This window comes from Rhodococcus sp. IEGM 1302, assembly GCF_030056935.1.
GTDB lineage: Bacteria > Actinomycetota > Actinomycetes > Mycobacteriales > Mycobacteriaceae > Rhodococcus_F > Rhodococcus_F qingshengii.
Window position 1 is genome coordinate 314,301 of sequence record NZ_JASHKY010000003.1, and the last position, 55,991, is coordinate 370,291.

General features: G+C 63.1%; 59 protein-coding genes and 1 riboswitch (2 of these 60 cut by a window edge). Of the genes, 28 read left to right on the forward strand and 31 right to left on the reverse strand.

The window, feature by feature from the left end:
* On the forward strand, window positions 1–278 hold the 3' end of the coding sequence (locus QM609_RS08565) for a bifunctional [glutamine synthetase] adenylyltransferase/[glutamine synthetase]-adenylyl-L-tyrosine phosphorylase (protein ID WP_050656433.1). 2,737 nt of this gene lie to the left of the window's left edge; the window shows 278 of its 3,015 coding nt (coding positions 2,738–3,015); its start codon lies off the left edge, out of view; its stop codon occupies window positions 276–278.
* 9 nt (window positions 279–287) lie between these two features.
* Here the strand turns inward: QM609_RS08565 and QM609_RS08570 are convergent, their stop codons facing one another.
* Complete coding sequence (locus QM609_RS08570; RefSeq protein WP_007735449.1) at window positions 288–1,148, reverse strand: spermidine synthase; 861 nt, start codon at window positions 1,146–1,148, stop codon at window positions 288–290.
* Between the two features lie 166 nt (window positions 1,149–1,314).
* Between QM609_RS08570 and QM609_RS08575 the strand changes: the two genes are divergently transcribed.
* The 4 genes from QM609_RS08575 to QM609_RS08590 all read left to right on the forward strand — a co-directional run bounded on the left by QM609_RS08575 (window position 1,315) and on the right by QM609_RS08590 (window position 5,084).
* Window positions 1,315–2,442, forward strand: a complete 1,128-nt coding sequence (locus tag QM609_RS08575; RefSeq protein ID WP_003941634.1) for an NDMA-dependent alcohol dehydrogenase — start codon at window positions 1,315–1,317, stop codon at window positions 2,440–2,442.
* 188 nt (window positions 2,443–2,630) lie between these two features.
* The gene (locus tag QM609_RS08580) at window positions 2,631–3,452 is read left to right on the forward strand and encodes an alpha/beta fold hydrolase (protein WP_003941629.1); all 822 of its coding nucleotides are present in this window, start codon (window positions 2,631–2,633) and stop codon (window positions 3,450–3,452) included.
* A 60-nt stretch (window positions 3,453–3,512) separates the two neighbouring features.
* The gene (locus tag QM609_RS08585) at window positions 3,513–4,544 is read left to right on the forward strand and encodes a cupin domain-containing protein (RefSeq protein ID WP_007735448.1); all 1,032 of its coding nucleotides are present in this window, start codon (window positions 3,513–3,515) and stop codon (window positions 4,542–4,544) included.
* A gap of 18 nt (window positions 4,545–4,562) precedes the next feature.
* Entirely contained in the window at window positions 4,563–5,084 is a 522-nt protein-coding gene (locus QM609_RS08590; RefSeq protein ID WP_042445775.1) for a hypothetical protein, read from the forward strand.
* Window positions 5,085–5,132: 48 nt separating this feature from the next.
* Here QM609_RS08590 and QM609_RS08595 read toward each other — a convergent pair whose 3' ends face one another.
* Complete coding sequence (locus QM609_RS08595) at window positions 5,133–5,819, reverse strand: GntR family transcriptional regulator (RefSeq protein WP_003941581.1); 687 nt, start codon at window positions 5,817–5,819, stop codon at window positions 5,133–5,135.
* A gap of 128 nt (window positions 5,820–5,947) precedes the next feature.
* Here QM609_RS08595 and QM609_RS08600 point away from each other — a divergent pair, with 128 nt between their 5' ends.
* The 3 genes from QM609_RS08600 to QM609_RS08610 are packed head-to-tail and all read left to right on the forward strand — an operon-like array spanning window position 5,948 to window position 8,866.
* A complete protein-coding gene (locus QM609_RS08600; protein ID WP_073512201.1) occupies window positions 5,948–6,868 on the forward strand; it encodes a sulfurtransferase in 921 nt (306 codons plus the stop codon).
* Window positions 6,869–6,911: 43 nt separating this feature from the next.
* Window positions 6,912–7,757, forward strand: a complete 846-nt coding sequence (gene thiM / locus QM609_RS08605; RefSeq protein WP_050656432.1) for a hydroxyethylthiazole kinase — start codon at window positions 6,912–6,914, stop codon at window positions 7,755–7,757.
* Complete coding sequence (locus tag QM609_RS08610; protein WP_076948665.1) at window positions 7,757–8,866, forward strand: LLM class flavin-dependent oxidoreductase; 1,110 nt, start codon at window positions 7,757–7,759, stop codon at window positions 8,864–8,866. The genes thiM and QM609_RS08610 overlap by 1 nt, the downstream gene beginning before the upstream one ends.
* On the opposite strand, the gene QM609_RS08615 is transcribed toward QM609_RS08610, so the two are convergent.
* Together QM609_RS08615 and QM609_RS08620 are read right to left on the reverse strand one after the other, a co-directional pair.
* A complete protein-coding gene (locus QM609_RS08615) occupies window positions 8,859–9,209 on the reverse strand; it encodes an inorganic pyrophosphatase (RefSeq protein ID WP_047270827.1) in 351 nt (116 codons plus the stop codon). The genes QM609_RS08610 and QM609_RS08615 overlap by 8 nt on opposite strands.
* 2 nt (window positions 9,210–9,211) lie before the next feature.
* Window positions 9,212–9,991: a helix-turn-helix domain-containing protein gene (locus QM609_RS08620; RefSeq protein WP_228232662.1), complete on the reverse strand. Its 780-nt coding sequence runs from the start codon at window positions 9,989–9,991 to the stop codon at window positions 9,212–9,214.
* A gap of 56 nt (window positions 9,992–10,047) precedes the next feature.
* Here QM609_RS08620 and QM609_RS08625 point away from each other — a divergent pair, with 56 nt between their 5' ends.
* A complete protein-coding gene (locus QM609_RS08625) occupies window positions 10,048–10,440 on the forward strand; it encodes a VOC family protein (RefSeq protein WP_030537550.1) in 393 nt (130 codons plus the stop codon).
* Between the two features lie 70 nt (window positions 10,441–10,510).
* Here the strand turns inward: QM609_RS08625 and QM609_RS08630 are convergent, their stop codons facing one another.
* The 5 genes from QM609_RS08630 to QM609_RS08650 all read right to left on the reverse strand — a co-directional run bounded on the left by QM609_RS08630 (window position 10,511) and on the right by QM609_RS08650 (window position 13,900).
* The gene (locus QM609_RS08630; RefSeq protein WP_178377298.1) at window positions 10,511–11,554 is read right to left on the reverse strand and encodes an alpha/beta hydrolase; all 1,044 of its coding nucleotides are present in this window, start codon (window positions 11,552–11,554) and stop codon (window positions 10,511–10,513) included.
* A gap of 151 nt (window positions 11,555–11,705) precedes the next feature.
* Window positions 11,706–12,044, reverse strand: a complete 339-nt coding sequence (locus tag QM609_RS08635) for a DUF3349 domain-containing protein (RefSeq protein ID WP_007735437.1) — start codon at window positions 12,042–12,044, stop codon at window positions 11,706–11,708.
* A gap of 11 nt (window positions 12,045–12,055) precedes the next feature.
* Window positions 12,056–12,382: a DUF3349 domain-containing protein gene (locus QM609_RS08640; RefSeq protein ID WP_003941653.1), complete on the reverse strand. Its 327-nt coding sequence runs from the start codon at window positions 12,380–12,382 to the stop codon at window positions 12,056–12,058.
* Between the two features lie 34 nt (window positions 12,383–12,416).
* Window positions 12,417–12,698: a hypothetical protein gene (locus QM609_RS08645; protein ID WP_003941641.1), complete on the reverse strand. Its 282-nt coding sequence runs from the start codon at window positions 12,696–12,698 to the stop codon at window positions 12,417–12,419.
* Between the two features lie 14 nt (window positions 12,699–12,712).
* Complete coding sequence (locus tag QM609_RS08650) at window positions 12,713–13,900, reverse strand: inorganic phosphate transporter (protein ID WP_007735433.1); 1,188 nt, start codon at window positions 13,898–13,900, stop codon at window positions 12,713–12,715.
* A gap of 187 nt (window positions 13,901–14,087) precedes the next feature.
* Between QM609_RS08650 and QM609_RS08655 the strand changes: the two genes are divergently transcribed.
* Both QM609_RS08655 and QM609_RS08660 read left to right on the forward strand, forming a co-directional pair.
* A complete protein-coding gene (locus QM609_RS08655) occupies window positions 14,088–14,483 on the forward strand; it encodes a PPOX class F420-dependent oxidoreductase (RefSeq protein WP_042445944.1) in 396 nt (131 codons plus the stop codon).
* 96 nt (window positions 14,484–14,579) lie between these two features.
* Window positions 14,580–15,038: a DUF5994 family protein gene (locus QM609_RS08660; protein ID WP_003941615.1), complete on the forward strand. Its 459-nt coding sequence runs from the start codon at window positions 14,580–14,582 to the stop codon at window positions 15,036–15,038.
* A 680-nt stretch (window positions 15,039–15,718) separates the two neighbouring features.
* Here the strand turns inward: QM609_RS08660 and QM609_RS08665 are convergent.
* The gene (locus tag QM609_RS08665; RefSeq protein ID WP_042445952.1) at window positions 15,719–16,660 is read right to left on the reverse strand and encodes an alpha/beta fold hydrolase; all 942 of its coding nucleotides are present in this window, start codon (window positions 16,658–16,660) and stop codon (window positions 15,719–15,721) included.
* Window positions 16,661–16,770: 110 nt separating this feature from the next.
* Here QM609_RS08665 and QM609_RS08670 point away from each other — a divergent pair, with 110 nt between their 5' ends.
* Window positions 16,771–17,736: a helix-turn-helix transcriptional regulator gene (locus QM609_RS08670; RefSeq protein ID WP_007735427.1), complete on the forward strand. Its 966-nt coding sequence runs from the start codon at window positions 16,771–16,773 to the stop codon at window positions 17,734–17,736.
* A 121-nt stretch (window positions 17,737–17,857) separates the two neighbouring features.
* Complete coding sequence (locus QM609_RS08675) at window positions 17,858–18,478, forward strand: YdeI/OmpD-associated family protein (protein ID WP_042445829.1); 621 nt, start codon at window positions 17,858–17,860, stop codon at window positions 18,476–18,478.
* A gap of 143 nt (window positions 18,479–18,621) precedes the next feature.
* On the opposite strand, the gene glnA is transcribed toward QM609_RS08675, so the two are convergent.
* A complete protein-coding gene (gene glnA, locus QM609_RS08680) occupies window positions 18,622–20,058 on the reverse strand; it encodes a type I glutamate--ammonia ligase (protein ID WP_003941609.1) in 1,437 nt (478 codons plus the stop codon).
* Between the two features lie 213 nt (window positions 20,059–20,271).
* Here glnA and QM609_RS08685 point away from each other — a divergent pair, with 213 nt between their 5' ends.
* Window positions 20,272–20,745: an RDD family protein gene (locus QM609_RS08685; RefSeq protein ID WP_003941579.1), complete on the forward strand. Its 474-nt coding sequence runs from the start codon at window positions 20,272–20,274 to the stop codon at window positions 20,743–20,745.
* Between the two features lie 71 nt (window positions 20,746–20,816).
* On the opposite strand, the gene QM609_RS08690 is transcribed toward QM609_RS08685, so the two are convergent.
* The 5 genes from QM609_RS08690 to sucB all read right to left on the reverse strand — a co-directional run bounded on the left by QM609_RS08690 (window position 20,817) and on the right by sucB (window position 26,258).
* On the reverse strand, window positions 20,817–21,572 hold the full coding sequence (locus QM609_RS08690) for a DUF4191 domain-containing protein (RefSeq protein ID WP_050656429.1): 756 nt from the start codon (window positions 21,570–21,572) through the stop codon (window positions 20,817–20,819).
* Between the two features lie 76 nt (window positions 21,573–21,648).
* Complete coding sequence (lipA, locus tag QM609_RS08695; RefSeq protein ID WP_003941610.1) at window positions 21,649–22,659, reverse strand: lipoyl synthase; 1,011 nt, start codon at window positions 22,657–22,659, stop codon at window positions 21,649–21,651.
* Window positions 22,660–22,710: 51 nt separating this feature from the next.
* On the reverse strand, window positions 22,711–23,472 hold the full coding sequence (gene lipB, locus QM609_RS08700) for a lipoyl(octanoyl) transferase LipB (RefSeq protein ID WP_003941602.1): 762 nt from the start codon (window positions 23,470–23,472) through the stop codon (window positions 22,711–22,713).
* Between the two features lie 29 nt (window positions 23,473–23,501).
* Window positions 23,502–24,389: a TIGR01777 family oxidoreductase gene (locus QM609_RS08705; RefSeq protein WP_003941584.1), complete on the reverse strand. Its 888-nt coding sequence runs from the start codon at window positions 24,387–24,389 to the stop codon at window positions 23,502–23,504.
* 120 nt (window positions 24,390–24,509) lie between these two features.
* Window positions 24,510–26,258, reverse strand: a complete 1,749-nt coding sequence (sucB, locus tag QM609_RS08710) for a 2-oxoglutarate dehydrogenase, E2 component, dihydrolipoamide succinyltransferase (protein ID WP_283337268.1) — start codon at window positions 26,256–26,258, stop codon at window positions 24,510–24,512.
* 364 nt (window positions 26,259–26,622) lie between these two features.
* Here sucB and QM609_RS08715 point away from each other — a divergent pair, with 364 nt between their 5' ends.
* Window positions 26,623–26,973 carry a hypothetical protein gene (locus QM609_RS08715; protein ID WP_003941713.1) on the forward strand — a complete coding sequence of 117 codons (351 nt, stop codon included), beginning with the start codon at window positions 26,623–26,625 and terminating at the stop codon, window positions 26,971–26,973.
* Between the two features lie 55 nt (window positions 26,974–27,028).
* Here QM609_RS08715 and QM609_RS08720 read toward each other — a convergent pair whose 3' ends face one another.
* Window positions 27,029–28,546 carry a leucyl aminopeptidase gene (locus tag QM609_RS08720; RefSeq protein ID WP_019748919.1) on the reverse strand — a complete coding sequence of 506 codons (1,518 nt, stop codon included), beginning with the start codon at window positions 28,544–28,546 and terminating at the stop codon, window positions 27,029–27,031.
* 158 nt (window positions 28,547–28,704) lie between these two features.
* On the opposite strand from QM609_RS08720, the gene gcvT reads away from it, so the two are divergent.
* Together gcvT and QM609_RS08730 are read left to right on the forward strand one after the other, a co-directional pair.
* Window positions 28,705–29,805 carry a glycine cleavage system aminomethyltransferase GcvT gene (gene gcvT / locus QM609_RS08725; RefSeq protein WP_050655819.1) on the forward strand — a complete coding sequence of 367 codons (1,101 nt, stop codon included), beginning with the start codon at window positions 28,705–28,707 and terminating at the stop codon, window positions 29,803–29,805.
* Between the two features lie 32 nt (window positions 29,806–29,837).
* Window positions 29,838–30,941 carry a branched-chain amino acid aminotransferase gene (locus QM609_RS08730; protein ID WP_003941766.1) on the forward strand — a complete coding sequence of 368 codons (1,104 nt, stop codon included), beginning with the start codon at window positions 29,838–29,840 and terminating at the stop codon, window positions 30,939–30,941.
* On the opposite strand, the gene QM609_RS08735 is transcribed toward QM609_RS08730, so the two are convergent.
* From QM609_RS08735 to QM609_RS08760, 6 genes are all read right to left on the reverse strand, one after another.
* Entirely contained in the window at window positions 30,935–31,756 is an 822-nt protein-coding gene (locus QM609_RS08735; protein ID WP_082239038.1) for a dienelactone hydrolase family protein, read from the reverse strand. The two genes, QM609_RS08730 and QM609_RS08735, sit on opposite strands and share 7 nt — an antisense overlap.
* Before the next feature lie 124 nt (window positions 31,757–31,880).
* Window positions 31,881–32,855: a GlxA family transcriptional regulator gene (locus QM609_RS08740; RefSeq protein WP_050655817.1), complete on the reverse strand. Its 975-nt coding sequence runs from the start codon at window positions 32,853–32,855 to the stop codon at window positions 31,881–31,883.
* Window positions 32,856–32,864: 9 nt separating this feature from the next.
* Window positions 32,865–33,632, reverse strand: a complete 768-nt coding sequence (locus QM609_RS08745) for an adenosylcobinamide-GDP ribazoletransferase (protein WP_082239037.1) — start codon at window positions 33,630–33,632, stop codon at window positions 32,865–32,867.
* Window positions 33,633–33,634: 2 nt separating this feature from the next.
* Complete coding sequence (gene cobT / locus QM609_RS08750) at window positions 33,635–34,780, reverse strand: nicotinate-nucleotide--dimethylbenzimidazole phosphoribosyltransferase (protein ID WP_050655822.1); 1,146 nt, start codon at window positions 34,778–34,780, stop codon at window positions 33,635–33,637.
* Between the two features lie 23 nt (window positions 34,781–34,803).
* Window positions 34,804–35,391: a bifunctional adenosylcobinamide kinase/adenosylcobinamide-phosphate guanylyltransferase gene (gene cobU / locus QM609_RS08755; RefSeq protein ID WP_019748913.1), complete on the reverse strand. Its 588-nt coding sequence runs from the start codon at window positions 35,389–35,391 to the stop codon at window positions 34,804–34,806.
* Window positions 35,392–35,393: 2 nt separating this feature from the next.
* Window positions 35,394–36,050, reverse strand: coding sequence for a DUF3043 domain-containing protein (locus QM609_RS08760; protein WP_007730051.1), 657 nt, complete (start codon window positions 36,048–36,050; stop codon window positions 35,394–35,396).
* 134 nt (window positions 36,051–36,184) lie between these two features.
* Here QM609_RS08760 and QM609_RS08765 point away from each other — a divergent pair, with 134 nt between their 5' ends.
* The 3 genes from QM609_RS08765 to QM609_RS08775 all read left to right on the forward strand — a co-directional run bounded on the left by QM609_RS08765 (window position 36,185) and on the right by QM609_RS08775 (window position 38,927).
* Window positions 36,185–37,252, forward strand: coding sequence for a glycerate kinase family protein (locus tag QM609_RS08765; RefSeq protein WP_050655816.1), 1,068 nt, complete (start codon window positions 36,185–36,187; stop codon window positions 37,250–37,252).
* Between the two features lie 150 nt (window positions 37,253–37,402).
* Entirely contained in the window at window positions 37,403–37,753 is a 351-nt protein-coding gene (locus QM609_RS08770; RefSeq protein WP_007730053.1) for a HesB/IscA family protein, read from the forward strand.
* A 196-nt stretch (window positions 37,754–37,949) separates the two neighbouring features.
* Window positions 37,950–38,927, forward strand: a complete 978-nt coding sequence (locus QM609_RS08775) for a carbohydrate kinase family protein (protein ID WP_003941700.1) — start codon at window positions 37,950–37,952, stop codon at window positions 38,925–38,927.
* Window positions 38,928–38,990: 63 nt separating this feature from the next.
* Here QM609_RS08775 and asnB read toward each other — a convergent pair whose 3' ends face one another.
* Window positions 38,991–40,916, reverse strand: a complete 1,926-nt coding sequence (gene asnB, locus QM609_RS08780) for an asparagine synthase (glutamine-hydrolyzing) (RefSeq protein WP_283337269.1) — start codon at window positions 40,914–40,916, stop codon at window positions 38,991–38,993.
* 319 nt (window positions 40,917–41,235) lie between these two features.
* Here asnB and ctaC point away from each other — a divergent pair, with 319 nt between their 5' ends.
* Window positions 41,236–42,300 (forward strand): aa3-type cytochrome oxidase subunit II, encoded by a 1,065-nt coding sequence (gene ctaC / locus QM609_RS08785; protein ID WP_030537048.1) that lies wholly within the window; start codon window positions 41,236–41,238, stop codon window positions 42,298–42,300.
* A 39-nt stretch (window positions 42,301–42,339) separates the two neighbouring features.
* A complete protein-coding gene (locus QM609_RS08790; RefSeq protein ID WP_003941723.1) occupies window positions 42,340–42,756 on the forward strand; it encodes a cytochrome c oxidase subunit 4 in 417 nt (138 codons plus the stop codon).
* 109 nt (window positions 42,757–42,865) lie between these two features.
* Here QM609_RS08790 and QM609_RS08795 read toward each other — a convergent pair whose 3' ends face one another.
* Window positions 42,866–43,255 (reverse strand): DUF3224 domain-containing protein, encoded by a 390-nt coding sequence (locus tag QM609_RS08795; RefSeq protein WP_030537047.1) that lies wholly within the window; start codon window positions 43,253–43,255, stop codon window positions 42,866–42,868.
* 66 nt (window positions 43,256–43,321) lie between these two features.
* Between QM609_RS08795 and QM609_RS08800 the strand changes: the two genes are divergently transcribed.
* Entirely contained in the window at window positions 43,322–43,618 is a 297-nt protein-coding gene (locus QM609_RS08800) for an antibiotic biosynthesis monooxygenase family protein (RefSeq protein WP_019748908.1), read from the forward strand.
* A 149-nt stretch (window positions 43,619–43,767) separates the two neighbouring features.
* Here the strand turns inward: QM609_RS08800 and qcrB are convergent, their stop codons facing one another.
* The 4 genes from qcrB to ctaE all read right to left on the reverse strand — a co-directional run bounded on the left by qcrB (window position 43,768) and on the right by ctaE (window position 48,098).
* On the reverse strand, window positions 43,768–45,372 hold the full coding sequence (gene qcrB, locus QM609_RS08805; RefSeq protein WP_007730057.1) for a cytochrome bc1 complex cytochrome b subunit: 1,605 nt from the start codon (window positions 45,370–45,372) through the stop codon (window positions 43,768–43,770).
* Between the two features lie 59 nt (window positions 45,373–45,431).
* The gene (gene qcrA / locus QM609_RS08810; protein ID WP_007730058.1) at window positions 45,432–46,574 is read right to left on the reverse strand and encodes a cytochrome bc1 complex Rieske iron-sulfur subunit; all 1,143 of its coding nucleotides are present in this window, start codon (window positions 46,572–46,574) and stop codon (window positions 45,432–45,434) included.
* A complete protein-coding gene (gene qcrC, locus QM609_RS08815) occupies window positions 46,571–47,422 on the reverse strand; it encodes a cytochrome bc1 complex diheme cytochrome c subunit (RefSeq protein ID WP_003941682.1) in 852 nt (283 codons plus the stop codon). Before qcrC ends, qcrA begins: the two co-directional genes overlap by 4 nt.
* Window positions 47,423–47,486: 64 nt before the next feature.
* Window positions 47,487–48,098 carry an aa3-type cytochrome oxidase subunit III gene (gene ctaE / locus QM609_RS08820; RefSeq protein ID WP_007730060.1) on the reverse strand — a complete coding sequence of 204 codons (612 nt, stop codon included), beginning with the start codon at window positions 48,096–48,098 and terminating at the stop codon, window positions 47,487–47,489.
* A 127-nt stretch (window positions 48,099–48,225) separates the two neighbouring features.
* On the opposite strand from ctaE, the gene QM609_RS08825 reads away from it, so the two are divergent.
* Together QM609_RS08825 and trpD are read left to right on the forward strand one after the other, a co-directional pair.
* Window positions 48,226–48,714: a hypothetical protein gene (locus tag QM609_RS08825; protein WP_042453564.1), complete on the forward strand. Its 489-nt coding sequence runs from the start codon at window positions 48,226–48,228 to the stop codon at window positions 48,712–48,714.
* A gap of 139 nt (window positions 48,715–48,853) precedes the next feature.
* Complete coding sequence (trpD, locus tag QM609_RS08830) at window positions 48,854–49,945, forward strand: anthranilate phosphoribosyltransferase (protein ID WP_003941751.1); 1,092 nt, start codon at window positions 48,854–48,856, stop codon at window positions 49,943–49,945.
* An 8-nt stretch (window positions 49,946–49,953) separates the two neighbouring features.
* Here trpD and QM609_RS08835 read toward each other — a convergent pair whose 3' ends face one another.
* Window positions 49,954–50,229, reverse strand: a complete 276-nt coding sequence (locus tag QM609_RS08835) for an Lrp/AsnC family transcriptional regulator (RefSeq protein WP_003941677.1) — start codon at window positions 50,227–50,229, stop codon at window positions 49,954–49,956.
* Between the two features lie 78 nt (window positions 50,230–50,307).
* Window positions 50,308–52,068, reverse strand: coding sequence for a DEDD exonuclease domain-containing protein (locus tag QM609_RS08840; RefSeq protein WP_167349886.1), 1,761 nt, complete (start codon window positions 52,066–52,068; stop codon window positions 50,308–50,310).
* Window positions 52,069–52,590: 522 nt separating this feature from the next.
* Window positions 52,591–52,769, forward strand: a riboswitch (cyclic di-AMP (ydaO/yuaA leader).
* Between the two features lie 14 nt (window positions 52,770–52,783).
* Between QM609_RS08840 and QM609_RS08845 the strand changes: the two genes are divergently transcribed.
* From QM609_RS08845 to QM609_RS08855, 3 genes are all read left to right on the forward strand, one after another.
* Entirely contained in the window at window positions 52,784–53,341 is a 558-nt protein-coding gene (locus QM609_RS08845) for a C40 family peptidase (protein WP_050655815.1), read from the forward strand.
* Between the two features lie 324 nt (window positions 53,342–53,665).
* Window positions 53,666–54,718 (forward strand): C40 family peptidase, encoded by a 1,053-nt coding sequence (locus QM609_RS08850; RefSeq protein WP_003941704.1) that lies wholly within the window; start codon window positions 53,666–53,668, stop codon window positions 54,716–54,718.
* Between the two features lie 74 nt (window positions 54,719–54,792).
* Window positions 54,793–55,991, forward strand: partial view of a peptidase MA family metallohydrolase gene (locus QM609_RS08855; RefSeq protein WP_223304499.1) — the 5' portion only. The gene runs 160 nt beyond the window's last position; the window shows 1,199 of its 1,359 coding nt (coding positions 1–1,199); its start codon is at window positions 54,793–54,795; the stop codon falls past the right edge of the window.

Below are 55,991 nucleotides of genomic sequence, written 5' to 3' on the forward strand. Positions count from 1 at the left end.
CCCTCGAGACTCTCGACGCCATCGGCGCCGCGGAACTGCTCAGCGAAGGTGACGTCGAACTGCTGCGTGACGCCTGGATCACCGCGACGAAGGCACGCAACTGCCTCGTTCTGGTGCGGGGGAAGCCGACCGATCAGCTTCCCGGCCCGGGCCGTGTTCTCGCGGCGGTGGCGCAGGTCGCTGGATACGGCGACGACGCAGGGGAATTCCTCGACAATTACCTGCGCATCACGCGTCGGGCAAAAGCAGTGGTGGAGAGGGTCTTCGGCGGGGAGTAGCGTTTTTGCTCAGTCTTGGCGAACCGGCGCATTCGCGGCGAACTTGCGGACTTCGGCGTCCTGCCACACGTGGGCGGGAACTCCGCCGCCGAGTAGCTCGCGCGCGAGCGCGGGTTGCCCGCCGATCGGTACGTCGCTGCCCGCGATGATCATGTTGCCGTAGCGGCGGCCCTTGAGCATCGCGGGATCGGCGATGATCGCCATGTGTTCGAACTGTGCGCCGATGGTTGCGGCCTCGCTGCGCGCGCCCTGGAGATCCGGGGTGTCGCCGCAGTTGACGATGTAGATGCCGCCCGGTGCGAGCACGCGTCGTACGTGGGTGGTGAATTGCGCCGTCGTCAGTGGTGTCGGAGTTGTGCTGCCGGCGAAGACATCTCGAATCACGATGTCCCGGGTGGACTCGGTGAGAGTTTCGGTGACGGCGCGGGCTTCTCCGACGCGGATGCGCAGAAGAGGCGCGCGCGGGAGGTCGAACCAATCGCGTACGAGTTCCGCCAGAGCACCGTCGATTTCGACCACCACCTGACGCGCGTCAGGGTACGTGGCGGCGAAGTATCTGGCCATGGAGCAGGCGCCACCGCCGAGATGAAGCACCCGCAGGCGCTCGGCCTTGTCACGTTCGGAATCGACCAGATGAGCGATCCACCGCATGTACTCGAAATCGAGCACCGTGGGATCCGCGACGTTCACGTGGGAACTGGGCACTCCGTTGATCTGGATGATCCAGCTGTCGTCGGAGTACTGATCGCGGACTAGTTCGCACGTCCCGGTATCGATCGGAAAAGTGCCGGCGACGGGACCGGACTCGCCTCGCTCGGGAGTACTGCTGCGAGTTCTGGTCTTGCGAGTTCCCTTGGCCACTGTGTCCATGTTAGCCGTGCGCCTTTCTGGTAGAGGCGGCTACCAAAAAGGCACACGGACCGACGGTATTCTCGGGCTACTTCAGGCACACTCGTACATGGAGTGTGATCGGCGACACAAATGCCGGCGCGTTCTTTCGTCGTCCGTGCATCACGAAGAATTTCGAGGAGTGCAGGTGAAGGTCAAGGCAGCGGTAGTCAAGGCGCCAGGTCAGGCGTGGGAGATCGAAGAGGTCGAGCTGGGGGACCCGGTCTCGGGTGAGGTGCAGGTCCGACTCGCCGCATCGGGGCTGTGCCATTCGGACGAACATTTGCGTACGGGCGCCAGCCCGCTGCCCTTCTACCCGGCCCTGGGCGGGCACGAAGGCGCCGGAGTGGTGACGAAGGTCGGCCCGGGTGTCGCGAGCGTCGAAGAAGGCGACCACGTGGTTCTCGCCTTCATCCCGGCGTGCGGACGTTGTCCGTCCTGTGCGAAGGGTCTGCAGAACATCTGCGACGAGGGAGCCGGCCTGTTGACCGGGCAGGCGATCTCCGACAAGACGTACCGCGTCACCCTCGACGACGAGCCGGTCATCCAGATGTGCCTGCTCGGAACATTTTCGCCGTACGTGACCGTCAACGAGGCGTCGGTGATCAAGATCGAGAAGGACATCCCGCTCGACAAGGCGGCCTTGCTCGGCTGCGGTGTTGCCACCGGTTGGGGATCGGCCACCGCAATCGGTGGAGCCAAGGTCGGCGACACGGTGGTGGTCGTCGGCGTCGGCGGCGTCGGAATCAACTCGGTGCAGGGTGCGGCGTCCGCCGGAGCACGATTTGTGATCGCGATCGATCCCGTCGAGTTCAAGCGCGACAAGGCAAAGGAATTCGGCGCCACACACACTTTTGCCTCCCTCGAGGAAGCGCTACCGGTGATCGGCGAGATCACCTGGGGCAAGATGGCCGACGTCACCGTGATCACCGTGGGCGAGATTCACGGCGACATCATTCAGCCCGCGCTCAGCGCGACGGGCAAGGGTGGCCAGGTCGTGGTCGTCGGAATGGGGCATTACGCAGATTCGCAGGTGACGCTCAGCCTCTTCGAGCTGACCCTTCTGCAGAAGCGTTTGCAGGGAGCCATCTTCGGCGGGGTAGGGCCACGGTCCCAGATTCCCAAGTTGCTCGATCACTACCGAAGCGGCGCACTCAAACTCGACGAGTTGGTGACCAAGACTTACAAGCTCGAGGAGATCAACGAGGGGTACGCCGACATGCTCGAAGGAAAGAATCTGCGCGGGATGATCGTCTACACGGAGGACGATTACTGATCGTTTCCCTTTGACTGAAGGCTCCGGCCCGGCACCACGCTTCGTGGTGTCGGGCCGGAGTCTTCTGCCCCCACGCACATTTCTGTCGATCGATGAGTCGACTGCCCCCGTAGTGGGCACTCGCAGAGTGAGGAAACCGGGCACCGTGTCCGGATCTCAGTCCACGACTCGACAGAGAAGAGCAGAGCATGCCCTACATCACCACCTCCGACGGAACCGAGATCTACTACACCGAGCACGGCGTCGGCCGGCCGATCGTCCTCAGCCACGGGTGGCCGCTGAGTTCTGACGCGTGGCAGGTCGAGATGAAGTTGTTCGCCGACGCCGGATACCGGACCATCGCGCACGATCGTCGAGGACACGGTCGCTCGTCGAAGACGTACACCGGCAACGACATGGATACATATGCCAAGGACCTGGCTGAGCTGATCGACACACTCGACCTGAAAGACCTGGTCCTGGTTGGCCATTCGACCGGCGGCGGGGAAGTGGTCCGGTACGCGGCGCAGCACGGCAAAGGGCGCGTGGCGAAGGTGATCACCGCCGGCGCCGTACCGCCGATCATGGTCAAGTCGGACGGCAACCCCGAAGGCACACCGATCGAGGTCTTCGACGGCATCCGTGAGGGAGTTCTGCGAGACCGATCGCAGTTCTACAAGGATCTCAGCGAGAGCTTTTACGGCGCGAACCGCGAAGGTGCCGACGTCTCGCAAGGGGCGAAGGACGACTTCTGGCGGCAAGGTATGTTGGTCAACCTCGCCGCGGCCTACGACTGCGTCAAGGCATTCTCGGAGACGGACCAGACCTCCGATCTCGAAGCCATCGACGTTCCGTTCCTCATCGCTCAGGGCGACGACGATCAGATCGTGCCGATCGGCGCAGCGGCCGAGAAGGCGATCAAGCTGGTGAAGAAGGGCACGCTGAAGGTGTATCCGGGCGCACCTCACGGCATCTACGGCTCATATCAGAAGACACTGGACCAGGACATTCTCGCGTTCATCGAGGACTGACGTCAGCGAGGCGGAAGGGAGCGGAGTCGAAAGGACCAGAGTGGGAAGGATAAAATTGCCATGTCTACACACGTTGCCTCACTACGCAATGGCCCCAGTGTCTTCGAGAACGAACTCGGGTCGATCTCGCAGCTCGACACGAGTTCGTTGCCGATCCTGTCCGGTCTGTCGATCAAACGAATTGTTCTCGGTCCCGGCGCGATCCGTGAACCACAATGGAACGTCAACGCGAACCAGATCGCCTACGTCACCAGCGGAACCGTGCTCGTCTCGATGTTGGGCAATGCTGACGAGTTCGCCAGTTTCGTGGTGCGAGCGGGGCAGATGTATCACGTCGAATCCGGCGCGATTTATCACATCGAGAATGTCGGAGAGGAGGAGGCGGAGATCATCGCCGCCCTGCGTACTTCTCTGCCGCAGCACTTTTCGTTGCAGAGTAGCGTCAGCGCAATGTCGAACGCGGTGCTCGGCAATACGTACGATCTCGCCGCATCGGCCTTCGACGTCTTCGGTAGAGCCGATGCGTCCCAGATAGTTCGGCGGGACGGCGCCGCCGTCGTTCCCGATACCGCCGGCCTTCCCAACGCGCATCTCTTCGATCTCGAAGGCCAGATCGCGCCTCTCGCATATCCGTACGGACAGGCGAAAGTGGCGCGAAAGCAGTATTGGGCGGCGCTGGAGGATCTTTCGATGTACTCGTTGACTATTCGCGAGAGTGGAATGCGTGAGCCACACTGGCATCCCGTCACTGCCGAAATGGGATACGTGCATCGTGGTCACGGGCGGATGACGGTCCTCGATCCGGACGGTTCGCTCGACACCTACCTACTGGAGCCCGGTCAGGTGTATTTCGTTCCGCGTGCCTATCCCCATCATATCGAGGTTCTAGGTGACGAGGACATCAATTTCCTCATCTTCTTCGACCAGCCGACACCGGGCGACATAGGCTACCGTGCAACGGCTTCCGCGTTCTCGCGCAGCGTTCTCTCGGCCTCGTTCGGCGTTCCGGAGCGGGAGCTGCCGCACTTCCCTTTCACTCCGATCGATCCGCTCATCGTCTCGCGGATCAATCCGATCGACCGCCAGCACTGACCGGCAAGGACGCCCATCATGGCCACCACGCTCACCGTGACCGATCACGGGACGATGCTCGACTTCACGTACGAGGACGCCCTCCGCTATCACGGTCCGCAGGCCCCGGGCGGCGTGGCGCATGCCTACAAGGTTCTCGAGCGCGCTCTCGGTGTGCTCGGCGGGGAAGGCTCCGTCGAGCGTCGCGAGCTGGTCGTCACCACCGCACACGGCGGACCAGGAGTGCGCGATGCGTTCGAGTTGGTCACGCGCGCGGTGACCGAAGGGCGGTACACCGTTGACAGTTCCTTGGCCAGGCGTGAACGTGGAAATACGCTCGCGCTGTATGTATTTCGGATCACCTATCGCGGCGCGAGCGTCACGCTGACTGTTCGGGAGGGGTTCGTCGTCGACGAGTTCATCACTCTGTCCCGTAAGTCCGACCGGACGGCCGAAGACGAGTCACGGCTGACAGAGCTCAAGCAGGAGATGGCGGATCGAGTGATGTCGAGCCCGGCCGAGAGCGTGTACGACGTCGACACCGGCACGCTCCCCGTCTGAGCGACGGCGGCGCAGGCGTCAGTGTGCAGAAATCTGGGCTGTCTGAAGTCAGCGGCTGGCGAACATCCTTATTCGTTGGTCGCGGCTGCGCTCGAGATGGTTGCGCATGTGACCACGTGCGGACGATTCGTCCCGGGCGCGGATGGCGTTCAGGATCTCTTGATGCTCCGAATTGAGCAGGTCAGGTTCGCCGTAGTTCGACGGCGGGCCGCTGTCGTAGATTCGCAATTGGGTGGTGAGGCGGATCAGCAATGAGGTGATCGTGGAATTGTGGGCGGCCTGCCAGAGGGCCTCGTGAAACTTGAAGTTTCCGGCACGAACCTCGGTGCCTTCTGTTGCAGTGCAGCAGAACTCGTGCAATCCGTCCAGGCGGGCAAGGTCGAGATCGCTGTGGCGGAGTGCGGCGGCGCCGGCGGCTTCCGATTCGAGGGCAACCCGCGCTGCGTAGATTTCGATGACGTCCTCGGGTGTGCCGGAACGGACACGAAAACCGCGGGCGGCTCGTTCGAGTAGACCGTCGTGCGCGAGCCAGTTGAGTGCCTCGCGGATCGGGGTACGCGATGCGCCGTACGATTCGCACAATTGAGTCTCGTGCAGCGGAGAGCCCTGGGGGAACTTGCCGGCCAGGATGTCGGCTCGCAGGCGCAGGTACTGCCGCGAGGTCTGATCGGACCGGCCCAGCGCAGCCTCCGGCACCAGCAGATCGGTGGTGCTCGTATCGGCGTCGAGATCCATGTGTCCTCATTCCTGTGCATGCAAGTAGAGCGCGTTCGATTATGCCATCGGCGACGAGTGAGTACTTGCGTATACGCTAGTACTCATTTAGGTTCGTGCTTGTTCGTTTCCGAGGGAGAGGGTCTGAAGTGGCTGGAGAGACCGCGTCGCCGCTGGTGAGTGCTGCTGAACTCGACGCGATGCTGCGCGAGGGAGGCGTCGCTGTGCTCGACGCGACGGTTCATTTTCCTCCCGCTCGATTCGACGGCGACTATCGCCCGGAGTCCGGGTACGACGGCTGGGTTTCCTCGCACATCCCGGGTTCCCGACACGTCGACCTCATGGACGTCTTTTCCGAAAGGGAAGCGGCGCTGCATTTCACACGCCCGTCAACGGAGCAGTTGATGTCCGATCTCCAATCCAGTGGTATCGAACCGGGTGCGACAATCGTGATCTACGACCAGGGTTCGACCACTTGGGCATCACGGCTCTGGTGGGTGTTTCGCAACGCCGGCATCGAAGCAAGGGTCCTCGACGGTGGCCTCGCCGAATGGACTCGATGCGGCTTCGCCCTCGCGAGCGGCGACGACGTCACCCACACGTCGGCGTCGAAGCGTTGGAGTGTGACGGACCTTGGCCTGTGGGTCGATCTACCTCGCGTTGCCTCACTGTCCGCAGGAGAAGAAGCCGGAACGCTGGTGTGCGCGCTGGCGCCTGAGCAGTACGAGGGAACGGAGAAGACGCGATATTCGCGACGCGGACATATTCCGTCAAGTGTGAATCTGTCTGCGAAGGGTCTTCTCGACGCCGATGCCCGGATGCTTCCGGCGGACGATGTTCGGTCGAAATCTGCTGACGTTCTACCACCCGTCGCTGAACCTGTCGTGATCTATTGCGGCGGTGGAGTTTCGGCGTGCCTGACAGCACTCGCACTGATCCGCGGCGGCTATGAGGACGTCAAGGTCTACGACGGTTCGTTGGAGGAATGGACTGCAGATCCGACTTTGCCGATGGTTGTCGGCGGTGAGCCCGGCGGCGCGCTTGCGGATGTTCGATGTCCGCGGTCCTGAATCGCCGCAGTCCTCAATTACCTCCCGTTCTGAAGGAATTCTCATGTCTGACACTGTCTCTGTCGAAACCGTCGCGTCGGCGATCGACGCACTCCGCGATCAGGTACCGCTCGTCCAGTCGCTGACCAACATCGTTTCTGCGAACTTCTTGACCAATGTTCTGCTCGCCGCCGGCGCAAGCAACGCTCACATCGACAACGTCCACGAAGCGGGTGGGTTCGCTGCCATCGCCGGGGGAGTGCTCGTCAACCTCGGAACGCCGGACGACGGGACAGCCGAAGCTTTCCTGATAGCAGCAGAAGCGGCCCGAACTGCCGGTACGCCATGGGTTTTGGATCCCGTCGGTGTCGGCGGACTACCCTGGCGGAGCGGTATCGCTGTGGATCTGCTGCGCTTTCACCCCAGCGCCATCCGCGGGAACGCATCGGAGATCATCGCTCTGGCCGGACTCGGCGGTGACACCCGCGGCGTCGACAGTGCCTCCGATTCCGCCGACGCAGTGCCCGCCGCTCTGTCACTCCTGAAGCGTGCGGATGCCGTGTCGGCATCCGGACCGGTCGACTACATCGTCGGCCGCGATGGTGGCGGCGACGTTCGGGGCATCCGAGTCTCCGGTGGCAGCGCTCTGTTGCCGCGCGTGACCAGTACCGGTTGCTCTCTGGGAGGCCTGGTCGCTGCCTACCTCGCCGTCACGTCGACCGCGCTGGACGGATTGGTTGCCGCGCATACGCATGTTGCCGTGGCATCGGAGATCGCCGAGGAAAATGCCTCAGGTCCTGGTTCTTTCGCGGTCGCATACCTCGACGCGCTCTACAGCGTGAATGCGGACACCATCCGTTCGCGTGCCCGAATCGAATCGTTCGACCTGCCGGCTGGAGTGCAGAACTGATGGGCATCAAGACATTCTGGTATCTCACCCAGGCAGACGGGGACTACCCGTGGAGCCCCGGTGGGCTGTTCCCCGTGGACGGGGCCAGGCAGATCGAGCTCGCGAAGACCATCGACGACGGCGGATTCGAAGGTGCGCTTGTTGCCACCTGGCCGAACGATCCGTTCATCTCGGCGACGTGGGCGGCAGCGCACACCACGCGCATGAAGTTCCTCGTCGCCGTCTACGCGAACATGACGCCGGTGCGACTGCTGGCGGAGAAGGCATTGACTTTCGACGCCTTCAGCGGCGGCCGACTGTTGATCAACTCGGTCAACGGACGCGAGAACATCCTGACCAAGTACGACATGAACGTGCCCCACGACGAGCGTTACGAGTTGGGGGAACAGTACTGGGCGGACTTCCGCCGCATCTACGCCGAAGGCACGGAGTCGAACTTTCCCAACACACCACTGCGTATCGATGCGCCCGCTGGGCATCAGGTTCCGCTGTGGGGTACCGGTGATTCGCCTGCAGGCCTGGCGAATTCAGGCAAGGTGCTCGACACCTACTTGGCGATGCTGCGCGAGACTTCGTTCATCGAAGACAAATTCTCTGCCGCACGGGCGGCGGCGGAGGCAGCCGGGCGCGAGTTCACCGACTTCGGTGCGCTCACCGGTGTGATCGTTCGCCCCACCAAGGCGCAGGCGCACGACCGGTTCCGTTCGTTGTTCGAGAAGACGGGCGTCGAGCAGATCGCTCATGTCTTGGACAACGCAGTGCGTCGTCGTACTCAGGGGAAGCAAGACCTCAAGACCTTCACCGCCCGCGACGCTCAGCGACAGGGTTGGGCGGACAAGATTGCCTCCGGCCAACTTCCGGAACCGGAGGAGTTGTACGTCGGTGACGGGCTGTACGCGGGTATCACGGCGTGGTCACCCCTCGACATCTTCGGCACCGGGTCATCGGCCGTGTACTACGTCGGCGATCCGGATTCGATCACGGACTCGGTACGCACGCTTCGCAGCCGAACCGGTTTGACTGCACTGATCCTGGCAGGTTGGCCTCTGATCGAGGAAGCGAAGTGGGTTGCGGAGCATCTTGTTCCGCGATTCGACGAACTCAGCTGACGGCGCGCCGCAAGACAGTGGCACCGAGACCTAGAACGTCGCGGAGAAATGCTGTGGCAGTGTCGATTTCAGACGCAGTACATTCGAGAAGGATCTTGACTTCCACGTCCTTCTTGACGATGTCGGCAACAACGGCCACGGCGACAACACCGTTGCCGACGGCCGAGCCTCGGAACAGATCGATCCCGTCGCCGTCCGCGCTGACCGTGCCGTCGAGATAGCCGTAGTCGAGCGGATAGATCGCATCGGGGTACCGCGGGTGTGCCGACCCTCGGGGGCGATCGATCACGACAGCTGACGTGGCAGCCAGGTGATCGAGGGCGGCGAACAGTTCTTCACTCATCGTTACCGGTGCTCGCGCAGTAGCTGAGTCGGTGTCAGGCCTGCCAGTGCACGCGTATCGCGTGCGAGGTGGGCTTGGTCGGCGTAGCCGGCGCGACCGGCCAGCGACGACAGCGTGAGATTTGCGCCGCGGCTGAGAGTCAACACGTCCTGCATTCGTTGCACCTTCTGAATCAGTTTGGGGGACAGCCCGACCGCCGATGTGATCGATCGTCTGAAATGACGTTCGGAAACACCGAGGTCTGCAGCAATCTCTCGTATCGGCGTGGAAGGGGAGGAGATGAGCGCGGAGTAACCACGCTCGATTCCGTGGTCGGGTTCCAGTCCGCGCCACAACTGGCCCAGTAGGTGAGCGTCGACTGCCTCGTGGCTCAGGGCGTCGGCAAGTACCCGCGCTTGTCTGGAAGTGAGGATGTCGTCGAAGGCGATCTTCGAATCCTGCACTGCGTCGGCAGCTGTGCCGAGCAGGCTCCGCAGAGCCGGTGGATTGATCCGGATGCCCCACATGGTTGTACCGGCGGCGACCGAAACCAGATCGGCACCGGTGGCAGGTCCGACGAGCCACGACTTTCCGGTGCTGTCGACGATGAAGTCGGCGCAGAGATCGGGAAGAATCCGCTTTGCTTCCGTGGGCGTATGGGCTTCGCTGGTGCTTTTCCACGTGCAACTGAAGACGCCGGCCGAATCGGTGATCTGAGTCTCGATATAGGTGTGGCCGTTTTGTTCAAGACTCGACGCTACCGTCCGACTACCGTCGAGAGCGAGGGTGTCAGCGCCGGTCATCAGATCATCGTCACACACTCGCCGATCACTTCTCGACCTGAAACAGGAGAAATACCGTGTCCGTCTCTCCGAGACTCGATCTCGTCGGAATCGTCACCAACGATCTCGCTCGTTCCCTCGCGTTCTACCGAACCCTCGGGCTCGGCATTCCGGAAACACCCGCTGACGCTCCGCATGTGGAGTTCACTTTCGACGGTGGGCTTCGGCTGGCCTGGGACGCGCTGTCCACCATCGCGAGCTTCGATCCTGACTTCGCCGTCGGGGAAGGTCGACACCCCGTCGCCTTGGCCTTCGATTTCGGGACTCCCGCCGCAGTCGACGAGGCGTATCAGCGCATAACAGCAGAGTTCCCCGGGCACAAGGCGCCCTTCGACGCCGTGTGGGGCCAGCGTTACGCCGTTCTTCTCGATCCGGACGGCAACACCGTGGATCTCTTTGCCACGCTCTGATTTTCGAACGGCGCAGGCCCCGAACGAATATCGGTCGGGGCCTGCGATTGTCGTTGATCCAGTTGTCAGTTCACCAAGCGTCGAGGGTGTCGAGGATCTGGCCTCGGGCCTTCCACAATTCCGCACCCCAGTACGGCCACGAATGCGTGCCGTTGGCCGGGAAGCTGTACGTTGCCGGAATTCCCAGCGAGTTCATGCGCAACTGGAATGCGCGTGAGTTCATCAAGGCCAGTGCTTCGAGGCCGATTGCACTACCGGTGTTTACGAAGTCGACGGGACGACGCGGTTGATCGAACTGCCCGGGTAGGCCGCTCGCAGCGGATATGTACAGCGAGAGCCCAGCCAGTTCGGGTGCAAACACGAAGGGATCGTTGCGGAGCCAAGCGGGGTTCCACGGCGGTCCCCACATTGCATCGACATTGAAGGACCCGGCGCTGACCATGGCCACCCGGATCGCCTCACGCATGCCTGGAGCTGAGATGTTGAGGTATCCCGAGAGCGAACCGGCGAACTTGAACTGATCGCGGTGGTAGGCGGCTAGCGTCAGTGCCGCGCTGCCACCCATGGACAGTCCGAGCACGCCGTTGTTGGTTCGGGAGACGCCGCGCGATTCCAGATAGGCGGGAAGTTCCTGGGTGAGGAAGGTTTCCCATTTGTACGTGACCGGCTGGCGATTCAAATTGCTGTTCGCATACCAGTCGGAGTAAAAGCTGGACTGCCCGCCGACCGGCATGACCAGCGTGACGTTGTCGCCGCGATACTGCTCGAGAGCGTTGGTCTCGAAACTCCATGCGTTTCGGTCGTCGCGTGCTCGTAGGCCATCGAGAAGATAGAGCGCCGCGTTGCCGCCGCGCGAAGCCCACTGGATCTGAACCTTGATCGGTCCCATCGACGAGTCTACGAACACTTCCTCGTAGCCACCGGCCGGGGCGGTACGCGCGGGCGCTGCGGTCGCTACCGATCCGCTGATCAGGCCTGCGGTCAGGGGGAGTGCGAGTGCTGTCGCTGCGAGGCCCAGGATCCGACGCTTGATTCGTTTCGAAATACGGTTTCTCGAAAGATCCGGGTTCGAAATATCTGGGTTCTTCGCCAAATCTGTGTGAGCCTCGTGCATGTATCACTCCCGCCCCAAAGGTGCTTGCACACCGAAATCCGACCGAGCCCCCCGAGGCGCGGAATTCCTTATGACACTAAGTGGTCTGTATTGACCTCGACGGCACCGTTACCGGTTCGTTATCAAACTGGTCCGATTTACCGTAATGCCGTCAGGCGTCGTCGACCGGAGGTTGTGCCACGATTTGCCAACCTCCACGAATCAGGTGTTCACGTACCCGAGCGACGTCCGATTCGTGCGGAATATCGTCGGTGACCTTGGTGATGAGGACGCCGATGTCGATCGGATCGACCGAACCGGGAAAGTCGATCGGATCGACCGGAAGCGGAAAGCCGGCGACGAGATCGTCAGCAAGAACGGCGATCTCGTCGTCGGACAGTTGTCGCCGGAGCAGGGCCATCAAAGGGACGTAGTCCTGCTCCGGCACACCGTTCGGATACCCGGCACGCAGCCAGCCGAGTATCGAAGCCAGAAGTGGTGGAAGACTCAACGAATCGAGCTTCAGTGGTTGTCGAGATCAGCGAGGGGCCACCCGGCGGCAGCAAGGACGGAGGCAACGCGCGCGATGTCCTCGTCCGAGGGAGTCTGGCTCGTCAGATCGGCGATCTGAGCGCTGATCTCGTCGCTCGAGATCACCTGGTCGCTGTTGACGTCGCTCAGTTCTGCGAGTGCAGCGCCGATGGCAATGTCTCGAATTTGCGCGTCCGAGAGTTTGCGTCGTAGCAATGCGACCAGCGGAATGCGGTCCTTGGGCGGTATGCCTTCGGGGTAGCCGGCGCGAAGCCAGTCAAGAATGGATTGAGGAAGGGATGGAGTCGGTGCAGTCACGGTGATGTCTTTCCGCTCGTGAGGGCGCACGGGATCAGAAGATCTCGATGCCGAATGTGTGGCTGAGGAAGCCCTGCATGATGAAGAGGATTCCGGTGACGATCGCGATGAGCACGACCGCGAAGCACACCACTGCGCCTGCCACGGCCAACGGACTGCGAGCCGCGACGGCAGTGCTCCCGCCGCCACTGCCACGTTGTCCGGCGTCGAGCGACTTCAGGCCGATTGCGAAGATCGCCGGTAGTCCGGCGCCCAGCAGGAGGCCGACCAGTACGACCTGCCAGAGCGAGTCGACGGTGTTTTTCAAGATATCCATGTCGATTCCCTCTTTCAGGCTTTGGCGTCGGTGGTGACGCGGGCGTCCGGACCGGGGACCTCTGCAGGCACCAGGCCGCCGTCCCACTCGGCGTTGACGTTGCTCGGATCGATGGGCTCCTTGCGGGAGCGCAGGTACATCCAGCCGGCCAACGCGATGAGCACGGCGAAGACGACCAGGACACCGGGCAGGCCGCCGACGATGTCGGCCAGTCCCCAGCACAGAGCGCCGACGATTGCAGCGGACGGAAGAGTGATCAACCAGGCGACCGCCATACGTCCGGCTACGCCCCAACGAACTTCGGCGCCCTTGCGTCCCAGACCGGTTCCCATGATGGAACCCGTCGCCACATGGGTGGTGGAGAGCGGAAGGCCGAGGTGGCTGGAGGTGAGAATGATTGCAGCAGAGGATGCTTCGGCTGCCATGCCTTGTGGTGCGGCAATCTCGACAAGTCCCTTGCCGAGAGTGCGGATGACTCGCCAACCGCCGAGGTAGGTTCCGGCAGCGATCGCGAGCGCACAGGTGAGCTTGACCCAGAACGGCATGTCCGCGTCGGCGGAAATGGTTCCGTGGGCGACCAGGGCGAGGAAGATGACGCCCATGGTCTTCTGAGCGTCGTTGGTGCCGTGTGCGAGGGAAACGAGTGAAGCCGAACCGATCTGGCCGAGTCGGAAACCTTTGTCCTTGGTTTCTTCTCCGACGTTGGAGGTGATGCGGTAGATGAGCCAGGTGCCGGCCGCGGCAACCAAGCCGGCCACGACGGGCGCGAGAACTGCGGGGATGACAACCTTGCTGAGGACGCCGCTCCAGGCGACACCGCTCATTCCGAGGGACGCGATTGCGGCGCCGATCAGTCCGCCGAACAGCGCGTGTGAGGAACTCGAGGGGATGCCGAGCAACCACGTTGCCAGGTTCCAGATGATGCCGCCGACAAGGCCGGCGAAGACGATGGTGAGCAGCGCTTGGCCACCCACATTTCCGAGGTTCACCACACCCTTGGCCACAGTGGCAGCAACCTCTACCGAGAGGAAAGCTCCGACCAGGTTCAAGGAAGCAGACAGAGCGACTGCCACCTTGGGCTTGAGGGCGCCGGTTGCAATCGACGTGGCCATAGCGTTGCCAGTGTCATGAAAACCGTTGGTGAAGTCGAACCCCAGAGCGGTTACGACGACGACGAGGAGAACGATGAGTTCCGCATTCACGAGAAGTCATGTTCCAACACCTCCGGGCCTCAAATCGACCTCAGACGTGGTCGTTCCGCGACATTTCCACCACTCGGCACCTGTTGTTCACCTTCGTCCGGATAATTGTCCGTTTTGAAACGCCTGAGGCAGAGAAAATTCATTCGTGTGCATGGTCGTGGAGTTCGTGGAGGCATACGCTCGTTTCATGTCCCTGGGCGAAGAGAAGACGATCTCGGTCACCACATTCCGTAAGAGCGGTGACGGCGTAGCCACGCCGACGTGGGTCGTGCCTCTGCCTGACGGACGTATCGGCTTCTGGACTTCCTCGAAGTCGGGTAAGGCCAAGCGTCTGCGAAACAACCCACGCGTCACCGTAGTGCCGTGCAACAACCGCGGAAAGGTTGCCGACGGTGCGTCGCCGGTCACCGGGACCGCTCAGTTGGTGAGCGGTGGAGCTGAATTCGACGAGATCCGCAGCAAAGTCAAAGCGAAATACGGTGTGATGGTGCCTATTTCGAAATTCTTCAACACCCTCGGTCACATCGGTAATGGTCCGTTCCCGTACGGCGACACCGGCGTGATCATTTCCGTCGATGCGTAGTCGGGATTGCGTAGCGGAGTAGTCTGAAGGTATGGAACCCACGACCGGGCACCTCTGCCTGACGGTTCCACGAATCCTCCGTCAAGGAGCCTCGTCATGGCGCACATCAGCACTCTCGACTATGCAATGGAAGCGCCGCAGCGCCATGTCGGGCAACCTTTCCCGTCGCCGACGCGGACTCCGCGATTCCTGCTTCGTGGGCAAGGTGCCGTCAAGGCATCGGTTGACGGCGCGTGGTTCCCGTGGACCACGAACGTCACGGCGGAGCTTCACGATCTGATATCCGCACTTTCGCTGAGGTTGGGGCCGATCGCGCGGGTTGCGTTCGACTGGAACACGATCAGCAGCGCGCAGCGTCGTATCGACGAGGTCGACGGACTGGAAGTGCGGGGTCCGTACCCTGGCCAGCCCCACGATTTGATGTATCTCGACGACATCTATGGTCGTCAACTCGTTCTGATGATGATTCCGCCGTACACGGATCCGGACCGCGCGTACGAGATCATGCGGCGGTTGGTTGATCCTGGCCGCAGCGAAACCTATCGGGTGCAGTGAGATCTTTCTGACGTGCGGGGGTCGAATCTCGCGATTCCTGAACATGCGTCCAGTTTGTCTGGTTTGATGGTTCTCGTAACCACGATCTCAGGCGCATTCCTTCAGGTCAGCGCTTGGGCGCGGCAGCTTGACTCCCTGCCGTGTCGTCGGTCCGGCATGTCCACCACCCTCCCACTGTGCGTGAGCGCCGGACCAGAGGAAGCCCCGCCCTCCCCACGGGGGTGGGGCTTCTACTCTGTTCGGGCTGAGCGGCGTTCGCATCGCCGAATCCGCCCGCTTGTTCGGCAGTTCGGGACGCCCTGGCCCGTAGCATCGCCACCGTGAACATTTCCCTACTCGGTGCGGCTGGGCTTCAGGACTGCGCCGACAGTGGAATGGACTGCATGGACGGATTCGAAGCATTCTTTCTTCTGTACGGCGGCGGATTCATTCTCGCCTTGATTTGGCTTTCCCTGTGTCTTGTCGGAACGGCCGATGTGGTTTCTGTGTCCGGGCGAGTCGGTGTGTGGCGCGCTGTCGCCTTCTCTGTCGGGATTTGGCTTGTGCCCATCGTCGGGTTGAGTGCATGGTTTGTTTACCGCCGCTCTCGCCAAATCTCGAAGACGGTCGGTCCGGATCAAGCCCCCTACTGGACTTGAATGAGACTGACATTTTCACTGAGACCGCACCTAGCCTTGAAACTATGTGGCATCCTGCCGTTCCAGCCAGTTCAAGATCGCTTGGTTGGTCTCTTCGGGTCTTTCTTGTTGGATCCAGTGACCGCAATCGAGATTGACTACTTCCACATTGGGCACGAACTCTGTCAGGTTCTCAGCTCTCGCGATCGCGTCACGGTCGCCGTAGATCATGAGTGTGGGCTGTTGGATGATCGGGTCCACCTCCGCCAGCAGATGCCAGTTGCGGTCAAGGTTCCTGTACCAGTTCACACTGCCCGTGAATCCTGTCGATTCGAAGGCGGAGACGAAAACGGCCAATTCTCTATCGCTCATCAGGGGCTCACCGAGTGGTGTCTCTGCTTTGGCGAGATCGATCAGCGCCATACCCGGCTGAGGTTCCCTGAGGGGTTCGTTCTTCCGGTACAGGTTGCGGAGGAACCGGAAGGTGTTGTCTTCGAACACCGCGTCCGCGACGCCCGGCTGTCGATTGAAATGGACGAAGTAGAAATCACCGCCAAGCACGGCTTCCATGAACTCAATCCACGGCTGCTCTCCGCGATCCTGGTAGGGCAGGCTCAGGTTGATCACTTTGTTTACCCGGTCCGGGTGCAACAGGGTAAGGCCCCACACGACAAAGGCACCCCAATCGTGACCGACAAAGGTGGCATCGTCGTAGCCGTAGTGATCGAGAAGTGCGATGAGATCACCCGCCAAATGTTCGATGTCATAGTCCGTCACTTCGGTCGGACGTGACGAATTGCCGTAGCCGCGTTGGTTCGGGACGATGACGTGGTAGCCCGCCTCGACAAGGGCGGGCACCTGGTATCGCCAGGAATAGGCGTGCTCTGGCCATCCGTGACACAACACGATGGGTTTCCCGGCATTGTGTCGCCCTGCTTCGAAGACTTCGAGTTCCACGCCGTTCACTGGGATGAGGACGGGCCTGGGGAAGTCGGATGGATTCACGGATGCTCCTTTGAGTCGAGTACCGATCTCGTGTCTGGATCGACCGGTTGCTCCGACGATAGGGAGCATCGTGGACACATAAAGTCCTAGATCGCTGGCAATCTGAAGAAATGCGGAACGATCCCACAGGCCGAGCACTGCAACTGCTCTCGCTCCTTCAGACTCATCGCTTCTGGCACTGTGCCGAACTTGCCGCACGACTCGATGTCACGCAGCGGACGGTGCGCCGCGACATCGATCGCCTACGCGACCTCGGCTATCCGGTCGATTCCACGTCCGGAAAATACGGGGGCTACCGACTTGCAACGGGGGCGCACGTGCCGCCCCTGATCCTCGACGATGACGAGTCCGTGGCGGTAGCCGTCGGACTGCGCTACGCCGCCGAGGCCGCCATCGGAGGCATCGAAGAAACGGCGCTGCGCGCGCTGACGAAGATCGAAACACTCCTGCCCCATCGACTACGCCGACGTGTGTCGGCACTGCATTCGAGCGTCAGTTCCATGCGGCGGGCAAATGACGACATCGTCGATCCCGAAGCACTCAGTGTGCTCGCTGCGGCATGTCGCGACCACGAGCACGTTCGTTTCGACTATCGGCGAGGTGATGGCGAGAGCAGCAGACGACTCGTCGAGTCGCACCGCCTTGTCACGGCGGGGCGTCGTTGGTATCTCGTAGCATGGGACCACCATCGTTCGGATTGGCGAACATTTCGACTGGACCGGCTCTCGGAGCCCTGGCTGGCAGGCAGTCATTTCACGCCACGCGAGATCCCGGGCGGTGACGCGGCAGGCTTCGTCGCGAGATCAGTTGGCTCGCCACCCCGTCACCACGATGCAAAACTCGCCATCGAAGCTACGTTCGCCGACCTCGAGGGCGTACTCAGATGGATTGACCACACACCGATCGAGGTGGCAGCGGACCGCTGCCTTGTCGAGATCCGCAGCGAAGATCTCGGCAGGCTCGCCATGACGGTTGCGCGCATTGCGCTCACCGCCCCAGTGGTCGTCATCGAACCAACCGAGCTTGCCGACACCGTCAGTCGGCTCGCCCTTCACCTCAGGGTCTCGCCACCATGACAGTCAGAAGAGGATTGCGCGACAAGACCATTCACGTCCAAGTTGCCGCGGGGACGTGTTCCCTGCGCAGGCCCCTCGTCTATCGAGACACGTATCCGATTCCCTCTAGGCTGGAGAGTAAGTGACCGATTCGAAATCATCGCCGCCGGCTTCCGTCCACCCTCAGACGTGGAAGTTCGACTACCCGATCATCCACGCCGAGACTCGCGAACAGTGGCGAACTTGGTTGACGGACAATCACACGTCAGGCCGCGGAGTGTGGTTGTGCTCCTGGCGCACCACCACCAGCCGACCACGCTGCCCCTACCCTCAGGCCGTTGAGGAAGCGATCTGCTTTGGGTGGATCGATTCCACCAACACCGTCTTCGACGAAGAGCGCAATTTGCAACTGTTCACACCGCGGAGACGCAAGAGTTCCTGGACCCGACTCAACCGCGAACGCGCAGCTGATATGGAGGCGCGTGGCCTCATGACCGCTGCTGGTCGTGGTGCCATTGCTGCCGCGAAATCCACTGGTTGGTGGACGATTCTCGACCAAGTCGAAGACCTCGAGGAACCATCTGACTTGCAGGCGGCGCTGGACCTGGACACGCAAGCGCGAAGCAACTGGGACAGTTTTCCGCCCAGCGCCCGCAAACAGATGCTGTGGTGGATCGTCAGTGCCGCTCGAGACGCAACACGGGCAGGTCGAATCGCCCATATCGTCAACAATGCGGCCATCGGTCAACGTGCCCGCGGCTGATCCGCGATTCGACCGCGTCCGGTATGAAGGCCGGTCATCATCTGTCCGAGGGGTTTCCCTCGGACGAAACAAGTCCACCCGCCCCGCAGAAGCGGGACGGGCGGACTCGGTACTCGCAGGTCTGACTTACGTCAGGATGCGGATCACACGTCGTAGTAGAGCTCGAACTCGTACGGGTGCGGACGCAGGTTGACCGGAGCGATTTCCTGCTCGCGCTTGAGCGAGATCCAGGTCTCGATCAGGTCGGTGGTGAAGACGCCACCCTCGGTCAGGTACTCGTGATCGGCTTCGAGGCGGTTGATGACCGTCTCGAGGCTGGTCGGAGCCTGCGGGATGTTGCGAGCCTCCTCCGGGGGAAGCTCGTAGAGGTCCTTGTCGACCGGAGCCATCGGCTCGATCTTGTTCTTGATGCCGTCCAGGCCGGCCATCATCTGTGCAGCGAAGTTGAGGTACGGGTTACCCGAGGAGTCGGGTGCGCGGAACTCGAGACGCTTTGCCTTCGGGTTGTTGCCCGTGATCGGGATACGGACAGCTGCCGAGCGGTTGCGCTGGCTGTACACGAGGTTGATGGGGGCTTCGTAGCCCGGCACCAGACGGTGGTACGAGTTGATCGTCGGGTTGGTGAAGGCCAACAGCGACGGAGCGTGGTGCAGGATGCCGCCGATGTAGTGGCGAGCCATGTCCGAGAGGCCCGCGTAGCCGGACTCGTCGTGGAAGAGGGGCTTGCCGTCCTTCCACAGGGACTGGTGGACGTGCATGCCCGAACCGTTGTCACCGAAGAGCGGCTTCGGCATGAAGGTGGCGGACTTGCCGTGCTGCCAGCAGGTGTTCTTGACGATGTACTTGAATAGCTGCAGGTCGTCGGCCGCTGCGAGCAGCGTGTTGAACTTGTAGTTGATCTCCTGCTGTCCGCCGGTGCCGACCTCGTGGTGGCCGCGCTCGAGCTCGAAGCCTGCGTTGGTCAGGTTGGTGGAGATTTCGTCGCGCAGGTCCACGTAGTGGTCGTACGGAGCGACGGGGAAGTAGCCACCCTTGGCGCGAACCTTGTAGCCGAGGTTCGGGGAGCCGTCGGCGTTGGTCTCTGCGCCGGTGTTCCAGGAACCGGAGATGGAATCCAATTCGTAGAAAGCGGAGTTCATGCCGGAGTCGTAGCGAACCGAGTCGAAGATGTAGAACTCGGCCTCGGCGCCGAAGAATGCGGTGTCCGCGATGCCGGTGCTGACCAAGTACTCCTCGGCCTTGCGGGCAACGTTGCGCGGGTCGCGGCTGTAGGACTCACGGGTGAACGGGTCGTGCACGAAGAAGTTGATGTTGAGGGTCTTCGCCTTGCGGAAGGGGTCGATCTGCGCCGTGGTGACGTCGGGAAGCAACATCATGTCGGACTCGTGGATCGACTGGAATCCGCGGACCGAAGATCCGTCGAATGCGAGGCCGTCCTCGAACACGTCCTGGTTGAAAGCAGACGCCGGGATCGAGAAGTGCTGCTGGACGCCGGGCAGGTCGCTGAACCGAATGTCGACGTACTCGATGTTCTCGTCCGCGATGTACTTGATGACCTCTTCGGCCGTGGTGAACGCCACGCTTGTGCTCCTTAAGTCGCTTCAGCCAAGTGATGTCGGTTGAATCCGTCGAGGCAGACGGTAGGGAGCTGGTGTTGCCCGCTCGTCAACCCTTTGTTTCGGCAGTGTTACGCGTCGCAGCATCCTGGGGATTTCCGAAGTCCATGTGACCGGCCACACAGTTAAAACCCGGCAAATCTGGACTACGGTGCTGCGACGCCTATCCTGGACAGCATGGCACGTATCACCGGAACTTGGCTCTCTGGGCCGCAAGCAGCTTTGCCGAAGAGCGCGGACGGCCGTGAGCAGTCGTACCGTGGCGAGCTCCTCGGTTTCCCTCAGGAGGGTCCGGGTTCGCTGGTCGGTTCGGGCCGTCGTATCGCGGCACTGTTGGTGGATTGGGTGATGGCTGTGGGAGTGGCCTCGCTCATCACCGGCGACTTCTTCGACGGTATGACCTCGACTGTCACGCTGATGGTGTGGTTCGCCGTCGGTGTCGTCACCGTGGCTCTGTTCAACTTCACCCCGGGGCAGTTCGTCCTCGGACTTCAGGTTGCGCGTATCGAAGGCCCGATCCGAGTGGGCTTCGTGCGCGCGCTCGGACGTCAGGCACTGCTTGTGTTCGTGATTCCCGCGACCATCACCGACATCGACGGTCGCGGTATGCAGGACCGCGCGACCGGCACTTTGCTCGTGAAATCGCGCTGACACAAATTTCTCGAAGTAAAGAAAGACCCGGGTCCGTGGGCCCGGGTCTTTCGTTTTGCTGTGGGGGAGTGTCAGCGACGACGAATGGTTCGCTGCATTCCCTTCATCTTCGCGCCTCCGGGCATCGGGCCCTTGGGAAGCGCTGCTCCGCCGCCGCGTGCGCTCAGTGCAGCGAGGCGACCTTCGATGTTGTCCATGCGCTTGGTGTCGATGTTGCGGGGCAACTTGTTCAAGTAGCGCTGGAGCTGCGAGAGCGGAACCTGGCCCTCGTCGTTGCCGATGATGATGTCGTAGATCGGGGTGTCGCCGATGAGGCGGGCGGTCTTCTTCTTCTCCTGCGCGAGGAGGCCCTTGACGCGTTGCGGCGAACCTTCGGCGACGAGGATGACACCCGGCCGTCCGACGACGCGGTGAACGGCATCGAGTTGGGTAGTGCCGGCGACGGCATTCGTGACGCGCCACGCACCCTGCATGTTGTCGAGCGCCCACGCAGCGGCACCGGCCTGACCTTCAGCCTTCTTGTACACCGATTTCTGGACGCGACGACCGAAGATGATGAAGGCGCCGAGGAGACCGAGAACGATGCCGATCGGCAGCAGGAACCACTGAAGGCCCCAGATGAAGCCGACCAGGAAGAAGACCAGAGCCGCACCGACGAGGGTGCCGATCATCAGCGGCAGGAGGAGCTTGTCGTCCTTGCGCTGCATCTGGAATGCCTGCCAGAGCTGAGTTCTACGTTCCTTGGAAGCCTGCTTGCGGGCAGCCTTCGCTGCAGCCTTTGCCTCTTTGGTGGGTTTGCCCTTACCGGATTTGCTGCCGTTCGCCATGTACCCAGGATACGTCCATTGCTGTGCGCCTTTACTAACCGCCCGCGGTTAATAAAGGCGCACAGCAAAAAGTGGATCAGCGATTCAGGCGCGCCATGAGTGAGCTGGCTTCCTGGGAAGCGTCGCCGCCCTCGGTCAGATGACGCTGCGCCTCGGGAAGTTCGCGGCCGTGATGTGCCATGGCCTGCGCATACAGGCGGCCGGCGCGGTACGACGAGCGAACCAACGGACCGGCCATGACGCCGGCGAAGCCCATCTCTTCTGCAGCCTTCGAGTGTGCGACGAACTCCTCGGGCTTGACCCACCGCTCGACGGGGTGGTGCCGGGGCGAGGGGCGCAGGTACTGGGTGATGGTGAGGATGTCGCAACCGGCGGCGTGGAGATCTGCCATCGCCTCGGTGACCTCTTCAGGGGTTTCGCCCATGCCGAGGATCAGGTTGGACTTGGTGACCAGTCCGTAGTCGCGTGCTGCGGTGATGACGTCGAGGCTGCGCTGGTACCGGAATGCCGGACGGATCCGCTTGAAGATGCGGGGGACGGTCTCGAGGTTGTGTGCGAGGACCTCGGGGCGTGAGGCGAAGACCTCGTCGAGCAGTTCGGGCTTGCCGTTGAAGTCCGGAACCAGGTTCTCGACGCCGGTGCCCGGGTTGAGTTCGTGGATCTTGCGGACGGTCTCGGCGTAGAGCCAGGCGCCGCCGTCGGGGAGGTCGTCGCGGGCGACGCCGGTGATCGTGGAGTACCGAAGGCCCATGGCCTGAACGCTTTCCGCGACGCGACGGGGCTCGTCGCGGTCGAGAGCCTCGGGCTTGCCGGTGTCGATCTGGCAGAAGTCGCAGCGGCGTGTGCACTGCTCACCGCCGATCAGGAACGTGGCTTCGCGGTCTTCCCAGCACTCGTAGATGTTGGGGCAGCCCGCTTCCTCGCAGACGGTGTGCAAACCTTCACGCTTGACCAGGCCCTTGAGCTCCGTGTACTCGGGGCCCATCTTTGCTCGGGTCTTGATCCAGTTGGGTTTGCGTTCGATGGGCGTCTCCGCGTTTCGGATCTCGAGACGGAGCAGCTTACGTCCTTCTGGGGCGATAGTCACGACAGTGATCCTACGCCCGGTGATTACTGCAACGGGGTTCGGGCGAGCCCGTCAGCTGTACTGAACGGTAGTAAAAGTCGGAGTAGGCGAGGCGCTTTCGAAGGTGACGCGCTCGACGTTCCGTTCGGTGACGGGCATGGTTCCGTCGAGAGCAGCGATCACTGCCTCGGTCACAGCGGGAGTGACTTCGTCCACGGTGACGTCGCGACCGAGTTCATGCGACAGCGTCGTGACCCCGGCGTCACGGATGCCGCAGGGAATGATGTTGTCGAATCCGGTCAGGACCGAATTGCAGTTCAGGGAGAAGCCGTGCAGTGCCACGCCCCGTTGGACGCGCACGCCGATGGCAGAAACCTTGCGCTCGGGCTTCCATTGCCCGTTTGCGAGTTCGGCGGGCAGCCAGACGCCGGAGCGGCCGTCGATGCGCCCGCAGTTCAGGCCGAGGTCCGTGCACACCGTGATCAGTGCTTCCTCGATGCGTCGGACATACCGCACCACGTCGATGGGCTCGGCCAGTTTCACGATCGGATATCCCACCAGCTGGCCGGGGCCGTGCCAGGTGATCTTCCCGCCGCGGTCGACGTCGATGACAGGCGTGCCGTCGACGGGACGATCTTCGGGTTCCGTGCGTCGTCCTGCCGTGTACACCGGCGGGTGTTCGAGGAGCAGTAGCGTGTCCGGTCCGATGTCGTCCGCCCGCGCAGCCGCGAGCTCACGCTGGCGGTCCCACGCGGCGTTGTAGTCGATCGAACCGAGTTGCTCGACGGCGATCGGCAGTTTCGAGAACCGGGCGGAAACGGCAGCGCTGCTCATGGACGTAGAGATTACGCCCGACTTCGGAATCAACCGAGTGCGGCCGCCAGCGCTTCGCCGATCGTGTTGTGGCGGAAAGAGAATCCCGCCTTTTCCAAAGCTGCGGGAATGGCGCGCTGGCCACCGAGGATGCCGCTCTTGGCGAATTCTCCGATCAACGCTTCGAGTGCGAACCCGGGAACGATCCAGGGAGCCGGGCGGTGGACCGCACGGGACATGGCGTCATTGAACTGGGCATTGGTGACAGGGGCCGGACCGGTCAGGTTGACGGGACCGGAGAGTTCGGAATTCGTGAGCGCGAACTTGATCGCGTCGCACTCGTCCTCGAGTGAGATCCACGGAAAGTACTGGCGACCGTTGCCCAGTCGCCCGCCGAGGCCGAACGAATAAAGGCGCCGAAGCCGACCGAGCATGCCCCCATGAGGTGAAATCACGACGCCGGACCGCAGATTGACGACGCGGGCACCCGCCGCACGCGCCGGTTCGGTGGCAAGTTCCCAATCGCGACACGTCGTGGCGAGAAAGTCTGTGCCTGCCGGCGAATCCTCGTCGACGATCTTGTCGCCGGTGTCGCCGTAATAGCCGACGGCGCTCGCGTTGGCGAGGACGGGAACCTTCTGACTCGCGACCGCTTCGGCCAAGACGTCGGTCGCGACGATGCGGCTGTCACGGATCGCTTGCTTGTAGGAACCCGACCACCGTTTGTCGCCGATGCCGACGCCGCAGAGGTTCACGACGGCGTCGGCGCCCTGCAGGACGGAGAGGTCCAGACGGTCGTGGTCCGGGTCCCAACGCGATTCGTCGGGGCCGGCGGTCGAGCGTCGCACCAGACGCACCACGTCGTGGTTGTCGGAGCGCAACGATGACACCAAGGCCGTTCCGATCAAACCGGACGAGCCGGCGATGACTACTCGCATTCGGAAAGCCTCCTTCGATTCAGCGTGCTTCGATATCCGAACGTATATCTCCGACCGTACTGAAAAAGCCGGGGCGCCACCTCCTGATGGAGATGACGCCCCGGCCGGCCGAGCAGTTGCTTACAGGCCCAGATCAGCTTCGAACGAGGCTTCTTCCAACCGCTGCTTCACAGTGGTGAGGAATCGGCCGGCGTCGGCGCCGTCGACCAGACGGTGATCGTAGGTCAGCGGCAAGTAGATCATCGAGCGAACGCCGATGGACTCGTTGCCGTTCTCGTCGGTGACCACCATCGGGCGCTTGACGATCGCGCCGGTTCCGAGCATGGCCGCCTGCGGCGGTACCAGGATCGGGGTGTCGAACAGCGCGCCCTGGCTGCCGATGTTGGTGATGGTGAAGGTGCCACCCGAGAGCTCGTCCGGCTTCAGGCCACCCGAGCGTGCACGCTTGGCGATGTCGGCGATGGCGCGGGCCAAGCCGGCCAGGCCGAGATCGCCGGCGTTGTGGATGACGGGGGAGAGCAAGCCCTGATCGGTGTCCACTGCGATGCCGAGGTGCTCAGCGTCGTAGTAGGTGATCTGCTTGGCAACCTCGTCGTAGCTGGCGTTGATGTTCGGGTGCGACTTCAGCGCCTCGACGACTGCCTTGGCGAAGAACGGAAGGAACGTCAGGTTGACGCCTTCGCGCTCGATGAAGCCGGCCTTGGCACGGGCCCGCAGGGCGACGATCTTGGTGACGTCCACCTCGAAGGTCTGCGTGAGCTGAGCGGTGTTCTGCAGCGACTCACGTGTCTTGGTGGCCGTGATCTGCCGAATACGGTTGGCCTTCTGCGTGGTTCCACGCAGGTGTGCCAGTTCGGGTCGGACGCCTGCGGCTGCGGTGGCGGCCGGTGCGGCCGCGGGTGCTGCAGCAGCGGGAGCGGCGGCGGGAGCCTTCTTGGCCTCCGCAGCGGCGAGCACATCCTGTTTGCGGATGCGGCCGCCGACGCCGGTGCCGGTGACGGTCGCGAGGTCGACGCCGTTGTCCGTTGCGAGCTTGCGCACGAGCGGGGTGACGTACGGGCTGCTGTCGCCGGAAGCTGCGGGGGCAGCCGCCGGTGCGGGAGCCGCAGCAGGCTTCGGAGCGGGGGCGGCCGGTGCGGCAGCAGGCTTGGGTGCCTCGGCCTTGGGTGCCTCAGCCTTCGGTGCTTCAGCCTTGGGGGCAGGGGGTGCGGCCGGTGCTGCGGGAGCGGCCTTGGGTGCCGGAGCCGCGGCGGGTGTGCCGGAGCCGACGACGGCCAGCTGGCCACCGATCTCGACGGTGTCGTCTTCCTGCGCATTGATCTCGAGCAGGATTCCGGCGACGGGGGACGGGATCTCTGTGTCGACCTTGTCGGTCGAGACTTCGAGCAGCGCCTCGTCGACGGCAACCTCGTCGCCGACAGCCTTGAGCCAACGGGTGACGGTGCCTTCGGTGACGGACTCGCCGAGGGCGGGCATCGTCACGGCGGTACCTTCAGCGGAACCGCTCGAAGCGGCGGGTGCCTCGGCAGCGGGAGCTTCTTCAGCGGGAGCTTCGGCAGCCGGCGCTTCCTCGGCGGGAGCTTCCTCGGCGGCGGGGGCGGGTGCCTCTGCCGCGGGTGCTGCGGCTTCGCCGGCTTCACCGATCTGGGCGAGCTCGCCACCGATTTCCACGGTGTCGTCTTCCTGCGCGACGATCTTGGTCAGGACGCCGGCGACGGGAGACGGAATCTCGGTGTCGACCTTGTCCGTGGAGACTTCGAGCAAGGGTTCGTCGACTTCGACCGTGTCTCCTTCCTGCTTGAGCCACCGTGTGACAGTTCCCTCGGTGACGCTCTCACCTAGGGCTGGCATCTGGACGGAGAAGGCCATGTCTTTTGACTCCTCGACAGTTGTGTTCGGGTTGTTGAATTTTGTCGACTTGTGGTCGTAATGCATTGTGCTCGAGTGGCGCGCGACGTGCGGCTACTTGTAGCTATTTTGCCGATGTCGACGCGCGGGCGCGGCGTCACCGTCGTTCATCTTTCCATTGATACGCCGGGCGTGTCCGATGAGGGGGATGCCGTCCGTTTCGGGTGTGTCGGCTACTGGCGAGTAGGTATGCGTCGGGGGTCCGGCTGTAACGTCGTAAGCGGACCAAACGGTATGTCGTGCGCAGGCACAACGGACATCGCCTGGCAAACTTGACATATCGCCGGGGTGCATCCGCGGCGTCGGTACCGAGGAGGGTACGACCGTGGGACTGTTCGATCGTTTCAAGCGTCCGCCGAGTGCGGCTCAGGCCGCAGCGCAAAGTGATGCGGATCATCTGGCGAATTGGGCGCACTCGCACGAAGGCGTCGAGGCCTATGTGGAACCGCAGACGACGGTGACCGAGGTGACCGTCGTCCTGGTTGCGAAGGACGGGGAGTGGACTCGTCGTCGTGTCGGCGGCGAACGTGGTGCCCGCAAATTGGGACAGGACCTGAAGATCCCGGTCTACGACGTCCGCAAGACGGGATATCCGCAGCGTATGCGCGATCACGACGAACGTAAGCGAATCGAACGCAAGCGGGCCCGAGAGCAGGAATTACGCGACGGCGCCTGAACTGCTGTGCGCCTTTATTAACCGCGGGGGGTTAATAAAGGCGCACAGCAAGGGGTCAGCCGTTTACCGCGATGTCCTCCAGGACCGAGATCATCGTGCGAACGGGAACGCCGGTACCGCCCTTGCCGGTGTAACCCCACGGCCCTGACGTGTTGTAGGCCGGACCCGCGACGTCGATGTGCGCCCACTGGACACCCTCGGGAACGAATTCCTTGAGGTAGTGAGCTGCGACCAGCATGCCGCCCCAGCGGTGCGGGGTGACATTGGCCATGTCGGCGACCTTGGAGTCGAGATCTCCGCGCAATTCCTCCGGCAGCGGCATGGCCCAGCCGTTCTCGCCGACGCTCTGCGAGATGGAGGCGACGCGGTCACGGAACTCGTCGGTGCCCATGACTCCGGGGGTGCGGTTGCCGAGCGCGACCATCTGCGCACCGGTCAGGGTGGCGGTGTCGATCATGTAGTCGGGATCGTCCTCACCCGCGCGAACCATCGCGTCGGCAAGAATCAAACGGCCCTCGGCGTCGGTGTTGACGACCTCGATGGTGATTCCGCCGTACTGGGTCAGCACGTCGCCGGGACGCTGCGCGGTCGCGGACGGCATGTTCTCGGCCATCGGTACGTATGCGACGACGTTGACGGGCAGGCCGAGCTTGGCGGCAAGCACGACGGTGGAGATGACGGCTGCGGCGCCGCCCATGTCCGAGGTCATGTTCTCCATGCCGGCGGCGGGCTTGATGGAGATTCCGCCGGTGTCGAAGGTGATGCCCTTACCCACCAGTGCGACCTTGCGGGCGCCACGCTTCTTCGACGCGTATTCGAGGCGGACGAGACGCGGCTGGCGTGACGAGCCCTTGCCGACGCCGATGATTCCGCCGTAGCCACCCTTCTCGAGTGCCTTCTCGTCGAGAACCTGGACGGTGAGCCCGGCCTCGACGCCCAGTGCCTTCGCGCGCGCGGCGAACTCGGCGGGGTAGAGGTGGCTCGGGGGAGTGTTGACGAACTCGCGTGCGGTGGCGACGGCCTCGGCGATGGCGGCCGACCGTGCCAGCGTCGCTTTGGTCTCCTTCGTGCGCGGCGACGGCACCAGAAGTTCGACGCGGGCCAGTGGCTGCGAATCGGGACCGGGAGCCGTCATGGACGACTTGAATTCGGTGAAGCTGTACGCGCCCAACGCAAATCCCTCGGCGGCTGCACCGAGGTCGAGGATCGAGAGCGTGGTTGCGACGGTGTCGATGCCGGACAACGAGCGAGCTGCGGCGCCGGCGGACTTACGGATCTGCTCGCTGCCGAGCTTGTCGGCAGAGCCGAGTCCGACGGCGAGAACGCTGGTGACCGACAGTTCGCTCGGTGCCGGGACACGAGTGAGCTGCTCGGGCTTGCCCGTGGCGCCGACGGCGATGAGGCTGTCGAGGATCTCGGCGAGTACGTCTTCGGCGACGATGCCTTCGCTGAGTGCGATTTCGGGGCCGTCCGGACCCGACGTCAGACCGACGACCAGTATCTCTGCGCGCTTGGCGACTGTGCCGGCGAGAACGAGGTCGGGTCCCAACGATCGGGCTGTGCGAGTGCTCAAGGTGTCTCCTGTGAGGTGAGTGTGCGATGCGTCCGGTTCTGGCGGATGCCTGAGTCGATGTTAGGCCCTTTGCAGTTTGCGGACGGGCGATCGTCACGGCCGGGTGAGCTCTCGCTGCGGACATGTTTCGATCGGCGAAGTCCGATAGGTTGTGGGCCATGACCGACGAACAACTGTTGCAGGGCCCGATCCACCCCGTCCACGTCGAACTCGGCGCGACGTTCGCGCCGTTCGGGGGGTGGCAGATGCCGGTTTCGTACGCCGGCGTCGTGGCCGAACACACCTCTGTGCGTGAGAATGTCGGACTCTTCGACGTCAGTCACCTCGGCAAGGCCGTCGTGCGTGGCGCGGGCGCCGCGGAATTCGTGAACTCCGCACTGACCAACGACCTGAAGAAGATCGGGCCGGGTAAGGCTCAGTACACGTTGTGCTGCAACGAGTCCGGTGGTGTCATCGACGACCTCATTGCGTACTACGTCAGCGACGACGAGATCTTCCTCGTCCCGAACGCAGCCAATACCGCGGACGTCGTTGCGGCTCTGGTCGCTGTGGCACCGGACGGAATCACCGTCGAGGATCAGCATCGTGCCTACGGTGTGCTGGCAGTGCAGGGTCCGAAATCGGTGGCGGTTCTGACCGCTCTGGGACTTCCCACCGAGATCGAGTACATGGCGTACGAAGATGCGGAATGGAACGGCGTGCCTGTTCGTGTGTGCCGCAGCGGTTACACCGGTGAGGTCGGCTACGAACTCCTGCCGCGGTGGGACGACAGCGAGCCGTTGTTCCGCGCGCTTCTCGAGGCAGTGCGCGCCGAGGGTGGGCAGGCCGCCGGACTCGGCGCCCGTGACACTCTTCGTACCGAGATGGGGTATCCGCTGCACGGGCATGAGCTTTCGCTCGAGATTTCTCCGCTCGAAGCGCGCTGCGGATGGGCGATCGGTTGGAAGAAGCCGACATTCTGGGGCAAAGAGACCTTGACCGACGAGAAGGCTGCCGGCCCGGCTCGCAAACTCTGGGGGATCAAGGCTCTCGATCGCGGCGTGCTTCGTGCCGGCCTCGGTGTTCTGAGTGACGGCGAGGCAATCGGCGAGACCACCTCGGGGACGTTTTCGCCCTCGCTCAAAGTGGGAATTGCGTTGGCGCTCCTCGATTCCGGTGCCAATGTCTCGGCCGGCGACGAGATCGAAGTCGACGTCCGTGGTCGTGCTCTTCGGTGCGTCGTGGTGTCTCCTCCGTTCGTGGAGACCAACACCAAGTAGAGAGCTTTTTCACGTTCGATAGGATTGCGCCCATGACAGGTGCCGCCGATTTCGTTCGTGTTCAGAGCTCGTCCCCGAAGTCCGACGCCGAGCGCCGTGACATTTTGGCGGCGCCCGGCTTCGGGCGGCACTTCACCGACCACATGGTCTCGATCGACTACACCGCGGGCAAGGGCTGGCACGACGCCCAGGTGTTGCCGTACGGAAACATCGAGCTCGATCCGGCCGCAATGGTTTTGCACTACGGACAGGCCATCTTCGAGGGCCTCAAGGCATACCGTCAGCCGGGTGGCGAGATCAGCTCGTTCCGCGTCGAGGCCAACGCCGAGCGTTTCGCGGCATCTGCGCGCCGTCTGGCCATGCCGGAGCTCCCGTCGCAGATGTTCATCGATTCCATCACCGAACTGATCGACGTCGATCTCGACTGGGTTCCCGCAGCCGGTGGCGAGGACGCGCTCTACCTCCGTCCGTTCATGTTCTCCACCGAAGCCGGACTCGGTGTCCGTCCCGCCGACGAGTACCGCTACCTGCTGATCGCCTCGCCTGCCGGTGCGTACTTCCCGCGCGGCGTCAAGCCGGTCAGTGTGTGGCTGTCCACCGAATACGTTCGCGCGGCCCCCGGTGGTACCGGCGCGGCCAAGTTCGCCGGCAACTACGCCGCTTCACTCCTCGCCCAGGCGCAAGCCGCCGACGAGGGTTGCGACCAGGTGGTCTGGCTCGACGCCATCGAGCGCACGTACGTCGAGGAAATGGGTGGAATGAACCTGTTCTTCGTCTTCGGCTCGGGCCCCGACGCTCGCCTCGTGACGCCGTCGCTGTCCGGTTCGTTGTTGCCAGGCATCACGCGCAACTCGTTGCTCGCCCTTGCCGCCGATTCCGGTTTCGCCGTCGAGGAGCGCAAGATCAGCACCGACGAATGGCGCACCAAGTGCAAGAGCGGTGAAATCACCGAGGTCTTCGCTTGCGGCACAGCAGCAGTCATCACCCCCGTCGGACGCGTCAAGTCCGCCGAGGGCGAGTTCACCATCGCCGACGGCGAGCCGGGTGAGGTGACGATGGCACTGCGCGACACCCTCACGGGTATCCAGCGCGGAACCTTCGCCGACACCCACGGCTGGATGACGAAACTTCACTGATCGCTGGTTCGTTCCGCGAGCAATCGCTCCCGGAAGAACTGCAGAATCTCGTCTCGTGCGACGGTGGTGGGCGATCCCGCCTCGTCGACGAGATGAGCCGTCACCACGCTGTGTGGATTGGCAATGACGTGTTCGAAGAACGGCGACGTTGTCGCGTTGGCCGCTTCGTCGGGTAGTACCTTCCCGACGAAGCGCTCGCCCAAGGCCTTCGAATAGGCGGCGAATCGTTGTGTGCGGCAGAACGAGTCACCTCGAAAGCGGTATGCAAGCACCGTGAGGTCTTCGGCCTCGAGTCTCGAGCGCACGGCTTCGAGTTCTTCGGGCCCGCTGTCGGTTTCGTCCGGTCGATCGAGCGGTAACGACGGTTGGGCGAGAACCGGCGCGATGACCGAGGGTTCGAGCATCATCGACAACGCGAAGTTACCGGTGAAGCACATTCCGATCACGCCGACGCCAGGACCGCCGCTCTCCTCATGCGCCGAAGCGGCGAGTGAACGCAGCCAACGGACCGCCGGACTCGGTTCGTCGGCAGCGAGGGCGCGGAATTCTGCACTGACGCAGGCTCTCTTGAATACCGTCAGCCCCTCGTTCACTGTGGGGACCGCTCCGTCGCGGCCGAACAGTGACGGAACGAAGACCGTGAAACCGGCGTCGCGCACCCAGCGGGCGAATCGCGCTACATGCGGGCTGATGCCCGGCATCTCCGGCATGACGATTACTGCGGGACCGGTGCCGGCCACGTACACGGACTTCGCCACTGCGTCGATGGTGATCGTTCGACGGTCGAAGTCTTCGAGCGGATCGTCTTCGGTCATGCTCCGGTTCGGCACGGTGAGCCCTCCCAAGTAGTCGAAACAATTCCTCTGCACAGTCTTTCGGCGCGGGATCGACTACAGAAGAGGGCGGTTCGCCATGTTTTCGGGCGGGCTCGCCACGCACCTATCCCGCGCCGCCGTTGCGGAATCGCTTTCGGTAGTCGGCCGGGCTGATGCCGACGCGGTCGGTGAACAGGCGACGGAAGGTTCCAGGATCCTGATAGCCGATGTGCCCCAGGATCTTTCCGAGAGACCAGTCGGTCGATTCCAACAACCGTTTCGCTTTTCGGATCCGTGCACGCTGCAGATAACTGCGCGGCGATTCCCCGGTCTCGACCTTGAACTTCCGAAGCATGGTTCGGGTGCTGAGGTGAAAAGCACTCGACAGCAGATCCAAGTCGTAAGGTTCCGCCATCCGTTCGACCAGCCACCTTCCGACGTCGTCGGCAAACTGTGTGTGTTTGGCGGGCAGCATCGAGTCGAGGATGTACGGAGCTTGACTGGTTCGGTTTTCGGGCGCCAGCGTAATTCTTGCGGTCGTACGCGCAATCTTGTCGCCGAGATGCTCGCGCACGAGTGCTGTTGCGAGGTCGAGCGCGGCGGTGAACGCAGCAGTGGTGGTGACGCCGTCGTCCTGGACGATCAACGAGTCGGTTCGAACCGTCGCACCGGGGTAACGACTTGCGAGGTCCGCACCGTACAGCCACGACGTCGTACATCGGCGTCCGTCGAGCAGTCCCGCCTCGCCCAGCAGATACGCGCCGACGCAGACCGACGACACCCGAACGCCGCGCGCCTCGCACGCACGGATGAACTCGATTTCTCCCTCCCACAGCGACAAACGCGTCGCAGGGTCTTCGGACGGCACGAGTTCGAACCCCGGCACAACCAGGTGATCGATGTCGTGATGCCCCTCCTGCACGCCGAGCGAAAATCCACCTGCCGCAACGACGGGCGTGCGGGACGCTGCGATGACCGATACCTCGAAGGGGTCGGCGGGCGCTCCATCAGCGACGCGATTGGCGATCAGGAGAAGGTCGGTGAAAACGAAGATCTCGGCCGCGAGGCAACCTTCGTACGCAAGGACACCTACTCGCACGACGTCGGATCACAGTCCGAGAGTGAGGCCGACGGCCGTAAGCGTCACAGTGAGTTCGAGTGCGAATCCGAGAACGTCTCCGTTGAGTCCGCCGAATCTACGGACGCAGTGACGCACGCACAGCACACTGATCACCAGCGCCGACGCGGTCACGAGAGGGCCGAGCCACCACCGGTCGGTGGCAAAGCCGGAAGCGGCGATCAGCGGAACCGACCACACGATTGCGGCCCACAACGGTTGTGAATCGGCGACGAGCGCACCGAATCCGCTCGGGCTCGACGCGAGAATACCTCGGCGGCAGGCAAAAACGACGGCCACACGACCCGCAGCGACAGATACGAGAACGGCGATCCACTGCGTGGGGGAGTCGGCAACAGCGAGGACGCCGAAGGAGACCGATTGCAGCCCGAGGAAGATGAACAGCGCCGCGACCCCGAACGGTCCGGCACCGCCGCTGTGCATGACCTCGCGGGCGCGCTCCGGTGGACCGTAACAACCCAGTCCGTCGACGGAGTCTGCCAGTCCGTCCACGTGCATCCCGCGTGTCCCGAGGGCGAGCGCACCTACCGTCAGCAAGCCTGCGAGATAGGGATTCAGGCCGATACTGGTTGTGCCCCAGAGCAGAAACGTCGCGGCAATGCCGAGAGCGATCCCGGCGAGCGGAGCTGCCGCGATGGCGCGACGGCCGGCAGTTCGGTCGATGTCGGAGGGACCACGAACCGGAAGGACCGTCAGCCACGAGAAGGCCAGTGGCACCCCGGACAGCGGGCCCGCCACGCTCACTCCGCCGTATCGGTCTTGGTCAGGTCGATCGACTCGGGTTCGTCGACAGGTGCGCTGCCCTGAGTGCTGACACCGGCTTCGGAGAATGTCGCCATCTTGCCCAGGATTGCCACTGCGCCCTGAAGAATCGGGAGAGCGGTGACTGCGCCTGAACCTTCACCGAGACGCATGTCGAACTCGACGATCGGTTCGAGACCCATGCGGGTCAATGCGATGGTGTGGGCGGGTTCGGTGGAGCGGTGTCCGGCGACCCACCATTCACGTGCGCCGAAAGCCAGTTCGTCGGCAACCATGGCGGCTGCGGTGACCACTACGCCGTCGAGGATCACCGGCGTGCGACGCGAAGCTGCCTGGGCCAGAAAGCCGGCCATCGCGGCGAGGTCGGCACCCGAAGACGTGCGCAGCAGCGCGACTGTGTCGCGAACGTGCGGACGGGCACGCCGGAGAGCGTCGCGAATCGCTGCGGTCTTGCGGATCCATCCGGCGTCGTCGATACCGGTACCTCGACCCACGACCGCGACGGGTTCACTGTCCGTGAGTGCGGCGATGAGTACGGTTGCGGGCGTCGTATTGCCGATGCCCATGTCGCCGGCGATGAGAAGATCTGCGCCCCCGTCGATTTCCTCGTCCGCGATCGCTCGGCCGGCGGCGATGGCCTGAAGGGTTTCCTCGTTCGACATGGCGTCTTCGCGGTCGATGGACCCGGAAGACCTGCGCACCTTGTGGTTCGAGACGGACGGATCGGTATCGCCGTCCACTGCGATGTCGACGACGCGTACCGTGGCGCCGGCAACCTCGGCGAGGACGTTGACTGCCGCGCCGCCCCCGAGGAAGTTGGCGACCATCTGTGCGGTCACTTCCGGCGGATAGGCGGAGACGCCGTTGCGGGCGATTCCGTGATCACCCGCGAACACGACGACGCGAGGCCGAGCGAAAGCGTGTGGGGGACAAACTCCTTGGCAGGCTGATGCCCAGCCGGCGAGAGCCTCCAGTCGGCCCAGCGAACCGGCCGGCTTGGTCAGATCACGCTGACGCGCATCGGCCTGCGCTCGCACCTCGCGGTCGGGCGGGGTGACGGGTTCGAAGTCGGCGCTACTGACTGGCGCGACGTCAGGGTTGGCATCTGGATTCGCCCCTGAAATGGCCCCTGGATTGGCCTCGGTACTCACATCGTGCCTTCCGGTTGTGCAGCAGTATCTTTCAAGATGAGCGGTAACCCTGCAACCACTAGTACGACACGATCGCACACCGCGGCGATACGAGCGTTGAGAGTGCCGATCTCGTCGCGGAACAATCGTCCGGACCGCGTCTCGGGGATGACGGCCAAACCCACTTCGGGGCTGACCAGCACCAGGTGTCCGCGGTAGTTCTCGACACTGGCGACCAGGCTGTCCGCCGCGGGCGTGACGGTGCCGCGCGGTGCGTCCCAGGCGCCTTGCCGATCGAGTTCCGCGGTCAGCCACGTTCCCAGATCGTCGACCAACGTCGCTGTGTGTGAATCGCTTTCGAGCTGCGCCGCGAGGTCACCGGCAGCTGCGGTTTCGACAGTCGACCAATGAGAAGGCCGTCTGTTGCGGTGCTGGTCGATCCGGCTTTCCCAGTCTGCGTCGGAGACATCACGTCTGGCTGTCGCCAGGTACCGGATCGGTGCCGAACTTTCGGGTAAGTGGCCTGCACAAACCAAATCCTCGGCGTGCGCGGACTTACCAGACCGCGCGCCGCCGAGGACTAAAGTTCTATACGTGTTCGTCACGCTCAGATTGCGTCGCCCGGCCCCACACGAGGCTTCGGTGCGCGCAGCTTACGGATCTGCGACGCGCGAACGAACGCGTACCAGCCGAGCTTGAATCCGCCGTCGGTGCTGTCGGGGAAGCGCTCGGCGACGCGGTTGTTGATCATGCGACCGAGCCAGATGCCTTCACCGACCATGAAGAGCATCATCACGAGCATTGCCAGCGTGACGATCTGCTGGAGTGCGGGCGTGACGAACATCGTCATGATGAGGATCAATGCGAGCGGCATGAACAGCCCGACGAGGTTGCGGCGAGCGTCGATGAAGTCACGGACGTAGGCGCGAACCGGTCCCTTGTCGCGGGGGAGCAGGTACTTGTCCTCGCCGGCGAGCATGCGGGCGCGGCGGTCTGCCGACGATGCGCGACGCTCGGCGGCTTCGGCCTTGCGGTCCTCCTTGGAGCCGCGGGTCGCCTTACGGCGGGCGCGGGCTTCCTTCGCGGTCAGCGGGGCAGGGGCAACGGGGCCACGCCTCTTCGCCTCGGCGTCACGACGCTTGGGTGTGGGGCGGCCCTTGCCCACCTGCTCGATGGGCGCCTCTTCGGAGGCCGAGGATGCCTCAGTGCCCTCGACGTCACGTTTGTCGGAGTTGTCTGAGTCACCGCGGCGTAGCAATTTCACACCTCCAGGCTATTGGATAAGTGCACGGTCTGGGAAACCGACCTCGGTCTTTCTGAAAAACCCGATCGCCCGAGGCACTGAAACGCGCGAGATCGTGAAACATCGGGGTCATTCGGGACTCTTAGACTTCGGCTATGCGGGTAATAGTTGCTCCAGATTCGTTTGGTGAGACGTTGACGGCCGTCGAGGCGGCTGAGTCCATTTCTGCCGGTTGGCGACGTGGCCGACCCGAAGACGACGTTGTCACCGCGCCACAATCCGACGGTGGGCCGGGTTTCGTCGACGTCTTGGCCACGGCTGGGGGCGACATCCGGACTGCACGGGTGTCCGGGCCTTTGACCGCCGCCGTCGACGCCACGTGGCTGTTCGATTCGGACACGGCGTACATCGAGTCCGCCGAGGCCGTCGGGCTCGGCCTGCTCGGAGGTCCGCCGACGCGGGACACTGCACTCGCCGCGCACAGTCTCGGTGTGGGAGAGCTGATCGCTGTCGCGCTCGAGGCAGGCGTGAAGACGGTTGTCGTCGGACTCGGTGGGAGTTGCTGCACCGACGGGGGACGTGGACTGGTGGAGGCGCTGGGCGGCCTGGAGGTTGCAGCGGCGGCTACGGCAGGCACTCAGTTGTTCGCCGCCACCGACGTCGAACACGTACTTCTCGGCGAGCACGGTGCGGCAGCGGTGTTCGGCCCGCAAAAGGGTGCCGACGCCGAAGCCGTCGCTGTCCTCGAAGCGCGGAACGCGAGATGGGCCGAACAGTTGGAGTCCGTCACCGGAAAACGAGTGTCGAATTTTCCGGGTGCCGGCGCCGCGGGTGGTATCGGTGCCGCGCTCTTTGCGCTCGGTGCACAGCGGCGATCCGGGGCCGACGTCGTCGCGGATCGCACCGGACAAGCCGCGCTACTGGCTTCCGCTGACCTGGTGATCACGGGCGAAGGCAAGTTCGACCACCAATCTCTGCGCGGCAAACTCGTCACAACGCTCGCTTCGGCGGGGGCAGCACACGGCGTTCCGACGCTCGTCTTTGCCGGCCAGGTGACGCTCGACGAGGCGGACTATGCGTCGACCTCGATAGTCGCGGCGAAGTCGGTGACGGATTTCGCCGGGTCGGTGGAACGTGCGATGGAGGAAGCGTCGGCGTGTCTCGAGGGACTCGCCGAACACACGGCACGCGAGTGGAACATCTGGCGCGGCGTCCGGAGCTGAGGATCCACAAGCGTCGACGCGCCGTTGCCGTGTCGGGAAGACCGGATAGGATGAAGACGAATCGCACCCGGTAAAGGACTGGCGGGAATAAGTCGGCAGCGGCGTACCGTTGAAGCGTTCACGGGTTGGTACGAACATTAGGGAGAGCCCATGACTGTGCAGAACGAGACCGCCACCCACGGCGTCAAGATGACCGAGGCCGCGTCCGCCAAGGCGAAGGCACTCTTCGATCAGGAGGGTCGCGACGACCTCGCGCTGCGTATTGCAGTGCAGCCCGGCGGCTGTGCCGGACTGAAGTACCAGCTGTTCTTCGACGACCGCACGCTCGACGGTGACCTCACTGTCGACTTCAACGGCGTCAATCTGGTTGTCGACCGGATGAGCGCGCCGTACGTCGAAGGTGCGTCCATCGACTTCCTCGACACCATCGAGCAGCAGGGCTTCTCGATCGACAACCCCAATGCAACAGGCTCCTGCGCCTGCGGTGACTCGTTCAACTGAGTCTGTCGATCACAACTCAATTCACGAACAACTGACGCGGAACCGACATTCGGTTTCGCGTCAGTTGTTTGTGGTGACTCGTACGTAGACCGTTCCGATCCGACAGCTCGGACGCCGATGACGGCGCTACGGGCGGTAACGTGAACTTTTGCTCCTCTTTCATTCTTGTACTCACTTCGCTGAAAGGCCACGATCCGTGACTATTGCGGTAACCGGTTCCATCGCCACCGACCACTTGATGCGCTTCCCCGGCCGCTTCGCCGATCAGCTCCTCGCCGATCAGCTCGCCCACGTTTCGCTGAGTTTCCTGGTCGACGATCTCGTGATTCGCCGCGGTGGTGTCGGCGGCAACATCGCTTACGCCATGGGCGTGCTCGGTGGGTCCCCGCTACTCGTCGGCGCAGTCGGTGCCGACTTCGCCGAGTACCGCACGTGGCTCGAGGACAACGGCGTCGACTGCAGCGCGGTCCGTATCTCGGACAAGGCACATACGGCGCGTTTCGTGTGCACCACCGACGAGGACATGGCGCAGATCGCGTCGTTCTACCCCGGTGCGATGAGCGAGGCTCGCGAGATCGAACTCGCGGCAGTGGCCAAGACTGCAGGCGCAGTCGAGTTGGTGCTGATCGGCGCCAACGACCCCGAGGCCATGGTTCGCCATACCGACGAATGCCGTCTGCTCGGGATTCCGTTCGCAGCGGATCCGTCGCAGCAGCTTGCCCGCCTGTCCGGTGACGAGGCCAAGGCGCTCATTCACGGCGCGAAGTACTTGTTCACCAACGAGTACGAGTGGGGTCTTCTTCAGCAGAAGACTGGTCTGAGCGAGGAAGAGATCCGCGCGCAGGTCGGCATCCGTGTCACCACCCTCGGCTCCAAGGGTGTGGAAATTGTTGACGCCGAAGGCAATTGGGTGCGCGTCGACGTAGTGCCCGAGACCGGCAAGGTGGATCCGACGGGCGTTGGTGACGGCTTCCGCGCCGGGTTCCTGCTCGCACACGGCGCCGGTCTGAGCTTCGAGCGTGCTGCACAGTTGGGATCTTTGGTCGCTGTGTTGATTCTCGAGACCGTGGGAACGCAGGAGTGGGTGTTCAATCGCGACGAGGCACTCAAGCGCCTTACCGACGCATACGGCAGCGCGGCAGCGGACGAGATCGCGACGATCCTGCCGAAGTAGGGCTCCGCCCCGTGAGTGGTTGAGGAGTTCGGAGACTCCCTAACCGCTCACGGGGCCGAAGGCCTAGATATTGACCGGGTACACCGGTTCCTGGATCTGCGGCACGATGCGCTTCTCCACGAAGATTCCGTGCCAGACCATGAAGGTCAGGACGGTCCACAGGCGTCGGCTGTGGTCGGACACGCCCTCGCGGTGATCGTTGAGCATCTTCACGACGGCCTGCTTGTCGAAGATGTGGTCGGTTCCCGACTCTTCGATCTGCAGATGTGCCCAGTCGAAGAGTTCGGTGCCGCGCAGCCAATGGCGCAGGGGAACCGGGAATCCGAGCTTCGCGCGGTGCAGAACATGGTGCGGCACAATGCCTTCCAGGGCCTGGCGCAGTGCGTACTTGGTCGTGTCCTTCGTGATCTTCTGATCGAGCGGTACGCGTGACGCGACGTCGAAGACCTCGGGATCGAGGAACGGCACACGCAGTTCCAGCGAGTTGGCCATCGTCATCTTGTCTGCCTTGACGAGGATGTCGCCGCGCAGCCAGGTGAACAGGTCGAGATGCTGCATCCGCGCAACCGGATCCCAGTCCCGTGACTGCGCGTAGATCGGCGCAGTGACGTCCTGGTGAGTCCACTCGGGGCGGAAATCGCGCAGGACGGCGCGGAGCTGAGCGTCGTTGAAGCTACGAGCATTTCCGTAGTAGCGCTCCTCGAGCGTCAAGGAACCGCGGTTGAGCAGACTCTTGCCGCGAGTGCCGTCCGGGATGCGTTCGGACAACTTGCCGGCAGCCCGACGCAGTCCCTTGGGGAGGTACTCGAAAGGCTTGAGCGACAACGGCTCACGGTAGATCGTGTAGCCGCCGAACAGCTCGTCGGCACCCTCGCCGGACAGCACGACCTTGACGTGCTTGCGCGCTTCCTTCGCGATGAACCACAGCGGAATCAATGCCGGATCGGCTACCGGGTCGTCGAGGTACCAGACGATCTCGGGAATGGCAGCGGCGAACTCGGCGGGGGAGACCACCTTGACGACGTGCTTCGCGCCGATCGCTGCGGCAGATTCTGCAGCGACGTCGACCTCGGAATAGCCCTCACGTTCGAAACCGGTCGTGAAGGTGATCAGGTTGGGGTTGTGGCGCATCGCCAGCGCCGCGATCGCCGTGGAGTCGATACCACCGGACAAGAACGAACCGACGGTGACGTCGGCGCGCATGTGCTTGGCGACCGAATCCGCGAGTGCCTCGGCGATTTCCTGGTAGCGCGCCTTCTCGGTGCCAGGTGCAAAAGGCTTGGCCGGGAACTTCGGCGTGAAATACCGCGTGAACGTGGGCTCCTCGCCCGGACGCACCCGGGCGAAGCTGCCCGACTCCAGGCGTCGGATCTGCTTGTGCAGTGTTTCCGGCTCCGGTACGTACTGCAGAACGGTGTAGTGCTCGATGGCACGCGGATCCAGCTCGGTACCGATGCCGATCAGATCGGTGAGTTCGAGCAGGCTCTTCTTCTCGCTGCCGAACGCGGTGCCGCCGGCGCCGGTCGCGATGAACAGCGGCTTGATCCCGAACGGATCGCGCGCGATGAACAGCTCGCGTGTGTCGGTGTCCCAGATCGCGAACGCGAACATTCCGCGCAGGCGCCGGACCGCGTCCTCACCCCAGTAGTGGAATGCAGCGACGATGGCCTCGGAGTCGCCCTCGGTGAAGAACTTGGCGTCGTGGTCCTTGACCAGTTCGGCGCGGATCTCCAAGTAGTTGTAGATCTCGCCGTTGAACGTGAGCGCATAACGCTCCGGGTTCTCCGGTGGGCCCCAACGCAGCGGCTGGTGGGAATGAGCGATGTCGATGATCGCCAGGCGGTTGAACCCGAAGACGAGGTGATCGTCGTTCCACGTCCCGTGTTCGTCCGGCCCGCGGTGACGAAGGCAATGCATCGCCTGGTCGACCCGCGAGACGGCGTCCTCGCTGGTTCCGCCAGATGTCAGTAGCCCGAGCAGTCCACACACAGCGTCCGGTTCCTCGATTCAGAATTTTTGTACAGAAGGCTCCCGGACACGAGTGTCGGGGAGAGGTCAACGAACTCTTGACGAAAGTATGCCGCAGATCGACGTCCCTGCCGATCGCGGCGGAACGAATCGACGTGATGTGCGTCGCCGAAACGACCTGAGCCGTTCCTGAGCAGCACCTGAGAGAGCTGTGTGACGTCCGCCGCGACACGGGCGAGGACCCGAGGATGGATAGCGCCCGGCTTTGGTCTACGCTGCGTAGTAATTGGGCCTTCCCTCCGGGCATGCCCTAGTTGAATTTTGTGGCGATCAGGAAGGCGTGAACGTGGCGCAAGGTCGGATCCTTCGGCGAGCGGGGCTGGCAGTATCTCTGGGCATTGCTGCCTTGCTGCTGTCGGGTTGCTCCATCGACAACGAAGTGCTTCGTTTCGGGTGGCCTTCGGGCATCACCCCGGAGGCGACGCGCATGCGTGAGCTGTGGACGTGGTCGGTTGTAGCCGCCCTCGTCATGGGTGTGCTGGTGTGGGGGCTGGTCTTCTGGGCCGTCATCTTCCACCGCAAGAAGAAGGACTCGCCGGAATTCCCGCGTCAGACGGCATACAACGTGCCGCTCGAACTCGGTTACACGGCAGTTCCCTTCGTCATCATCGCGGTTCTCTTCTACTTCACCGTCATCGTTCAGAACCATGTTCTGGACAAGACGGACAATCCTGACGTCGTCGTAGACGTCACGGCCTTCCAGTGGAACTGGAAGTTCGGCTACCGCTCCATCGAGTTCGGTGACGGCTCCGCCAAGTACAACGGAATCGACGTCGAGGCCGAAGAGGCTGCAAAGACCGAGGGTTCCACCGTGAACGAACACGGGGAAGAAGTCCCCGGCCCGATCCACGGCAACAGCACCGAGGACCTGAGCTACCTGCACTACGACAAGATCGAGACCGTCGGCTCCAGCCAGGAGATCCCGATCCTCGTTCTGCCCACCGGCAAGCGGATCCAGTTCGAACTTGCTTCCTCGGACGTCATCCACGCTTTCTGGGTGCCTGAGTTCCTGTTCAAGCGCGACGTTCTCCCGAACCCCAAGGAGAACCACTCGGACAACATCTTCCAGATCAGTGAGATCGAGAAGGAAGGCGCGTTCGTCGGGCGTTGTGCAGAAATGTGTGGCACGTTCCACGCGATGATGAACTTCGAGGTTCGTGCGGTTTCGCCGGAGGACTTCGCCAAGTACATCGAACTGCGCAAGGGTGACGCGGAGGGCAAGGGTGGTCTGACGACCGCTGAGGCTCTGCAGGCAATCGGTCAGTCGCCGGTGGCTACGTCGACCACGCCGTTCAACACCGACCGCGAGTACCGTCAGGCAACCGTCGCCACTGCAGGCAACTGAGCCGGCCAGCCTCTTCACTGAACAAGGACAAGTGCTGATATGAAGATCGAAGCCAAGCTCTTCGAGATCCTGACGATGTTCTTCATTCTCGTCGCGATCATCTACGGAGTGTTCACCGCTCTGTCACGCACAGGTATCGAGTGGGCCGGACTGACGGCCATCGTCCTGTCTGCAGGTCTGACGCTCATCGTGGGTACCTACTTCCGCTTCGTCGCCCGTCGTCTGGACACCCGTCCCGAGGACTACGACGACGCTGAAATCTCGGATGGTGCAGGAGAACTGGGCTTCTTCAGCCCGGGTAGCTTCTGGCCGATCCTGCTTGCCGCTGCTGCTGCACTCGCGGCAGTGTCGCTGGCGTACTTCCAGCCGTGGCTCATCGCAGTCGCAGTTGTCTGTGTGCTCGCCGCAGCCGCAGGCCTGGTGTTCGAGTACTACACCGGACCCGAGAAGCACTAGTTTCACCCGCACTCGAACAGAGGCGCCGCACCCACCCGGGTACGGCGCCTCTGTTGTCGTTTATGTACGTTTCGGTGGTAGGAGGGTGCCTGTCAACAACCGCTCTCTGTCAATCGTGGAGCGAGTATTCGAGGTCGTAGCGGTGCAGACCGTCGACGACCTCCAGCTCGAGAGTGCCTGCGATGCCCTTCAACTCGCCGGTTCCGGACCCCGGCACGATCTCGTACAGAAGCTTCTGCGTTCCGTCGATCATCTGACCGAACTGCTGCAGGGCGAACGATCCCACAGCTTCGTCGACCTGCCCCGTGACAAACTCCAAAGCGACATAGCCCGCTGCACCGGCTGTCGGATCGCCCGCGGACAGCATCAGTCCGGACGACGTGCCTTCGACGCCGCCGATGAACGTCTTGTCGAACTCGAAGCGTCCGACGCGTCCGGAGAGCTCAGGATCGGCGGGGCGAAGATCGATCTCGAAGGTGCCGCGTGCATGGGATGTCATGGTCCGAGTATCTCACCAGGCGACAACGCCTCGAGGGGACTCCCGAGAACGTGCAACACTCGGTAGATGATTCTCGAACATGCCGTCCTGCAGGTCGATCCGTCGCAGTCAGCGCGTTTCGAGGCCGCATTCGACGTGGCCCGAACCATCATCTCCGAGGTTCCCGGATTCATCAGGCTGCGGCTCTCGCACTGCCTGGAATCACCGGAGCGATATCTCCTGCTGGTCGAGTGGGAAGACGTGGAGTCACACACCATCGGGTTCCGTAAGTCGCCAGGATACGAGAAGTGGCGAGAACTTCTCCATCACTTCTACGAGCCGTTCCCGACGGTGGAGCACTATTCGACTGTGCTCGAGGTCTAGCAAAGCGTAGTGCCTGCTGTTGTCGGCGCTCAGACGACGAACCGGGGGAGTGGTGCCCACTTGGAGGTTGTCCATACTGAATCGCTCAGAGAACGAGTGAGGCCCCGAACCGGAATCCGGTTCGGGGCCTCACTGGTCAACTGACGTTCTTAGTGGAGTTCTCCACTGGAACCATCGGACTTGCCGTTGGTTCGGTTCTGGTAGTCCAGAAGGATCTGAAGCTGCTCGTGCTCAGCTTCGTGATGAGCGGCTTCGAGAGCCTCGCTCTCCTCGACTGGGTCAGCGGTGATCAGGCTACCGCTACCGGGCTTGCCGGCGAGGCCGAGCTTGTTCATCTTCTTCGGGACAGCAGCACCCTGGTACTCGAGCGGGATCGGGTGTCCGTGCTCGTCGACGGGGCCGAGCGGCTGGTGGATCTCGATGTACTGGCCGTTCGGCATCCGCTTGATGATGCCGGTCTCGATGCCGTGTTCGAGGACTGCACGGTCACTGCGCTGCAGGCCGATGCAGAACCGGTACGTCACGAAGTACGCGATGGGCGGAAGGATGACCATGCCGATACGGCCGATCCACGTCATTGCGTTCAGCGAGATGTGCAGGTGGTACGCGATGATGTCGTTGATGCAGGAGATCGTGAGCACCAGGTAGAACGCGATGGACATCGCACCGATAGCGGTACGGACCGGCACGTCGCGCGGGCGCTGCAGGATGTTGTGGTGAGCGTCGTCTCCGGTGAGACGCTTCTCGATCCACGGGTACGCGATCAACAGTGCGAAGACGAGGCCCATGATCAGGGCGACGGCGAACACTGCAGGGATCGTGTACCGGTTGAACAGGTAGATCTCCCACGCCGGCCACAGTCGAGCAAGGCCGTCCGTCCACATCATGTAGATATCGGGCTGGGAACCTGCCGAGACCTGTGACGGGTTGTACGGACCGATGTTCCACACGGGGTTGATCTGGAACAGACCACCGAGCAGTGCGAGCACGCCGAAGGTCATGGCGAAGAACGCGCCACCCTTCATCGCGAAGACCGGGAGGATGCGGACGCCGACGACGTTCTGTTCCGTACGGCCGGGGCCGGGGAACTGCGTGTGCTTCTGGTACCAGACCAACGCGAGGTGGCCGGCGATCAGAGCCAGGATGATGCCCGGGAACAGCAGCACGTGAGCGACGTAGAGACGCGGGATGATGAGGTCGCCGGGGAAGTCGCCGTCGAAGATCAGCCAGTGCATCCAGGTACCGACGATCGGGATACTCATCGTGATACCACCGAAGGCGGCGCGGAGGCCGGTGCCCGAGAGCAGGTCGTCGGGGATGGTGTAACCGAAGAAGCCTTCGAACATCGCCAGGATGAGCAGCAGGCAGCCGATGACCCAGTTCGCTTCACGTGGGCGACGGAAGGCGCCGGTGAAGAAGATGCGAGCGAGGTGAACGATGATCGACGCCGCGAACATCAGTGCAGCCCAGTGGTGAATCTGGCGAACGAAGAGACCGCCGCGCACCTCGAAGGAGATGTTCAGGGTCGTCTCGTAGGCGCGAGACATCGTGACACCGCGAAGCGGCTGGTATGCGCCCTGGTAGACGACGTGTGCCATCGACGGATCGAAGAACAGCGTCAGGAACACACCGGAGATCAGCAGGATCACGAAGCTGTAGAGCGCGATCTCGCCGAGCATGAAGGACCAGTGCGTCGGGAAGACCTTGTTGATCTGCCGGCGCATGCCTGCGGCGAGGTGGTAGCGGGAGTCCATAGCCTCCGCTTGTCCAGCCGCTGCCGCGCTGATCTTGGACGGTTTGGTTGTTGTTGTGGTCACGGTCGACGCTCCCAAAATGCCGGGCCGAGTGCTTCGATGAAGTCACCGTCGGCGACCAGGAAGCCCTCTTCGTTCACTGTAATAGGCAACTGCGGAAGTGCGCGAGCAGCGGGACCGAAGATCGGCTTGCCGTAGGTCAGTGCGTCGAACTGCGACTGGTGGCAGGGGCACAGAATACGGTTGCTCTGCTGTTCGTAGAGCGAGGTGGGGCAACCCAGGTGGGTGCAGATCTTCGAGTAGGCGAAGTAATCGCCGTAGTTGAAGCTTTCCTGGCCCTTACGCTTGGTGACACGCGCGGTGTCTTCCGTGCGGAGGCGGATGAGCATCACCGAGTTACGAATGCCGCGCAGTGCTGCGAGCAGAGCGTGCTCGTCGCCACGGTCGGACTCGCGGAACGGGAAGACCGTTTCCATCGAACCGGCATCGAGATCTTCCGGGCGAACGAGGACGATGTCCTCGGGACGGCCGGTGTCACGACGCAGGTAGATGGTCTCGCCCGGGTAGTTCGGGGTCCAGCCGGACACCCACAGAGGTGAGTCGTCGCCCTTGGCCCACGGGTTCTTGATGAGTCCGCCGAGGGGCATGACCATCATGACGCCGAGTGCGCCGCCGCCGAACATCAAGCTGCGCTTGATGGCCTTGCGGCGGGGGAGGGTGGACGTCTCGAGGGTGTCGCCGAGCTCGGCGACGATCGTGCGACGATCGACCTCGGTGGAACCACCGTCGTGGCGGTCCTGGATCGAGACCTCTTCGGGGATGAACTTCTTCGTGAACTGAACGGCACCGATGCCGACGCCGAGGATCGCCAGACCCATGGTCAAGCCGATCAGCGGGGTGTACAGGCTGTACTTGCCGTAGTTCTCGTCACCGGCGCCTGCGTACTCCCAGGGCCAGAACAGGTAGATCGCGATGAACGCGATCGCCGAAACGCCGGCGAGGCCGAACCAGAAGGCGACGTTGCGCTCGGCGCGCTTTTCCGCCCTGGTGCCCTTTACCGACCAACGATCACGGCGGTAGACGACATCGACGCCATCGAGATTGGTACCCAGCTTGACCAGGTCGTCGCGTGACATCGCGTCGAGCTCTTCATCTGTGTACTTCTTAGGCGTATCGCCGCCATGCTGGCCAGCGTCGCTCATGACCTTGCTCCGATCCACAATGCTGCACCGACGACAGCGATGATTCCGACGGCCCACATGGCGAGACCCTCAGAGGCCGGACCGAGGCCACCGAGCCCGTACCCACCGGGGTCCTTCGACTCGCCCGACGACTTGACGTAGGCGATGATGTCCTTCTTCTCCTCGATCGTCAGCTGACGATCCGAGAACTTCGGCATGTTCTGGGGACCGGTAACCATGGCAGCGTAGATCTGCTGCTCGCTGGCCGGATCCAGGACCGGGGCGTACTTGCCCGAGGACAGTGCGCCACCGCGGCCGGTGAAGTTGTGGCACGACGCGCAGTTGAGCCGGAAGAGCTCACTGCCGCGTCCGACGTCGCCACCGCGCAGCGAGGACTGGGCGATTTCGCCGTTCTCGTCGCGGATGAGCGTCGGGCCGCCGCCGTTGGCCTGGATGAAAGCGCCGAGGGCGTCGGTCTGCGCAGCATCGAACTTGGGGTCCTTGCGTGCAGCCTGGGCCTCGTTGCGAGCTGCCGGCATACGACCAGAGGAGACCTGGAAGTACACGGCTGCTTCGCCGACGCCGATGAGGCTGGGACCGCGGTCCTGCACGCCCTGCAAGTTCGCGCCGTGGCACGTGATGCATGACGTGTCGTACAGCTGCTTGCCTTCACGAATCAGGGCTGCTGAATCGTCACTGGCGGTCGCAACCTGCGGAGCTGGTGTCAACGCCGAAGCGAGGAAACCTGCGCTGATCAATCCCATCATCAATACGAGCGCGCCAGTGACGCGCCGGCGGATTTTCCGCTGGCGACGCGACTTCGCGGCATTCGCTGAGTTATCGGATGCGGGAGGGGGGGATGAACTCATCTGTATCCCTTTGGTATGTCGGGACGGAACTGGACGTCAGGGGCTGCCTGGGGCGTACAGCTGATTAACGGATGAAATAAATCGTGGCAAACAGCGCGATCCACACGATGTCGACAAAGTGCCAGTAGTACGAAACAACGATCGCGGCGGTGGCCTGGGCGGGCGTGAACTTGCTGACCCGGGTACGTGCGATCAAGAAGACGAAGGCGATGAGACCGCCGATGACGTGCAGACCGTGGAAGCCGGTGGTCATGTAGAACACCGAGCCGTACACGCTGCTCGAAATCGTGGTGCCCTCGTGCACGAGGTGGTAGTACTCGTAACCCTGGCCGGCGACGAAGAACGCCCCCATGACCAAGGTGATGGTGTACCAGCGACGAAGTCCGAAGACGTCGCCACGCTCAGCCGCGAAGACACCCATCTGGCAGGTGAACGAAGATGCGATAAGCACCAAGGTCACCGGCACGGCCAGATAAAGGTTCAATTCGGTTGGCTCCGGCGGCCAATTTCCGTTCGCCTGAGCTCGTGCCACGAAGTACATGGCAAAGAGCCCTGCGAAGAACATGAGCTCACTTGACAACCACACGATGGTGCCAACGCTGACCATATTCGGCCGGTTCAGCGAGTGCACGCGTTGGGTGATTGCCGATCCTGAAGTCCCTACTGCGCTCGTCACAGACAGAAGTATGACGCTTCGTCGTAAGAGACGACCACTCGGGTCCACCATCGGCGCGTCGCTCGGCTCGAGTTCGCGGGATCGGGCGGCGAACGCGCTGGTGGCGTGGTCGGAATATGCTGGCGCGATGGCAGCTACACACAAGAGTAGACCGTGGTTCCTGAGAATTTTCGGCACGAAGATTCCGACACCGCTCGATGCAGGGCGGTCGGATCTGGTCGTCGTTGCCGAAGGCTTCGACGACGCCGAGGCGAGCTCGACGGCTCTCGAACGTGCCGCCTCCACCGAGCCGGAGTTCAGGGCGGAGTCCGAAGTGGTTCTGCGGCATCATCTCGACCTCCCGGAGGGCTCGGTAGCCGATGCCGAGAGCATCGTCGCCCAGGACGGATATGTGCGAGGCTCGAGTCGGCCCGAGGACGTGACTCCGGTGGTCGAGAATTCGGTTCGCGTCGTCTTCGAGCGTGTCCAGGTGCTTGACGCCCTGCATTGCTCCCAGGAGCGGTCACGAATGGCCGGTCTGGCGCAGCGACTCGGTGGTTCGGTCGCCGGGTGGGACGCGCTCCAGCCCCCGATACTTGTGGAGGCGCCGCCCAAACGCGGTCGCAGAAAGTCCTGAGCGGCCCTATTCGGTTTCCTCGTTACCTCACTGACTAGGCTGCGAGGGTCATCGGCAGCAAAAAATGGCAGCGCGAAACGACAGCTCGAAACGACAGCTCGAAATCCAGCCCACTTGAACGACAGGGGACCAAGGCACTATGGCCGGCACCGACGCATCCAACGCCGTGAACGTCGATTCGAGTGCAGTGGTGCGGTCCTGGCCGATGATTCTCGGTTTGCTCACGGACGGCAGTGACTTGTCGGAAGCCGACAGTCGCTGGGCTATGGGCGAGATCATGTCGGACAACGCCACCTCCGCTCAGATCGCTGCTTTCGGGGTCGGTCTGAAGATGAAGGGAGAAACCCCCGCGGAGTTGGAAGGGCTCGCCGCCGCGATGCTCGAACACTCCAGGCGCGTGCCGGTCGATTCCGACGTCGTCGACATCGTCGGCACGGGTGGTGACCGCTCCAACACGGTGAACATCTCGACGATGGCCTCGATCGTGGTTGCCGCGTCCGGTGTGCGAGTTGTCAAGCACGGCAACCGCGCTGCTTCGTCCAAGAGCGGTGGCGCCGACGTGCTCGAGGCGCTCGGCGTTCGCATCAACCTCGGGCCGGAGCAGGTTGCGAGGTGCGTCGAAGAGGTCGGCATCGGCTTTTGTTTCGCGCCGGTCTTCCATCCCGCACTGCGCTTTGCGGCGGTCCCTCGCAAGGAAATCGGCATTCCGACGGCATTCAACGTGCTCGGTCCACTGACCAATCCGGCTCGTCCGCGTGCCGGGCTGATCGGGTGCGCATTTCCGAAACTGATCTCGGTCGTCGCGGGAGTCCTTGCGCAGCGCGGCAATTCGGCGTTGGTGGTACGGGGAGACGACGGACTGGACGAACTGACCACATCGACGACGTCGACGGTTCACATCGTCGGCGGTGGAAGTGTGCGAACTGTCACGCTGGATCCGCGTGACCTCGGAATCGACCGCGTTCCTCTCGAAGAGTTGCGTGGAGGCGACGCCGAAATCAACGCCACCGTCGCCAGAACGCTGCTTTCCGGGCAGAAGGGGCCGGTCCGGGACGCGGTCCTGCTGAACGCGGGAGCAGCCATCGCGGCATTCAACGGTGTCGGCGACGATCTCGAGAGTGCGATCTCTGCCGGGATGACTGCAGCCGCTGCCGCGATCGACAGCGGCGCGGGCGCTGAACTGCTTCACAAGTGGGCGGCGCTCACCGCCGAGCTGGCCGACCAAGCCTGATCGAGGGGCTATTCACCCAGCGAGAAACCGGCCTCGACGTCTGCGCTGGAGAATGACTGGAACGCAATGTGTGTGGCGGTTCGGAGAACGCCGGGCACCTTGTTGATTCCTCCGGTGACCACGTCGGCGATCTGGGCGTGGTCACGCACTTTCACGATGGCGATCAAATCGACGTCACCTGCGCACGAGTAGACCTCGGTCACTCCGGACAGGTCGGCGACGGCCTGCGCGGTTTCCGGGATCCGAGCGGACTCGGCGTGAATCATGACGATGGCGTTGATCATTTCTCTCCTCGATTTCCCTGCGGGTTGTGATGACCCGGTGGTTTCGATCGAGCTTAGGGGTGCCGCCCCGCCGTTACGTCATCGATGTTCGGATTCGGTTCCGGCTCGGGCGAGTCGGCACCAGGCTTCCCACTTGCCGGCGCCGCTCACAGGTTCGACGTATCCGGATGTCGCCGACACGATTCGGACACCGTCCGACGAGAGCCACCTTGCGATCAGTCCCAGTTCTTCGGGTGACGCGCCGCGGAACGGGGCGTCGTCCGGTAGGACGGTTTCGGCCGCCGCGGTGATGGCGTCGACGACGGGCATCGGGTGAGTCCCACGTCTGGCGAGCCCGGCGGACGCGAGACGCCCGGACCGGATCACCGACAGCTCCCAGCCGCCGTCTCCGGTGGGGCGGGCGAGAACGAGTTGTTCGATCGCCGCGACTGCGGCGAGTCGCTGAGTGCGCCGCACTGCGGTGGCGACTGCGACCGTTCGGTCACGCAGACGCGCAGCATTCTCGAACAACGCGTGTGCGGACAGCTCGTCGATCCGGGCCTGCATCTGTTGGAGGGGAGCGTCGTTGGTTCCTCGGAAGAATCCACGCACGGCCTCAGGGGCGGCCGCGTAGTCCTCTGCGTTGATTTCCGGGGTCCAGGAGGCTGGACACGCCCCCAGTTCGCGAGCGGGGCAGTCAGGGCCGTGAACGGCGCCGCGTCCGAGACGCTTGGTACACGTGCGCAGACGACTGAACTCTGCGACGGTGTCGGCGACGTCGACTGCGTCGGCGCGAGAGGTGAACGGGCCGATCGAATCGGCCGTGGGCGTGCGAACCACGGACAGTCTCGGAAACGCCTCGTCGGTGAGGGTGATCCACCAACCTCGCTTGGGAAACTTGGAGCGACGGTTGTACGGCGGCGCATGCGCGCTCAGCAGTCGTAGTTCACGCACCCCGGCTTCGAGAGCGTGCGCGCACTCGACATGGTCCACGCGGGTGGCCAGCGCGACCATTTCCTTCATCCGGCCGCGGGTCTCCGAACCGGTGAAGTAGTTGCGGACGCGGCGTCGAAGGTCGGTAGCAGTTCCTATGTAGAGGGCTTCGTCGGAAGGACCGCGGAAAAGGTAGACACCGGGGCTTCGCGGCAGGTTTGCGGCGAAGGACCGTTTGGCCCGTTGATGCGAGGAAATGTTGGGCAGGTAGTCGACCAGTTCGCTGTAACTGTGGACACCCTGGTTTCCGACCCTGTCGATCAGTCCGTGGAGGACGTCGACGGTCGCACGCGCGTCGTCGAGAGCCCGGTGCGTCGGCTGGGTGGTCACTTGGAAGAGATGGGCGAGTGCGGAGAGTTTCACCGAAGGTGCTTCGTCGCGTGTGAGTACGCGCCGGGCGAGTTTGACGGTGCACAGGACACGGAACGCAGGCCACGGGCGCGCGCTGCGTGACGCCGCTGCTTTGAGGAAACCGATGTCGAACGGCGCGTTGTGTGCCACCAGCACCGCGCCCTCGGCGAACTCGAGAAATGCAGGCAGGACACGTTCGATGGGAGGTGCGCCGATCAGCATGGCCGTGGTGATTCCGGTCAGTTCGACTATGTAGGGCGGAATCGACCGGCCGGGGTCGACGAGTGTTGCCATTTCGCCCAGTACCTCGCCGCCGCGGATCTTGACGGCGCCGATCTCGGTGATGGAGTCCTGGTCGGCGCTGCCCCCTGTGGTCTCGAGGTCGACGACGACAAATGTTGTCTCGCTCAGCGGTGTGTCCAGTTCGTCGAAGCTCAGTTGCCGCCCGACGTCGAACTTCTCCCCGTCGGAGAACGGGGGCGGAGACGGAAATTCTCGGGCCGAGGCGGGACTCACACCGCAGACAGTAGAAGTACCCCCCGACACGAATTCGAGAGTGCAGACACGGAATCCGACCCGCACGGACTTCCGTTGCGAAATCGGTCGATGAACGCCCGACAAAAGTAGGAGAGACGAGGATCACACTTGCGGTGGGAACTCGCGAATGTGGACGCGCGCCTACTTGTGAGTAGGGCGAGTCGAGGGGGTCTTCGGTGCGTCTGTCGACGGCTGAAACCGCTTCCGTGACCGGAACAAGTTCTAGTTTCAAGTAATCATCGTTGAACTGCATGGAAGATCGGATTGTCGGGTTTGGTGAGCCTTGGCAGTGGGTAGCGGGCGCGGGTTTGACGGCCTGGAGTGGGTCGCCGAACCGACCTGTTGTTATCTCCCCGTGACCCGCCGGGCGTATCGCGGGCGCGGCACCACGATTTCCGGCGAATCGGGCGCGATTGTCACGAAGCGGTCGACATCGTCGCGATCATTTCGTAACCTTCCTGAGACCTAACGAAGTCTTGCCGGACCAAACAGGACCGGCATCGTCAGGAACCGCCTAATCGGGATCTCCGCGAGGAACCCGAACCGGGAACCCAAGTTTCCACTGGGGTGAATCCCGCCTGGGGTGCAGCACGCAGGATCGCTGCAGACCACGCGGGTAGGGCTGATCTTCCCAGCCCGAACCCGTCAGCTAACTCGGTCGGCGGATGAATGGAAGAAATGGAGCACCCCTTAAGTGGCGTCACAGAGTTTCAAGCGTTCAGCGCAGTTGGCAGTAGCCGGCGCGCTCGCAGTCGGAGCATTCGCTGCAACCGCTGCACCTGCCTCGGCAGACCCCATCACCATCCCCGGCGTCGGCACGTTCGAGGTTCCGGGCGTTTCTATTCCTCAGTTGCCGGTCATTCCGGGCATCGCCGACATCGCACCGGCTGCACCGGCCGCTCCCATCTCCAGTGTTGGTGAGCAGGCAGTTCGCGCCGCAGAGAGCAAGCTGGGCTCCCCGTACGTGTACGGCGCAGCCGGCCCGGACGCATTCGACTGCTCCGGTCTCGTTCAGTGGGCATACAAGCAGGCCGGTCTCAACCTGCCTCGCACGAGCTACGACCAGGCTGCAGCCGGCGTTGCCGTCGCACAGTCCGATCTTCAGGTCGGCGACGTGATCTCCTTCTACGGCGGATCGCATTCGGGCATCTACGCCGGTAACGGCAATGTCATCCACGCGTCGACCGCTGGTCAGCCCGTGAAGCTCGCTCCGGTGTCCTCGATGCCGTACGACGGCGCTCGCCGTTACTGATTTCTGAACACGCTCGACGGCTGTCTCCGGTAGGCAGTCGGAACGATCCGCCGCTGTGATGCGGCGGAGCTCGGGGGAGCTCCGGATCTTCGAATGTGGGCCTCGAATCTTCGATTCGGGGCCCACATTTTCGTTTCGCGACAATTCGCCCGGTACTTCACCCCGACACGCCTACCGGCGAGTAGACACAAACGTATGCCGTTCCGTAACCTTATCGAGACATTGCGCGGCCGAGACAGGTACTGTGGATAGTTGACAGCCAGCTAACAGATCGTCGACCGGTCCCGGTCGGCGTCGCTTCACCGAGACGGAGAGTTGCATTCCGTGGTTTCATCGAAAAACAACAGTCGAGTACGGGCCGCATTGACAGTGGGAGTGCTGGCGTTCGGACTCGTTGCAGGGCCTTCGATGCAGGCCGGTGCCGACCCCGTCATCACCAACCCCACCGAGGCGCTCGACAAGCTCGGTGAACTCTCCCGGGTTTCCGAGCAGACCAACGAAGCGCTGCACAACGCGCAGATCGACCTCGACGCGAAGCTGGCAGTCGCGAATGATGCGGACGTGCGATCGGCAGCCGATCAGGGTCTTCTCGACGCGGCTTCGGCGCGCGTCGCCGAGTTCGCTCCGGCGGTAAACCGTATTGCCACAGCGAATTACCAGGGTGCGCGAACCAATCGCCTCTTTGCGTTGATGGTGAGCGACTCGCCGCAGCAGTTGCTCGACCAGATGTCTGCGCTCGACGTGATTTCCAACGACGCGGCAGTACAGGTCTCTCAGTTCAACCAAGCCACTGCCGATGCGCGTGCCGCCTCGGAAGCGTCGAAGCGATCGGCCGAAGAAGCGCGAACCGCCGCCGATCAAGCCCGCGCGCTCAGTGACGATTTGCAGCGCAAGCAGAGTGAACTGCAGACGCAGATCGCCGACGTGACCAAAGCCTTCCAGAATCTCACCGACGACGAACGTAACCAACTGAGCGGTACGCCTTTCCCGCCGGACGTCGATCTCAGCAAAATTCTGGCTAACTTGACCCCTGGCTCGGGTGCTGCTGCTCTGCAGGCAGGCCTCACGCGGATCGGTGACCCGTACGTCTGGGGCGCGACCGGCCCGAACGAGTTCGACTGCTCAGGTCTGGTGGTGTGGGCCTACAAGCAGATCGGAAAGACTCTGCCGCGATCGAGCCAAGCGCAGGCGCAGGGCGGTGTACCGGTGTCGAGGGACCAACTACAGCCCGGCGACGTCGTGACTTTCTACAGCGACAACTCGCATGTCGGCATCTACGCCGGCGACGGAAACATTCTGCATGCGTCGACGTTCGGCGTACCGGTGAAGGTCCAGTCGATGGCAGGCATGGAGTTCTCCACTGCGCGTCGTTACTGACGGCTTGCTGCGCCCGAGCGGCGTGTGGCCAGCCGCCGTGAAGCGTCGAGTCGAGTTCTCCTACACTCGGCACCGTGCCGACTGAACCGATGACGACGCCCGACGTCGGCGCAGATCGACCACGCCGTTGGGAGTATCCGGCCCTCGTGGCGCTCGGTGTAGCCGTGGTGCTCGTTCTGGGCCTGACGATCTTCCTGACGAACAGGTCCGATTCCGACGAAAATGCCGCCGCCGAACAGGACGCGGAACGCAGCGCTCAAGTCCAGAGCTTTCTCGATGCATGGGCCGCGGCTCAGATGTCCGACGATCCGTCGGGGCTGGCGAAGTTCGTCGACAGTGCCGCCGCACCCGGTGTGCTCGAGGCGGAAGTTCGACGAGCCACTGCTGCGGGAGCGCTTGAATTCTCCGACTGGGGATACGAGATTCCCAGCGGCGGCCTGACTCCGGCGCCGCGAACCGGTGCGCCGGGCGGAGACGTCGAAGTATGGAATGCGCAAGTTCTGTTGCGGTACGCCCTCGACGGCGTCGACGCATTGCCCACGCGCAAGGCAGTGTCCATGACGCTCGCGAAACGCGGCGATCAGTGGTCGGTTCTTGCGGACGGGTCGATCGTCGGACTGGACGGCGCCCGAACGGCGGGCGAATCCTGGAACGGCCCCTGGGACTTCGGCCCGCTTGCCGTCGCCGAGAATTCTGCGGGTAACGCGCTGGTGATCGGCCACCCGGGTCAGCAGGCGTTCGTCGACGCTTTGGCTGCCGATGTGGACTCAGCCATCGAGAACACGACGCAGTTGTGGGGGCCGTGGTGGTCCGAGCGCGCGGTGCTCATGGTGGCGGGGTCCGCTGAGGAATTCACCGCACTGGTCGGCTCCCATCACGACGGCGCTTCGATTGCTGCAGTGTCGGTCGCGGATGCGACGGCGGACGGGTCTTCCGACGTGAGTGGCCAGCGGGTGGTCTTCTCGCCTGCCGCGGCTTCGAGGTTGACCGACATCACCAGGCGAACGGTGTTGCGCCACGAACTGATGCACATAGCCGCCCGATCGAAAACCCGTGACGGGTCGCCGATGTGGGTATTGGAAGGGTTTGCCGAATACGCGGGAAACCGTGGATCCTCGCGGGCCTGGGGTGAGATCGCGCCGACTCTGGCGGCAGCGGTACGCTCCGGCGATACTCCGACCGAGTTTCCGGACGACACGCAGTTCAGCGGTGTACCGGTCGTGAGTTCACTGGCGTACGAATCGGCGTGGTCGATCAACGCGTATATCGCCGA

Bases quoted from the DNA above. Each gene is read 5' to 3' on its own strand.
- sucB (WP_283337268.1), bottom strand. From the start codon at position 26,258: ATGGCCTTCTCCGTCCAGATGCCAGCCCTAGGTGAGAGCGTCACCGAG.
- trpD (WP_003941751.1), top strand. From the start codon at position 48,854: ATGGCCGGCACCGACGCATCCAACGCCGTGAACGTCGATTCGAGTGCA.
- QM609_RS08595 (WP_003941581.1), bottom strand. From the start codon at position 5,819: ATGGATCTCGACGCCGATACGAGCACCACCGATCTGCTGGTGCCGGAG.
- QM609_RS08730 (WP_003941766.1), top strand. From the start codon at position 29,838: ATGACAGGTGCCGCCGATTTCGTTCGTGTTCAGAGCTCGTCCCCGAAG.
- QM609_RS08685 (WP_003941579.1), top strand. From the start codon at position 20,272: ATGGCACGTATCACCGGAACTTGGCTCTCTGGGCCGCAAGCAGCTTTG.
- QM609_RS08835 (WP_003941677.1), bottom strand. From the start codon at position 50,229: ATGATCAACGCCATCGTCATGATTCACGCCGAGTCCGCTCGGATCCCG.
- QM609_RS08735 (WP_082239038.1), bottom strand. From the start codon at position 31,756: ATGACCGAAGACGATCCGCTCGAAGACTTCGACCGTCGAACGATCACC.
- QM609_RS08620 (WP_228232662.1), bottom strand. From the start codon at position 9,991: ATGACCGGCGCTGACACCCTCGCTCTCGACGGTAGTCGGACGGTAGCG.
- QM609_RS08765 (WP_050655816.1), top strand. From the start codon at position 36,185: ATGCGGGTAATAGTTGCTCCAGATTCGTTTGGTGAGACGTTGACGGCC.
- QM609_RS08800 (WP_019748908.1), top strand. From the start codon at position 43,322: ATGATTCTCGAACATGCCGTCCTGCAGGTCGATCCGTCGCAGTCAGCG.
- lipB (WP_003941602.1), bottom strand. From the start codon at position 23,472: ATGAGCAGCGCTGCCGTTTCCGCCCGGTTCTCGAAACTGCCGATCGCC.
- QM609_RS08690 (WP_050656429.1), bottom strand. From the start codon at position 21,572: ATGGCGAACGGCAGCAAATCCGGTAAGGGCAAACCCACCAAAGAGGCA.
- QM609_RS08655 (WP_042445944.1), top strand. From the start codon at position 14,088: ATGTCCCTGGGCGAAGAGAAGACGATCTCGGTCACCACATTCCGTAAG.
- QM609_RS08580 (WP_003941629.1), top strand. From the start codon at position 2,631: ATGCCCTACATCACCACCTCCGACGGAACCGAGATCTACTACACCGAG.
- QM609_RS08645 (WP_003941641.1), bottom strand. From the start codon at position 12,698: ATGGATATCTTGAAAAACACCGTCGACTCGCTCTGGCAGGTCGTACTG.
- QM609_RS08670 (WP_007735427.1), top strand. From the start codon at position 16,771: ATGCGGAACGATCCCACAGGCCGAGCACTGCAACTGCTCTCGCTCCTT.
- qcrA (WP_007730058.1), bottom strand. From the start codon at position 46,574: ATGAGCGACGCTGGCCAGCATGGCGGCGATACGCCTAAGAAGTACACA.
- gcvT (WP_050655819.1), top strand. From the start codon at position 28,705: ATGACCGACGAACAACTGTTGCAGGGCCCGATCCACCCCGTCCACGTC.
- qcrC (WP_003941682.1), bottom strand. From the start codon at position 47,422: ATGAGTTCATCCCCCCCTCCCGCATCCGATAACTCAGCGAATGCCGCG.
- QM609_RS08705 (WP_003941584.1), bottom strand. From the start codon at position 24,389: ATGCGAGTAGTCATCGCCGGCTCGTCCGGTTTGATCGGAACGGCCTTG.
- QM609_RS08570 (WP_007735449.1), bottom strand. From the start codon at position 1,148: ATGGACACAGTGGCCAAGGGAACTCGCAAGACCAGAACTCGCAGCAGT.
- QM609_RS08770 (WP_007730053.1), top strand. From the start codon at position 37,403: ATGACTGTGCAGAACGAGACCGCCACCCACGGCGTCAAGATGACCGAG.
- QM609_RS08630 (WP_178377298.1), bottom strand. From the start codon at position 11,554: ATGCACGAGGCTCACACAGATTTGGCGAAGAACCCAGATATTTCGAAC.
- QM609_RS08660 (WP_003941615.1), top strand. From the start codon at position 14,580: ATGGCGCACATCAGCACTCTCGACTATGCAATGGAAGCGCCGCAGCGC.
- QM609_RS08585 (WP_007735448.1), top strand. From the start codon at position 3,513: ATGTCTACACACGTTGCCTCACTACGCAATGGCCCCAGTGTCTTCGAG.
- qcrB (WP_007730057.1), bottom strand. From the start codon at position 45,372: ATGGACTCCCGCTACCACCTCGCCGCAGGCATGCGCCGGCAGATCAAC.
- thiM (WP_050656432.1), top strand. From the start codon at position 6,912: ATGTCTGACACTGTCTCTGTCGAAACCGTCGCGTCGGCGATCGACGCA.
- QM609_RS08590 (WP_042445775.1), top strand. From the start codon at position 4,563: ATGGCCACCACGCTCACCGTGACCGATCACGGGACGATGCTCGACTTC.
- QM609_RS08790 (WP_003941723.1), top strand. From the start codon at position 42,340: ATGAAGATCGAAGCCAAGCTCTTCGAGATCCTGACGATGTTCTTCATT.
- QM609_RS08610 (WP_076948665.1), top strand. From the start codon at position 7,757: ATGGGCATCAAGACATTCTGGTATCTCACCCAGGCAGACGGGGACTAC.
- QM609_RS08825 (WP_042453564.1), top strand. From the start codon at position 48,226: ATGGCAGCTACACACAAGAGTAGACCGTGGTTCCTGAGAATTTTCGGC.
- QM609_RS08615 (WP_047270827.1), bottom strand. From the start codon at position 9,209: ATGAGTGAAGAACTGTTCGCCGCCCTCGATCACCTGGCTGCCACGTCA.
- QM609_RS08795 (WP_030537047.1), bottom strand. From the start codon at position 43,255: ATGACATCCCATGCACGCGGCACCTTCGAGATCGATCTTCGCCCCGCC.